Consider the following 47,985-nt stretch of genomic DNA (forward strand, 5'->3'; position numbering starts at 1 on the left):
GCCCCCGGCGGGTTTCTTCTCGGCGGCCGGCGGGGGGCGCGCCAACTCCCGGGCGGGCGCGGGGGGGGGGGGCCCGGCGCCGCAGGTGTGTGTCAGCCGCAGTAGCGGATCAGCCACTCGTCCGGGTGGTAGGTGTTCCGTGCCGGGTCCGGCAGGGTCGCCGGCCTGGTCTCCACGGTGTCCTCCGGGCGGATCCGCTCGGGCAGGGTGCCGAAGCGGCTGCGGCGGTGTTCCGCCGCGTCGGTGGAGTCCTGGGCGGCTCCCCGGGACTCGGTGCGTTGTGTCATCTCGTCCTCCCGTCTGCGCGGGCGTCCCCCGTCGTCGTGCACAACGTCCGCGTGCCCAGGGTTGGTTCCCGGCCACCCGCGGACCGAATCCGTTGCCATCCCGCAGGAACCGGGCCCCGCGCCGGGACCCGGTTCCCGCCCGTGCCGCTCAGGCCCCGCAGGACCGCAGGAAGCGCCGGGTGCGCACGGCGATCGGCAACGGCTTGTCCGGCTCGCACGGGTACATGTCCTGCTCGACGATCGCGAACAGATCCACGCCCAGCCGCTGCGCCGCCTCCAGCACCGGCCCCAACTCGGGCACCCCGGACGGCGGTTCGCACATCACACCGCGCTGCACGGCCGGGCCGAAGGGGACCTCGTGCGCCACCACGTCGGCGAGGATCCGCGGGTCGACCTGCTTGAGGTGCAGATAGCCGATGCGCTCGCCGTAGGTCTCGATCAGCTTGACGCTGTCGCCGCCGCAGTAGGCGTAGTGCCCGGTGTCCAGGCACAGGTTGACCAGCTCGGAGTCGGTCGAGTCCAGGAAGCGCTCGACGTGCCGCTCGGTGTCGATGTGGGTGTCGGCGTGCGGGTGCACGACGATGTCGAGGCCGTAGGTCTCCCTGACCTCGTGGCCGAGCCGCTCCATGCCCTTGGTCAGGTGCGCCCACTGCTCGGCGGTCAGCTCCGGCGGCTCCAGGATCTCGGCGGTCTTGTCGTCCCGCCAGAAGGAAGGGATGACCACCAGGTGCCGGGCGCCCATCGCCTGGGTGAGCGCGGCGACCTGGCCGACGTGGGCCCAGGTCTCCTCCCAGACGGCGGGTCCGCGGTGCAGGCCGGTGAAGACCGTGCCCGCCGAGACCTTCAGGTTGCGCCGGGCGAGCTCCTCGGTGAGCCGGGCCGGGTCGGTCGGGAGGTAGCCGTAGGGGCCCAGTTCGATCCAGTCGTAGCCGGCCTCGGCGACCTCGTCCAGGAAGCGTTCCCAGGGGACCTGCCGCGGGTCGTCGGGGAACCAGACGCCCCAGGAGTCGGGGGCCGATCCGACGCGGATCCGGTCGAGGGCGTGGGACATGGTCAGGAGTTCCCTTCCGGCGAGGTCGCCACGGGCGCGGTGAGGTCGTTCTCCTCGGGCAGTTCGTCCACGTCGACGCCGCGCACCTGGGCCAGTTCGTGTTTGAGGGCGGCGAGTTCGGCGCCGCCGGCCATGTGGTTGGTCAGCTCCTCCAGGCTGACCTGGCTGCGGTCGGCGCTCAGCTCCAGGGTGCCGAGGCGCAGGACGCTGAAGTGGTCGCCGACCATGTAGGCGTGGTGGGGGTTGTGGGTGATGAAGATGACGCCGAGGCCGCGGTCGCGGGCGGCGGCGATGTACTTCAGGACCACGCCGGACTGCTTGACGCCGAGGGCGGCCGTCGGCTCGTCCAGGATGAGGACGCGGGCGCCGAAGTGGACGGCACGGGCGATGGCCACGCACTGGCGCTGGCCGCCGGAGAGGGTGCCGATGGGCTGGTCGAGGTCGTCCAGGACGATGCCCATGTTGCGCAGTTCCTCGTCGGCGGTCCGCTTCATCCGGGCGATGTCCAGCCGGCGGACCGGCCAGGGGCCCCGGGTCAGCTCGGAGCCGAGGAAGAAGTTCCGCCAGACGGGCATCAGCGGGACGGTGGCCAGGTCCTGGTAGACGGCGGCGATGCCCTGGGCGAGCGCCTCGCGCGGGCTGCTGAAGCGCACCGGCCGGCCGTCGACGAGGAAGTCGCCCTCGGTGTGCCGGTGCAGCCCGGAGACGATCTTGATGAGGGTGGACTTGCCGGCGCCGTTGTCGCCGAGCACGCAGGTCACCCGGCCGGCGTGCACGGTCAGGTCCACGCCGTGCAGGGCGCGGATGTTGCCGTAGGACTTGCCGGCGCCGCGCAGTTCCACCAGGGGTGTCTCGCCGGTGGGCGGGGTGTCGGCGAGGACGGCGCCGTGCGTTCCGGTGTTCTTGTCGGTCATCGGTTACCTCCGGGTCGCCGTGCGCTGGACCCACAGATTGATCAGGACGGCGCCGAGCAGCATCACGCCGAGGAAGGCCTTGAACCAGTCCGGGTTCCAGCCGGCGTAGACGATGCCCTGCTGCACCATGCCGAACATGAAGGCGCCGAAGACCGTGCCGATCGCCGAGCCGGCGCCGCCGGTGAGCAGACAGCCGCCGATGACGGCCGCGGCGATGTAGATCAGCTCCTGGCCGACGCCCTCGCCGGACTGCACGGTGTTGAAGGAGAACAGGTTGTGCATGCCGACGAACCAGGCGCCGAAGCCGACCAGCATGAACAGGCTGATCTTGGTGAAGCGCACCGGGACGCCGACGGCCCGGGCGCTCTCCTTGTTGCCGCCGACCGCGAAGATCCAGTTGCCGTACCTGGTGCGCAGCAGCACCCAGGTGGCCAGCGCCGCGAAGACCAGCCACCACACCACGGTGATCTTCACCTGCACGCCCCCGACGTCGAAGGACGAGGCGAAGATCCTTCTGGCCTGGTCGAAGCCGTCCATGTCGCTGATGTCGTCGGTGGCGACATTGCCGGTGACCAGCTTGGTCACCGCGAGGTTCACGCCCTGGAGGATCAGGAAGGTGCCGAGGGTGATGAGGAAGCTGGGCAGGCCGGTCCTCACCACCATCCAGCCGTTGAAGAAGCCGATCGCGAGGGACGCGACCAGGGCGACGACCACGCCGGTCCAGACGTTGAGGGTCAGCTGGTAGCTGAGCATGCTGGCGGTGAGCGCCGAGGAGATCACGGCGACGCCGGCGGAGAGGTCGAACTCGCCGCCGATCATCAGCAGGGCGACGGGCAGCGCCATGATCCCGATGGTGGACGACTGGTAGAGGATCGTGGCCATCGAGCTGCCCTGGCGGACGGCGGGCGCGGTGATCAGGAAGAAGACCAGTACGGCGGCGGCGCCGAGGAAGACCCCCACCTCGGGGCGGGCCAGCAGCCGCAGCGCCGGCGAGCGCCGGGCGGTGCGGCCGTCCCGCTGCCCGGGACCGGACGCCGGCTGCCTGCCGAGGGCCGGCTCAGCCTGCTGGGACATGCTCATCACCGGGTCCCCTTCGCGGCGAACTCCGCGACCTTGTCGACATTGGACTTGTCGACGAAGGCCGGGCCGGTGAGCACCGGCTGGACCCCGCCGCCGCTGTAGTTGCCGTTGTACTTGTAGAGCCACAGCGAGTCGACCGCCAGATAGCCCTGGAGGTAGGGCTGCTGATCGACGGCGAACTCGATGGACCCGTTCTGGACGGCCTTGACCAGGTCCTTGTTGAGGTCGAAGGTGGCGATCTTGGCCTTGCTGCCCGCGTCGCCCACCGACTGCACGGCGGTCAGGGCGAACGGGGCGCCGAGGGTGACGACCGTGTCGATGGAACTGTCCTGCTTCAGCTTGGCCGTGATGGTGGACTTCACGGACGGCATGTCGGTGCCGTTCACGTACAGGGTCTCGGTGGTGCCCTTGAACGTCTTCTGCACGCCGCCGCAGCGCTGGGTGAGGCCGACGTTGCCCTGCTCCTGGATGACACAGACGACCTTCTTGGCGCCGGTGGTGTTGAGCTTGTCGCCGAACGCCTCGCCGGCCACGCTCTCGTCCTGCCCGAAGAACTCCAGCAGTCCGAGCTGCTTCCAGTCGCTCAGCCCCGAGTTCAGCCCGACCACCGGGATGCCGGCCTGCCGGGCCTTGCCGAGGACGCCCTTCATCGCGTCGGGCTTGGCCAGGGTGACCGCGATGCCGTCGACCTTCTGGTCGATCGCGTTCTGCACCAGGTTGGCCTGGTTGCCGGCGTTGGGGTCGGCGGAGTAGACCAGCTTGATGTTGTCCTTGGCGGCCGCCGCCTCCGCGCCCTTGCGGACGGTGTCCCAGAAGGTGTCACCGGGGGCCTGATGGGTGACCAGGGCCACCGTCATCCGGGGCGTGTTCGCCTTGCCCGCCGAGGCGTTCTGCGCCGCCTCCTCCGCCTTCTTGCCGCCGTGACTGCTGGCGCAGCCGGCGAGGACGAGGGCTGCCGCGGCGGCCGCGGCCAGGGCCGGGGCCGGTCTGCGGGAGCGGGAGCGAGAAGAGCGGTCCATCTTTCCTGCACCTCACTGTGCGTGCGACGGGGGAGGGACGCTGTTGCGTTGGCACGGGATACAAGTCCCTGGCGGGGCCGCTGTCAATACTTTGTTAAGACATCATTTCACAAGCAGGTCCGAATGTAAGTACAAACCATCCACTCCCCGGCCTTCCGAGGAACCCGCACCGGGCCGCATGAGCCCAGTAGACCGCACCTCACGGCGAACGGCACCGGGCGATCACGCGGACGGCACGGTTCGGGCAAGAGAGGGTCGGGTGCGTGCGGACCTATTGACGCCTGAGCGGACGCGGGGGTGTCATGACGCCCACCTTGTTCGGTCGAGTTGGTTTCTGCCCTCGGCTCCCACAAGGGCTGAGCCGCGCAACCGGCAGGGCACCCGCCCGCGCGCCTCTAGGGTGTCCGGCATGCATAAGAAGATCATCAGGGCGGTGGTGGTCCCGGGAATCCTCGCCGCGCTCGGCGCGACGCTGGCGGGGTGTTCCCAGGGCACGGCCAAGACGGCGGAGAAGCACGGGAGTTCGGGGCTGGGGAACATCCTGGTGGACGGACGGGCCGTCACCGGGTCCCGGCCCTCGGGCCTCGCGAAGGTGCCGTACCGGCGCACCTACACGGACGGCGCGCTGTACGCGCCCGTCACCGGCTACCGCTCGATGGCCTTCGGACAGGCGGGGCTCGAGGCGGTCTACGACGATGTGCTGAGCGCCGGGACCTCGCCGGGGGGTGTGTCGGGGGACGTCCTGACGACCGTCGACGGCCGCGCCCAGCGGGCGGCGTTCGACGCCCTCGGCAAGGAGAAGGGCGCCGCCGTCGCCCTCGACGTACGGACCGGGGCCGTCCTCACCCTGGTGAGCACCCCGTCGTACGACCCGGGGGCGTTCAGCGGAAACCTGACCTCCGACGTCGGCGCCTGGCACCAGGTCACCCGGGACGCCGACGACCCGCTGCTGAACCGGCCCCTGCGCGAGGCGACCGCCCCCGGTGCCACGTTCCACCTGGTGGTCGCCGCCGCCGCGCTGGAGCAGGGGCACTACACCAGCGTGGACCAGGCCACGCACAGCCCGCTGGTGTTCGCGGTGCCGGGCACCACGGCCCGGATCGGCGGCGGCTCCCCCCGGTGCGCGAACGCGTCCCTGCGCACCGCCCTGCGCCTCGCCTGCTCCAACGTCTTCGCCAAGCTGGCGGCGGATCTGGGCCACTCCCGCCTCCGCGCGACGGCCGAGCGGCTCGGTTTCGGCGACGACGCGCTGCGGATCCCGGTCCGGGCCACCCCCAGCGTCTATCCGGCGGATCCGCGGTCGGCCGGGCAGACGGCCCTGACCGGCAACGGCGCCGATGTCACAGTGACGGCCCTGGAGTCGGCGAGGATCTCGGCGGCGGTGGCCGACGGGGGCAGGGCGGCAGCCGCGCACCTGGTCGCACGGGTGCGCCCGGGGAGCGGCGGCGGCGCGCAGCACGGCCTCACCTCCCGAGCCGCCGGCCAGGTCCTCTCCCGGCACACCGCCGACCAGCTCCGCTCGGCCCTCGGCACCGGCACCGGCACCGGCACCGGCACCGGCACCGGCGACGTCACCGGGCTGACCGGCTGGACCACGCTCGCCGGTCACGCCCGGTCCTGGTTCACCGGCTACGGGCAGGACGCCGACGGCCGGCTCGTCGCCGTGGCGGTCTGGACCGAGGCGGCGGTACCGGGCGGGAGCGCGACGGACGACGGGACGCCCGCCGGCCCCGCCGCCCGTGTCGCCGGGCGGATCCTCGCGGCCCTGTCCTGACGCCTGCGGCCCCGGCCGGTCAGATGTCGAGCCCTCCTCGCTTGACCAGCTGGCCGACGATGACGTTCCGCTGGATCTCGTTGGTGCCCTCGCCGACGATCATCAGGGGCGCGTCACGGAAGTAGCGTTCCACGTCGAACTCGGTCGAGTAGCCGTAACCGCCGTGGATGCGTACGGCGTTGAGGGCGATCTGCATCGCGGTCTCGGAGGCGAACAGCTTCGCCATCCCCGCCTCCATGTCGACCCGGCGGCCGGCCTCCGCCTCCCGGGCCGCGTACAGGGTCAGCTGACGGGCGGCGGTCAGGGAGGTCGCCATGTCGGCCAGGTAGTTGCCGACCGACTGGTGCTGCCAGATCGGCTTGCCGAACGACTCCCGTGCCTGCGCGTAGGCGAGCGCGTCCTCCAGCGCCGCCCGGCCCACCCCGAGGGCGCGGGCGGCGACTTGCAGCCGCCCGGTCTCCAGGCCCTTCATCATCTGCCCGAACCCCTTGCCCGACACCCCGCCGAGCACCGCGTCCGCCGGCGCCCGGTAGTCCTCGAAGGTCAGCTCGCAGCTCTCCACGCCCTTGTAGCCGAGCTTGGGCAGGTCGCGGGAGACCGTCAGCCCCGGTCCGTGCTCGGCCAGCAGGATGGAGATCCCCCGGTGTGCCGGACTCGCCTCCGGGTCGGTCCGGCACAGCAGCGCGATCAGCCGCGAGCGGCGGGAGTTGGTGATCCAGGTCTTGGCCCCGTTGACCACATAGCCGTCGGCGTCCCTGCGGGCCACCGTGCGCAGCGCCTGGAGGTCCGAGCCGCCACTCGGCTCGGTCAGGGCCATGGTGGCGCGGATCTCGCCGGTGGCCATCCTGGGCAGATACCGGCGCTTCTGCTCCTCGGTGCCGAAGTGCAGCAGCAGCTTGGCGACGACCGTGTGCCCGCCCATCGCCCCGGCCAGGCTCATCCAGCCGCGGGCCAGCTCCTCGGTGACCAGCACGTAGCAGGGCATGGAGACGGGGGTGCCGCCGTACTCCTCCGGGACGGCGAGCCCGAAGACGCCGAGCCGCTTCATCTGCTCGACCAGCGCCTCGGGATAGGTGTCGGAGTGCTCCAGCTCCCGGACGACCGGTCGGACCTCCTTGTCGACGAAGTCGCGCACCGTGCGCACGACGAACCGCTCGTCCTCGGACAGGATGTCGAGAGTGCTCATGCCGGGTGACCCCCAGTCGTGACGTGTGTGTGCCCGCTGAAAGGGACTGTGGCAGAGGAGCCGGGCGGCGCGCAGGACCTTGATCCGGGCCGGACCGGTTCGCAGGAACCCCTCGGCGTCCGGGCGGAGTTGCCCGCGGTGCCATCATGGGTGCCCATGACGGAGACCACCCGCCCCCGGCACACCTTCGCCCGCGCCCAGGACGGCACCGCTCTGGCCTGCCAGCGGCAGGGCGAGGGCCCCCCGCTGGTGCTCCTCGCCGGGCAGGCCAACAACCACCACTGGTGGGACACCGTCCGGGCGGACTTCCACGCCACGCACTCCACGATCACCCTGGACTACCGGGGCACCGGAGCCAGCGACAAGCCCCACGAGGGGTACTCCACCCGGCGGTTCGCCGACGACGTGATCGCCGTCCTCGACCATCTGGGCATCGAACGGGCCGACGTCTACGGCACCTCCATGGGCGGCCGGGTCGCCCAGTGGGTCGCCGCAGGCCACCCGGACCGGGTACGGCGGCTCGTCCTCGGCTGCACCTCCCCCGGCGGCCCGCACGCCGTCGAACGGGACACCTCGGTGCGGCGCGCCCTGGCCGGGCCCGACCCGGAGGCCGTACGGCAGACCCTGACCGATCTGATGTGCTCCCCCGCCTGGCAGGCGGCCCACCCCGGCCCGTACACCACCCTCGGCGACCCCGGCATGCCGCCACACGCCCGGCGCGGTCATCTTCTCGCCAGCAACGGCCACGACGCCTGGGACGCGCTGCCCGCCATCACCGCTCCCACCCTGATCCTGCACGGTGACGAGGACCGCCTCACCCCGCCCGACAACCTGCCCCTGCTCGCCGCCCGCATCCCGGACGCCCGCACCCACCTCTTCCGCGGCGCCCGGCACGCCTACTTCGAGGAGTGCCGGGCCGAGGCGAGCCCACTGGTCACCGCGTTCCTCACCGAGGGCGGGTAGCCGGCGCAGGGCTGCCGGGGTGAATCACCGGCGCATCCGGCCGTACCCCGCATGCCGGTCCGGCGCCGCGCCACTTCACTGAGGTGACGGCCCCAGTGAGCCGACCGGGAGGCGACATGGCTGGACGGATGGCACGCGGCGTGACGGTCGCCGCGCTGGTGGCGCTCGTCGCCGCGGGGGCGGGCGGCTGCTCGGGCGGCGGCGGGGAGAAGGTGTCCGGTGCCGCGAGCAAGGCGGCTTCCCAGGCCTCCGCGCTCGCCTCCCAGGGCGCCGCGGCCCTCGCCTCCGCCACCGCCGAGGCACGGCGCAAGCTGGACTCGGTCAAGGGCGGCATCGACGCCAAGGACGATGTGAAACTCGGCGCGGTGGGCACGGACAGCGCCGGACGCAGCACGGTCACCGTGACGGCGCACAACACCGCGGACGCCACGAAGTCCTTCGCCGTCCAGGTCGTCTTCCGCGACACCGGCGGGAACCTGCTGGACACGGTGGTCGTCACGGTGCGGGACGTGGCCGCCGGAGCCTCCGCCACCGGCACGGCACGCAGCACCCACACGCTGTCGGGCGGCATCAAGGCCGAGGTCGGCACGGCGCTGCGGTACTGACGGCGGCCACGGTGGAGCAGCCCGACAGCACGCTCACGACGCGTCAGGTCCTGCTGAGTCCCGGATACCTGCGGCTGCTGGTGCTCTGCCTGCTGCTCGGGGTGCCCATCGCGCTCGCGTCCTTCTTCTTCGTCGGTCTCCAGCACACCGTCCAGCACCAGATCTGGGAGGTGCTGCCGCAGGCCGTCGGATACCACCGCGCCCCCTGGTGGTGGCCCCTGCCGGCCCTGCTGCTCGCGGGGCTGATCGTCGCCCTGGTCGTCACCCGGTTTCCGGGCGGGGGCGGTCATGTGCCGGTGCAGGGGCTGGGCGGACCTCCGCTCGGTCCGAAAGCGCTGCCCGGTGTGGCCGTGGCCGCCCTGGCCACGCTTCCGCTGGGCGTCGTCCTCGGCCCCGAGGCACCGCTGATGGCCGTCGGCAGCGGGCTCGCGCTGCTCGCCGTACGCGCCCTGCAACAGGCCCCCGACGCGCCGGGCACGCCGGTACTCGCCACCGCCGGGTCCACCGCGGCCATCTCCACCATTCTGGGCGGCCCGCTGACGGGTGCCGTCATGGTCGTCGAAGGGGCCGGGCTCGGCGGCAGCCGGCTCGTCGTGCTGCTGCTGCCCTGCCTGCTCACGAGCGCCGCCGGATCGCTGGTCTTCACCGGCTTCGGCCACTGGACGGGCCTGTCGACCGGTGCGCTGGCCCTGCCCCGGCTGCCGCCGGACACCGTCCCGGACGCGGGTGACTTCCTGTGGGGGGTTCCGCTCGCCGTGCTCATCGCCCTCCTCATCGCGGCGGCCCGGGCACTCGGCCGGCGTACCCACCGTCTGGTCAGCGGGCACACCGTCATGGCGACCGTGGCCTGTGCCGTGGCGGTGGGCGGGTGCCTCGCCTGCTATGCGCTGCTGACCGGCCGCTCCCCGGAGGAGGCCGCGCTGTCCGGCCAGCAGACCCTGGGCCGGCTCGCCGGCCAGCCGAGCGCCTGGCCGGTCGCCGCCCTCGTCGCCCTGGTCGCGTGCAAGGGCCTGGCCTGGGCGCTCTGTCTGGGCGCGATGCGCGGTGGCCCGATCTTCCCGGCCCTGCTGATCGGTGCGGCCACGGCCGTCGCCTGCGCGCCGCTGCCCGGCCTCGGTACGACGCCGGCACTCGCCCTGGGCATGGCGGCGGCGGCCGCGGCGGTCACCGGGCTGCCGCTGACCAGCGCGGTGCTGGCGGTGCTGCTGCTCGGTGCCGACGCGCGCCAGCAGATGCCGCTGATCGTGATCGCGTCCGTCGTCGCCTTCGTCACCGTGCAGCTGCTGCCGGTGGAGCGGCGAGGGAGGCGTGCCCCGGGCCGGACGGCCGGGCGGGCGGTACGGCGATGACCGGGGCGGATGCCGGGAGCGGGCGCGGGCAGCGCCGCTGGCAGCCCGTGTTCATCGCCGTGCTCCTGGTGGCCGTGATGGTCACGGGCTACTTCCTGCTGCCACTCGACGGCATCGGTCCGGAGCGGCCCAGGCTGAGCTGGGCGCTCTTCGTCGTCGTGCTGGCCGCGATCGCCAGTCTGATCCTGCGGCAGATCGGCGACATCCTCCGCGACCGGCCGGACGTCCACCCCGCACTCGTCATCCCCGTCCTGATGTCCCTGGCCATCCTGGTCTTCGCCGGCACCTACTTCGTGCTCGCCCGGCAGCCGGGCGAGGTGCCCGGGCTGCACACCCGTCTCGACGCCCTCTACTTCACCCTCGTCACGGTGGCCACCATCGGCTACGGCGACATCACGCCGCACGGCCAGACCGCCCGGCTCGTGGCCATCCTCCAGATCCTGTACACGTTCGTCTTCCTCACCGCCGCGGCGGCCTCGCTGAGCAGACGGGTCCAGGCCAGGGCCGCGGCCCGCCCCGGACGCCACGAGGACGACCGCTGAGTCAGCGGGCGGCCGTCACCAGGTCTCGGACTCCGCCGAGGCGAGGGACACGGGCTCCTCGCGGCCGCGGCCGGCCCGCAGACGCATCGCCGGCACCGGCAGCACGAGCACCGAGATCATCGCGGCCCCGACCAGCGCCGCCGCCTCGCCGGTGCGCAGCACCTTCTGGTCCACGCCGATGGTGGTGATCGCGACGACGAGCGGGAGGCAGGTGGCGGCGAAGAGGGTGAGCGTCGCGCGGTCGGCCCGGCGCAGCCCGCGCGGGGCCAGGAGGTACACCGGGCCGCCCCGCACCAGGAGGAACAGCAGCAGGAACACCGGCAGCAGGGCGAGGGCCCGCCCGTCGTGGAGCAGGGCGTGCAGGTCGAACTCGATCCCGGTGACGATGTAGAAGAGCGGCACCAGGAAGCCGAAGCCGAGCGCCTCCACCCGGCCGAGGACCTCGGCGCTGTGCTCGGGCGAGGCGCCGTGCAGCACCAGACGGGTGAGGACGCCGGCGGCGAAGGCGCCGAGCAGGATGTCCAGGCCGAAGACCTCCGCGAGGCCCAGCATCCCGGCCAGGAGCAGCATGACGAAGCGGACGGCGAACTGCCCGCTGCTGTGCAGGGTGGTGTCGGTCAGCCGGGAGAACCAGGGCGGGCGCGGGCGCAGCGCCCAGAACACGGCGCCCGTGGTGAGCGCCGCGAAGGCGACCAGGAGCACCGTCGACTCGCCCGGCTTGCGGCCGCTGAGCAGCAGCGCGATGGCGACCACCGGCCCGAACTCGCCGACCGCGCCGAACGCCGCCATCACCGTGCCGAAGGGGCTGCGCAGGTCGCCGTCGTCCCGCAGGATCGGCAGCACCGTGCCCAGCGCCGTACTGGTCAGGGCGGTGCCGATGACGAAGGCCTTGAAGGTGTCCCCGCCGGCGACGGCGAAGCCCAGACCGATACCGAGCACGAGGGAGCACAGCCAGGCACCCAGGGCGCGGCGCAGGGTGCCGCCCCGGACCGCCGCGAAGTCGATCTCGTACCCGGCGAGGAAGATCAGCATGGCGAGTCCCAGGTCGGACAGGGTGTCGATGACCTGGTCGGGACGGGCCCAGCCGAGCACAGCGGGGCCGACGGCGATCCCGAGGGCGATCTCGAAGATGACCAGCGGCACGCGGATCAGGCGCGCGGCGCTCTCCGCGAGCAGCGGCGCGAGCACCGCCGCGGCCATGATCAGGACCAGGGTCCCCGGATGCGCCATGAGGCCCGATTACACCGCAGCTCTTCGGCCGAGAGAAGGCGACACATCGTCGACGCAGGTGAGATACGACGAAGGGCCTCGTCCCACCGAAGTGGAACAAGGCCCTGACCCGGGAAAACCCCCGGGCACTCTGTCGGGACGACAGGATTTGAACCTGCGACCCCTTGACCCCCAGTCAAGTGCGCTACCAAGCTGCGCCACGTCCCGATGCGCCGTCCCACGGTGTCCCGCGTGATCGCGCGAACAGAACTTTACCCCACGCTCGGGGGTGCGCCGAAGAGGGTCCGCGGGAGCGGGGCGCACGGCGGTGGAGAATCGGCCGTATGACGAACGTGAGCGGTGCGGAGGCCAGGGACCGGGACGGGGACGGGCGGGCCCGCAGCGCGCGGCCCCGGGACGGGCTGGGGCGGCCGCTGCCGTACGGTGCCCAGGGCGTGCCGCGGCAGCCCGAGGGGGTGGTGCGGGCGCCCGGGGAGACGGTCGCGGAGGCCCAGGAGCTGCTGGACGCGGGCCGGCCGTTCCACGCGCACGAGGTGTTCGAGGACGCCTGGAAGTCGGGGCCGGAGGAGGAGCGCGGGCTGTGGCGGGGGCTGGCCCAGCTGGCGGTGGGGCTCACGCACGCGGCGCGGGGGAACGCCGTGGGCGGGGCCCGGCTGCTGCGGCGCGGCGCGGGCGGGGTCGAGGAGTGGGAGCGGGAGCGGGGTGAGGACTGGCCGTACGGGCTGGACCTCGCGGGGCTGGCCCGCTGGGCGCGGGAGCTGGCCGCCCGGGTGGAGCGCGAAAACGCTCCGGTGGACGCGCGCGGCGAGGCGCCCCGGCTCGGTCCCTGAGGCCGGCGGCGAGGCGCCCCGGTTCGGTCCGTGACGTTGATGGCGCGGCGCTCCGGCCCGGTTCCCGGGGCCGGCGGGCGGTCGGCGGGGCCGCGTCCGGAGGCGATGGAGGCGTTGTCAGTGGCATGCGGCAGACTCGGGGCGTGCGAAAGATTCATGTCATCGGTATCGGCGCGGGCGACCCCGACCAGCTGACCCTCCAGGCGGTCAAGGCGCTGCGGAGCACGGACGTGTTCTTCCTGCTCGACAAGGGCGAGGTGAAGAGCGATCTCACCCAGCTCCGCCGGGACATACTGGACGCGCATCTGCCCGCGGGGTCGTACCGGGTGGTGGAGGCCCGGGACCCGGAGCGGGACCGCCGCGCGGGCGGGGCCGCGTACTCGCCGGCCGTCGAGGACTGGCGCAGCGCCCGCGCCGGTATCTACGAGCAGCTGATCGCCGAGGAGCTGGGCGAGGACGGCACCGGCGCCTTCCTGGTGTGGGGGGACCCCGCGCTGTACGACAGCACGCTCGGGATTCTCGAGGAGATCCTGGAGCGCGGGTCGGTGGGGTTCGAGTACGACGTCGTGCCCGGCATCAGCAGCGTCTCCGCGCTGGTCGCCCGGCACCGCACGGGGCTGAACCGGGTGGCAAGGCCGGTGCAGATCACCACCGGGCGGCGGCTCGCCGAGGGCTTCCCGGAGGGGGTGGACGACGTGGTGGTGATGCTCGACGCCCACCAGGCCTTCCGGCAGTACACCGGGGAGGACATGGACATCTACTGGGGCGCGTACATAGGCACCCCGGACGAGATCCTCGTGTCCGGGCCGCTCGCCGAGGCCGCGCCGCGCATCGAGCGGCTGCGGGCGGAGGCACGTGAGCGCAAGGGCTGGATCATGGACACCTATCTGCTGCGCCGGCACCCCGGCAGCTCCTGACCCCACCCGGGCGGGCCGCCCCGCATGCGTGACTGATCCACCCGTGTGATCGTGGCCTCGTGGCAGTCACCGAGGAGAACGAAGCGTCCCGGCAGACCCCGGATTCCGCACCGGCCGCCGCCGAGCCGCCGGTGCTGGACGTCCGGCGGCGCAACGTCGTCTTCCTGACGATCGTGCTCGGCATGCTGCTCGCGGCGCTCGACCAGACGATCGTGGGCACGGCCCTGCCGACGATCGTGTCCGATCTGGGCGGCGCCGCGCACATGTCGTGGGTGGTCACCTCGTATCTGCTCGCGGAGACCGTGGCGACCGTGCTGGTCGGCAAGTTCGGCGACCAGTTCGGCCGCAAGGCCGTCTTCCAGGTGTCCACGATCGTGTTCATCGCGGGTTCGTTCCTGTGCGGCCTGGCCACCGACATGCCGCTGCTGATCGCGTGGCGGGCGGTGCAGGGGATCGGCGCGGGCGGTCTGATGGTGACGTCGATGGCGCTCATCGCGGACGTCATCCCGCTGCGGGAGCGCGGCAAGTACCAGGGTGCCATCGGCGCGGTGTTCGGGGTGGCGACGGTCATCGGGCCGCTGCTGGGCGGCCTGTTCACCGACCACGCCTCCTGGCGGTGGGCGTTCTACGTCAACGTGCCCATCGCCGTGGTCGTGGTGATCGCCGCCGCGCGCACCATCCCGGTGGTGCGGTCGGCGTCCCGGCCGGTCATCGACTACCCGGGCATCGCGCTGGTCGCGGTCGGCGCGAGCGCGCTGATCCTGGCGACGAGCTGGGGCGGCACCGAGTACGCCTGGACCTCGGGGGTCATTCTCGGGCTGTTCGCGGGCGGTGCGGTGGCGCTCGCGCTGTTCTGCTGGGTGGAGACCCGGGCCCGGGAACCGATGCTGCCCATGCGGCTGTTCGGCAACCCGGTGTTCACGGTCTGCTCGGTGCTCAGCTTCATCGTCGGCTTCGCGATGCTCGGCGCGATGACCTACCTGCCGAGCTATCTCCAGTACGTCGACGGCGACTCGGCCACGGTCTCCGGGGTGCGGACGCTGCCGATGGTCGTCGGGCTGCTGATCGCGTCGGTCTTCAGCGGCAATGTGGTCAGCAAGACCGGCAAGTACCGGCTGTTCCCGGTCGTGGGCGCGCTGGTGATGGGCGCCGGGCTGTATCTGATGTCCCTGATGGGGCCGGGCACGGGGACGGCGCTGGAGTCGCTGTACATGTTCGTGCTGGGCACCGGGATCGGCCTGTGCATGCAGGTGCTCACCATCGCCGTGCAGAACACCGTGGCCTACGCCGACCTCGGCACCGCGACCTCCGGGGTGACCTTCTTCCGCACGCTGGGCAGTTCGTTCGGCACCGCCGTGTTCGGCACCATCTACACCAACGCGCTCGCCCCGAACCTGCGCGACGGCATCGGCGCGGCCGTGCGGGCGGGCGGCGTGGACGCGGCGACGGTGACCCGGGCGGCCACCAGCCCCACCGGCCTGCACCGGCTGCCCGCCCCGGTCGCCGCGCCGATCGTGCAGGCGTACGCGGACACCATCCAGACGGTGTTCCTGTGGACGGTGCCGGTCGCGGGACTGGGCTTCCTGGTGGCCCTGTTCCTCAAGCAGGTGCCGCTGCGGGACAGCGCGCGGATGGGTTCGACCGACATGGGCGAGGGCTTCGCCTCCCCGCACGGGCCGGACTCGCAGCGAGTGCTGGAGGCCGCCGTGGCGAAGATCATCGGCGGTACCGATCTGGAGACCGGCCGGCGGATCATCCGCGAGTCCGACACCCGGCTGGATGTCGCCGGGGCCTGGGCGGTGATGCAGGTGGAGCTGCTGAACCGGCTGGTGGGGCATGCGAGCCTCGGGCTGGTCGCGGGCCGCCGCCATCTGCCGCCGGAGGTGCTGCTGCCGGTGTTCGACCGGATGGTCGACGAGGGCTATCTGACCCGGCACGGCTCCCTGCTGAGCCACACCCCGGCGGGCCGCCGCGAGGCCGAGGTGATCAGCCATGCGTGGGGCACCTGGCTGGCGGACCGGGTGCAGCGCGACATCGGCCACCCGGCGGCCGCCGATCTGCGCGCGGCCGTGGACACCATCGCCAAGCGGCTGCTGGTGGAGGACCTGAGCAACGGTCTCCCCCAGCGCACGGCGGCCGAACCGGAGCCGAGCGGGGCGCGCTGAGACCCGGGTGCGCGCACGCCGGGCGGCCCTTGTGCGGCCGCGGTGGTCACCCGGGGACGAGCCCCAGCCGGGCCAGCACGCCCGCCGTGTCGGGCACCGCGGTGACGCCCGCGGGCAGCGGTGGCCGGCGTACGACGACCACGGGCAGCGCGAGTTCGCGGGCGGCCGTCAGCTTCGCGGCCGTCGCCTCGCCGCCGCTGTCCTTGGTGACCAGGACCTCGATCCGGTGGCGGCGCAGCAGATCCGTCTCCTCGGCGATCGTGAACGGGCCGCGGGCGAGGAGCACGTCGGTGGACGGCGGCAGGGGCGGCTCGGGCGGTTCCACCGAGCGGGCGACGAAGTGCAGGTCCGTCAGGTGGGCGAAGGCGGCGAGGCCGAGGCGCCCGGTGCTGAGGAAGACCCGCCGGCCGAGGCCGGGCAGCGCGTCGGCGGCGCCGGCCAGGGACGGGACGTCGTACCAGCGGTCGCCGGGGCCGGGCCGCCAGCCGGGGCGGCGCAGCACGACCGCCGGTGTCCCGGTGGCCGCCGCCGCGCGGGCCGCGTGGGCGGTGATCGCCTCGGCGAAGGGGTGGGTGGCGTCGACCAGGGCGTCCACCCGGTGGGTGCGCAGCCACTCGGCCAGGCCCTCCGCGCCGCCGAAGCCGCCGGTGCGCACCTCGCCCGGGACCGCTGCGGGCCGGGTGACCCGGCCGGCCAGGGAGGTGGTGACCCGGATGCCGGGCCGGGCCGCGAGATCGGCGGCGAGCCGTCGGGCCTCGGTGGTACCGCCGAGGATCAGCACGTGCGTGGGCATGGGGGTGAGCGTACGAGGTCGTGAGGGCCCGACCGGCGCCCGGGTCGCTACCGTCGGAGGATGGAGTCCCTCGCGTCCGTGCGTGCCGTGCTGATCGACATCGACGGTGTCCTCACCGTCTCCTGGAAGCCGCTGCCCGGTGCGGTGGCGGCGCTGCGCCGGATCCGCGCGGCGGGTCTGCCCGTGGCGCTGGTGACCAACACGACGTCCCGGACCCGGGCGTCGATCGCCGGGGCCCTGGGGGCGGCCGGGTTCGAGGTGGCGGCCGAGGACATCCTGACCGCGCCCGCCGTCACCGCCGTACACCTCGCACAGCGCTACCCGGGCGCCCGCTGTGCGCTGCTGAACAGCGGGGACATCGCGGCGGATCTCGGCGAGGTCACCCTGGTCGAGGACGATCCGGAGGTGGTCGTGCTGGGCGGTGCCGGGCCGGAGTTCGACTACGCGGCGCTCAACCGGGCCTTCGGGCAGCTCCAGCGGGGTGCGCGGCTGGTCGCCATGCACCGCAACCTGTACTGGCGGACCGACGCGGGGCTCCAGCTGGACACGGGGGCGTTCCTGCTCGGGCTGGAGCGGGCGGCCCGGACGGAGGCCGAGGTCACGGGCAAGCCGTCGCGGGCGTTCTTCGAGGCGGCGCTGGCCCGGCTCGGGGTGGCCGCCGGGGAGGCGCTGATGGTGGGCGACGACGTGGAGTCGGACGTGCTCGCCGCCCAGCGGGCCGGACTGACGGGGGTGCTGGTGCGGACGGGGAAGTTCCAGCAGGAGACGCTCGACGGCGCGAGCGGCGCCCCGGACCATGTCCTGGACTCCTTCGCCGACCTGCCGGGGCTGCTGGGACTAACGCAGTAGCAGCTGGACGCCGCCCACGACCGTTGCCGCGATCACGAGTTGTTCGAAGAGTCGCTGGTTGATCCTGTTCACAGCCCATGTGCCGAACAACGCACCGGGCACGACGAACCCGGCGAGCGCGGCGTCGAGCAGCAGCGAACGGCCGTCGATGAGGCCCAGGCCCGCGCTGAACGGCACCTTCGAGACGTTCACGATGAGGAAGAAGAACGCCGACGTGCCCAGGAAGCCCAGCTTCCGGAACCCGGCGGAGAGCAGGTACAGCGACATCACGGGGCCGCCGGCGTTCGCGACCATGGTGGTGAAGCCGCCGAGCACGCCGTACGAGCGGGCCTTCAGCCGGCCCGCCCGGGTCGTCACGGCGTCCGGTGCGTCCCCCGGCCCGTCCGCCCGGCGCCGCCGCCACAGCGTGACCCCGGCCATCAGCAGCAGGATCGCACCGATCGAGGTCCGTACGATCCCGTCGTCGGCCCACAGCAGGAACAGCGTGCCGGCCACCACACCGGCCGCGACCGCCGGGAACAGCCGCCACAGCGTGGGCCAGTGGGCGTGCCGCTGGTAGGTGAGGACGGCGAGCACGTCCCCGGCGATCAGGATGGGCAGCAGCACCCCGGTGGAGGCGCGGGCGGGCAGGACCGCGGCGAAGACGGCGAGGCTGACCGTGTTGGCCCCGCTCACCGCGGTCTTGGAGAAGCCGACGAGCAGGGCCGCGCAGGCGAGCGCCGCGAACCCCCAGCCGGATATGTGCCAGAGCGTCATCGTGTCCATGTGGGGACCGATGCTATGCACATGGATCCGACCGGTGTGCCGCTACCCGGCGTACCGCGTCCGCAGCTCCCGCTTGAGCACCTTCATGCTCGGTCCTAGCGGCAGCGCGTCGGTGAACTCCACACGCCGCGGGTACTTGTGCTTGCCGAGGTGTTCCCTGGACCACTCGGTGATCCCCGCGGCGTCGGGGGCGGTGTCCCCGGCCGGTACGACGACCGCGCACACCTCCTCGCCGTGCAGTTCGTCGGGCAGGCCGATGACGGCGACCTGGGCGATGCCGGGGTGGCGCATCAGGACCTCCTCGACCTCCCGCGGGTAGACGTTGTAGCCGCCGCGGATGATGACGTCCTTCTTGCGGTCGACGATGCGGAGGAACCCCTCCTCGTCCTTGGTGCCCAGGTCACCGGTGCGGAACCAGCCGTCGACCAGGGCCTCGGCGGTGGCCTCCGGGCGGCCGAGGTAGCCGGAGAAGACGTTGTGGCCGCGGATGACGACCTCGCCCAGCTCGCCGGGCGGCAGCAGTTCGATGCGGCCCTCGGTCTCCGCGCGGGCGATCTCCACGTCGACGCCCCACAGCGGATGGCCGATGGTGCCGGCCTTGGTGCCGAACACCGGCTGGTTGACGGTGGCCGTGGGCGAGGTCTCCGACAGCCCGTACCCCTCGTAGATCCGCGTCCCGAAGGCGGTCTCGAACCGCTCCAGCACGGCCACCGGGAGCGAGGCCCCGCCCGAGATGCACAGGCGCAGGGCGGGCAGTTCCGCGGCGTCGGCGGCGGCCGCGGCCAGCGCCACGAACATGGTGGGCACGCCCTGGAAGGTGTTCACGCGCTCGCGCACCATCAGCTCGATCGCGCGGGCCGCGTCGAAGCGGGGCAGCAGCACCAGGGTGGCGCCCGCCCGCCAGGTGGAGTTGAGCGAGACGGTCTGGCCGAAGGCGTGGAACAGCGGCAGGGCGCCGAGCGCGATGTCGTCGGCGCGGACGTCGTTGGCGTCGAAGGCGTTGACGGTCGCGTTCATCACCAGGTTGAAGTGGCTGAGCACGGCGCCCTTGGGGACGCCGGTCGTGCCGCTGGTGTAGAAGACCACGGCGGGGTCGTCGGCGGCGCGGGTGGTGTACGACGGCAGCGGCTCGGCGTCGGCCGCGAGCGTCGCGAACTCCTCGCCCAGGGTGACCACGCGGATGCCGAGCGCCTCGGCCGCGGCGCGCCCGGTGTCCGCCTGGGCCGGGTGGACGAGCAGCAGGCCGGCGCCGCTGTCCCGCAGGACGTGCTCGACCTCGCCCACCGACAGCAGCAGGTGCACGGGGACGACGACACCGCCCGCCGCGGCGATCGCGTAGTAGGCGAGGGGGAACTCCGCGGTGTTGGGGGCCATGAGGGCGACCCGGTCGCCCGGCCGGACGCCGAGGGCGGTGAGCGCGCCCGCCCGGGCGAGGGCCCGCCGCCACGCCTCGGCGAAGGTCAGCCGCAGGTCCCCTTCGACGAGGGCGGTCTTGTCGGGTCGGCGCCGGGCGTTCTCGGCGAGAATGGCGGCGACGGACAGGGTTGCCATGGAGTGCTGCTCCGTTTCCTTCTGCGGCTGGTGTACCGGATTCCCTTGGCGGGACCCCCCGTTGGGACTGCGCCGAGGAGTGGCTCTAGTGCCGTTCGACCAGCAGTGTGCTGCCCTGTCCGACGCCCACGCACATCGTCGCCAGGCCCCGGGCCGCGCCCGTGCGCCGCATGCGGTGCAGCAGGGTGGTCAGGATGCGGGCCCCGGAGCAGCCGAGGGGGTGGCCGAGGGCGATGGCGCCGCCGGTCGGGTTGACCAGGTCGGGGTCGATGCCCAGCTGGTCGACGCAGGCGAGCGCCTGGGCGGCGAACGCCTCGTTGAACTCGGCCTCCTGGACGTCGCCGATCGCCCAGCCGGCCCGGGCCAGCGCCTTGCGGGTGGCGGGGACCGGGCCGATGCCCATCACGTCCGGGTGGACACCGGCGGAGGCGCCCGCGACATAGCGGCCCAGGGACTCCAGGCCCAGTTCGTTCAGGGCCTCCTCGCTGACCAGCAGCAGTCCGGCGGCGCCGTCGTTCATCGGCGAGGCGTTGCCCGCGGTGACCGTGCCGCCCTGCCGGAACACCGGCTTCAGCCGGGAGAGCTTCTCCAGCGAGGTGTCCTCACGGACGCACTCGTCCTGCTCCACCACGATCCCGTCCGGCCGCTCCACGGAGAGGAGTTCGTCGTCGAAGTGCCCGTTCTTGCGGGCGGCGGCGGCGAGTTGGTGGCTGCGCAGCGCGAACGCGTCCTGCCGGTCGCGGGAGACGCCGTACCGGGCGGCGACCTCCTCGGCGGTCTCGCCCATGGACAGCAGGCCGTGCAGCTCCTTCATGGCCGGGTTGACCAGGCGCCAGCCGAGCCGGGTGTCGTAGGTCTCGATGCGCGGCGGCAGCGCCTCGTCGGGGCGGGGCAGGACGAAGGGGGCGCGGCTCATGGACTCGGAGCCGCCGGCGATCACGATGTCCGCCTCGCCCGCCGCGATGGTCCGGGCGGCGAGGGTGACCGCCTCCAGGCCGGAGGCGCAGAGCCGGTTGACGGTGGCGCCGGGCACGGACTCGGGCAGTCCGGCGAGCAGGGCGGCCATCCGGGCGGCGTTGCGGTTGTCCTCGCCGGCCTGGTTGGCGGCGCCCCAGTAGACGTCGTCGATCCGGGCCGGGTCGAGGGCGGGCACGTCGTTCACCAGCCGGCGGATGACGGTCGCGGCCAGATCGTCGGGGCGCACGGAGGAGAGGGCTCCGCGCAGCTTGCCGATGGGGGTGCGGCGGGCGGCCGCGAAGTGAACGGGACGCACGGGTGTGACTCCTGACCGACGACGCTGTGGATCAGCTGGCTGGGTGTGTTCGGCAGCACGGTTAATTAGCACTGCTAGTTTTAGACTATAGACCTCGGACCGGCCCGCTGGGAAGATCCCCCGGAACCTTCACCGAGGCACCTGGAGGAGATATGCCCCACGTCCGCGAGCATGCCCCGGACGGGATCGCCGTACGCGAGTGGCCGCACCCGGAGCCCCGCTTCCTGGCCCTCGTCGTGCACGGGTACGCCGAGCACGCGGGCCGGTACGACGAACTGGCGGGCGTGCTCGGCGGGCACGGCGCGGCGGTGTACGCGCCCGACCACCGGGGGCACGGCCGGTCGGCCGGCGAGCGGGTGCTGATCGAGGACTTCGAGGACGTGGTCACCGAGGTGCACACGGTGGCCGAGTCGGCCCGGGCCGCGCACCCCGGGCTGCCGCTGGTCCTCGTCGGCCACTCGATGGGCGGCCTGATCTCGGCCCGTTACGTCCAGCGGTACGGCGCGGAGGTGAGCGCGCTGATCCTCTCGGGGCCGGTGATCGGGGCCTGGGAGCTGCCCGGGCGGCTGCTGGCCCTGCCCGAGATCCCGGACACCCCGATCAGCCCGGCCGCGCTCTCCCGCGACCCCGCGGTGGGCGCCGCGTACGCCGCCGATCCGCTGGTCTGGCACGGGCCGATGAAGCGGCCGACGCTGGAGGCGTTCGCCCGCACCCTGGAGACGGTCGCCCGGGGCGGCGACGCGGGCGGCGTACCGGTGCTGTGGCTGCACGGCGACGACGACCGGCTGGTGCCGCTGCCCGGCAGCCGGATCGGCGTCGAGCGGCTGAGCGGCGGCCGGCTGACCGAGCGGATCTTCCCCGGGGCCCGGCACGAGGTGTTCAACGAGACGGTCAAGGAGGAGGTCTTCGCCGAGGTGACCGGCTTCCTGGACCAGGTCCTGCCCCGCTGACCAGGCCGGTTTTGCCCCCTTTGGCGATGGGCACCCGCCTGGGGACGAAAGACCGAAGGAAGAGCGAAAGAACCCAGAGGGAAGGGGAGACCCATGGCCGACGCCCTCGAACTCGAAGCGCTGTGGGAGGACTTCCACCGCGTGGTCAACATGACCTCGGCGGAACTCGCGGCCTGGCTCAGGGTCCAGGACGCCGACGAGCGCACCGAGCCGCTGCCCGAACGGGCGGGCTCGCCGCTCGGCCAGCATGTGCTCGCCATCCTCCAGAAGCGCCGTACCGACCTGACCGCGGACGACATCGGTGCGATGCACCAGGTCGTGGACACGGTCGCCGACCTCGTGGACATCGAGGAGGAACCCGTGGCGGAGGACACCGAACGCCGCCACCAGCTGATGTCGCTGGGCCACGACCCGCTCAAGCCCTGAGCCCGCGCCGGACACGGCCATGAACCGCGACGAACGGGTGCTGCACGAACTGCTGTCCCGGTACGGGCGGACCTACGCGGAGGAGGCGGACATCCGGCTGAGGGACACCCCGCAGCCGCTGTACCGGCTGCTCGTGCTGGCCCTGCTGCTCAGCGCCCGGATCCGGGCCTCGGTGGCGGTGGCCGCCGCCCGGGCCCTGCACGAGGACCACCTCGACACTCCGCGCCGCATGGCCGAGGCCGACTGGCAGCAGCGGGTCGACGCGCTCGGCCGGGGCGGCTACCGGCGCTACGACGAACGCACCGCCACCCAACTCGGCGACGGCGCCGCGCTGTTGCTGGACCGCTGGGGCGGTGACCTGCGCCGGCTGCACCGGGAGGCGCACGGCGACCCCGGAGAACTCAGGGAACTGCTCCAGGAGGAGCCGGGCGTGGGGCCGGCCGGCGCCGACATCTTCCTGCGCGAGGCCCAGCGCGTCTGGCGCGAACTCGCCCCCTATCTGGACGACAAGGCCCTGTCCGGGGCGGCCCGGCTCGGCCTGCCGAAGGACCCGGACCAGCTGACCGCGCTGGCCGGGAACGCCGAACCGGCCGTGCTGGCGGCCGCGTTGGTGCGGGCCGCGCTGGACAAGCGGGTGGCCGAGGAGTGCCTGCACAGCGCGTGATCGTGTCAGACTTCTCCTCGCAACTGACGTAGGTGACCGAGCCGAGGAGCAGTACGTGACGGGGACCGAGCCGGCCGCGCAGCGCATCGACACCACCCGGCCGCATCCGGCCCGGGTGTACGACTGGTATCTCGGCGGCAAGGACAACTACCCCGTCGACGAGGAGCTGGGCCGCAGCATCGCGGCCATCGACGGGGGCGCCCCGCGGGCCGCCCGCGCCAACCGGGAGTTCATGCACCGCACCACGCGCGCCCTGGCCGAGGACGGCATCCGCCAGTTCCTGGACATCGGCACCGGCATACCGACCGAGCCCAATCTGCACCAGATCGCCCAGTCGGTGGCGCCGGACGCCCGGGTCGTCTACGTCGACAACGACCCGATCGTGCTGGTGCACGCCCAGGCGCTGCTGCGCGGCACCCCGGAGGGCGTGACGGAGTACGTCCAGGCCGACGCCCGGGACCCGAGGGCGATCCTCGAGCAGGCCGCCCGCGTCCTCGACCTGGACCGCCCGGTGGCCCTGTCGCTGATCGCGCTGCTGCACTTCATCGCCGACGAGGACGGCGCCCACGACCTGGTGTCCACCCTGGTCGACGCGCTGGCGCCGGGCAGCTGTCTGGTGCTGTCCACGATGACGGCCGACTTCGAGCCGGAGAACGTGCGCAAGGGCATCGCCGCCTACGCGGCGGGCGGGGTGACCCTGGTGGCCCGCTCGCAGAAGGAGGTGGCCGCCTTCTTCCGCGGACTGGAGCTGCTGGACCCCGGCGTCGTGTCGGTCGCCGACTGGCGTCCGCAGACCGCCCCGGACGGCGCCGGGCCGATCTCGCTGTACGGCGCGGTGGGCCGCAAGCCGGTCCGCTGAGGCCCGCGGCCGGGGGGCTGCGGCCCACCGCGACGGCCCACCGCGCCGACCCGGCCGGCGTTACAGGCCGAGCACGTGGGCTATGGTCCGCAGCACCCCGTTGTCGTTGTTGGACGGGGCGAGGTGGCGGGCCCGGCGGACGACCTCCGGGTGGGCGTTGGCCATGGCGAAGGACCACTCGGCGGCGTCGAGCATCTCCAGGTCGTTGAGGTAGTCGCCGAACACCATGGTCTGCGCCGGGGTGATGCCCAGCGCCCGCTGGAGGCCGCGCAGGGCGGTGCCCTTGTCCGCGGTGCGGTTCATGACGTCGACCCAGTGCTCGCCGGAGACGACCACCCGGTGGGTGTCGGCGAACTCCGCCAGGGCGGGCGCGGTGGAGCGCTCGGCGGCCCCGAAGTCGAACACCGCGACCTTGATCATGTCGTCCTCGACCGCGGTCACGTCCTCGACGACCCGGTGCTCGACGTAGTACTTGCGCACCTCGGCCAGGAACGCCTCGTCGGTCCGTTCGACGTACGCCGAGCGCTTGCCGCACACCACGGCGCCCACGTCCACGCCGTCGGCGGCCAGCCGCCGTACCGTCCGGGCCACCCCGGCGGCGACCCCGGGCGCCAGCGGGTCGGAGCTCAGCTCCACGCCGTCGCGGACCACATAGGTGCCGTTCTCGGCGATGAACACCATGCCCTCGGCGACCTCGGCGAACTGCCGGGCCAGCGTCGCGTACTGGCGGCCGCTGGCCGGGCTGAACAGCACGCCGCGGCGGCGCAGCTCGGCGAGCAGCGGCCACAGCCCCTCCGGTGTGCGCTTGGCGTCGTCCAGCAGGGTGCCGTCCATGTCGGTGACGACGAGCCGGATGTCGGCGGGGCCCTCGGGCAGGCCGGCGGGGTGGTCGAGGAGGGGGGCGGGCGTGGCGGGCATGTCCTGCTTCCGGTCGGGGCGGGGGTACGGCACCCCAGTGTTCCGCATGCCTGTGCGGGGTCCGGGGCCGCCCCGGACCGCCCGTGGTGCGCGGTTCCCGGGACAGCACGATCAACGGGCGGCACAATGACGGCGGGGAACCGTGCACGGAAAGGGCGGCGACGTGACCGAAGGGCGTGATCCGACGGCCGGTCCGGGCGGGCTGAACACCACCGTGGCGCACAACGCCCGGGTGTGGAACTACTGGATCGGCGGCAAGGACAACTACGAGGTCGACCAGCGGGTCGGTGAGCAGGTCGCCGGGATGTTCCCGGTGATCCGGGCGGTGGCCCGCGCGGACCGTGAGTTCCTGGCGCGGGCGGTGCGCTTCCTGGCCGTCGAGCGCGGCATCCGGCAGTTCCTGGACGTGGGCACGGGCCTGCCGACCGTCGACAACACCCACGAGATCGCCCAGCGGATCGCGCCCGACGCCCGGATCGTCTACGTCGACAACGACCCGATCGTGCTCGTGCACGCGCGCTCGCTGCTGACCAGCTCCCCGGAGGGGGCCACGGACTACGTCGACGCCGATGTGCACGACCCGGAGAGCATCGTGCAGCGCGCCGCCGAGACCCTCGACCTGAGCCGGCCGGTCGCGCTGATGATGCTCGGCATCCTCAACTTCGTCCTGGACACCGGCGAGGCCCGGGACATCGTGCGCCGGCTCATGGCGGCCCTGCCCTCCGGCAGCCATCTCGTCCTCACCCATCCGACGTACGACGCCGAGGTGGGCGGCGAGGGCAACGCCGCCGCGATGGAGTTCTGGAACGCGCACGCCACCCCGCCGATCACCGCCCGCAGCCACGCGGAGATCGCCTCCTTCCTGGCGGGCCTCGACCCCGTCGAGCCGGGGCTGGTGCCGTGCTCGCAGTGGCGCGCCGGGCCGGCCTCCGCCGTGGTGCCGCAGTACGGCGCGGTGGCCGTGAAACCCTGACCCGCCCGTGCACCCGGCACAGCCCGCGGAGGAGGACGTATGACCGCCCTTGCCGACCCCGTGCCCGGCGGCCGCCCCGGAGATCTGCGCCGGGCCGCCGCGCTCACCGCCGAGCTGACCGCGCGGGGCGTGCACGGGATCGTACTGGCGTACGTGGACACCGCGGGCGTCGGCCGGGTGAAGACGATCCCGACGGCGCGGCTGGCGGCGGCCGTGTCCTCGGGGGTCGGGATGTCGCCGGTGTTCGACACGTTCCTCGCGCACGACTCGATCGTCGCCACGGACGTCCTCGGCTCCCCCGACGGCGATCTGCGGCTCTACCCGGACCTGGACCGGCTGACGGTGCTGGCCGGGCAGCCCGGCTGGGCGTGGGCGCCGGTGGACCGGATCACCCAGGAGGGTGCCCGGCATCCCGGCTGCACCCGGACCTTTCTGCGCCGGATCGTCGCCGGGGCGGCGGAGCGGCACGGCCTGTCCTTCCGGGCGGCGATCGAGGTGGAGTGGGCGGTCGGGCTGGGCTCGGCGCCGGCCGGGGAGTTCGTCCCGGCGGTGTCCGGACCGGCGTACGGCGCGATCCGCCAGGTGGAGCTGAGCGACTACACCGCCGACCTGCTCGCCGCGCTCGCCGCCCAGGACGTGGCCGTCGACCAGCTCCATCCGGAGTACGCGGCCGGGCAGTTCGAGATCTCGGTGGGCGCGCAGGACCCGGTGGCGGCGGCCGACCGCAGTGTGCTGGTACGGCAGACCGTCCGCGCGGTCGCGCAGCGGCACGGTCTGCGGGTGTCGTTCGCGCCCGCGGTGCTCGCGGAGGGCGTCGGCAACGGCGGCCATCTGCATCTGTCCTGCTGGCGCGCGGGCGTGAACCTGCACGCGGGCGGGGAGCGGCGGTACGGCATGACGGCCGCGGCGGAGTCCTTCGCGGCCGGTGTCCTGGCTCGTCTGCCCGCGCTGACGGCGGTCACCGCCCCCAGCCCGGCCAGCTATCTGCGGCTCAGGCCGTCCCAGTGGGCCGGGGTCTTCACGGCCTGGGGCCACGAGACCCGCGAGGCCGCGCTGCGGCTGGTCACCGGTACGGCGGGCCGCCGCGACCAGGAGGCCAACCTGGAGGTCAAGCCGGTGGACCTGGCCGCCAACCCGTATCTGGCGCTCGGCTGCGTGATCGCCGCCGGTCTCGACGGAGTGGCCGGGGCGCTGCGGCTGCCCGAGGAGATCACCGGGGACCCGGCCCGGTACGGCCCCGAGGAGGCGACGGCCCGCGGGGTGCACCGGCTGCCCGAGTCGCTGCCGCGGGCCGTCGAGGAGTTCCGCGCCGACCCGGTGCTGCGGGCCGCGCTGGGCCCGGTCCTCGCCGACGCGATCACCGCCGTCCGGCTCGGCGAGGCGGCGGCCGTGGCAGACCTGGACGACGCCGGGGTGGCGGCGGCCTACCGCTGGGTGTACTGACGAACCGACGAAAGGACCCAGGCGTGCCGAGAGGATCCCGGGCAGCACGGATGGTGTCCCCGAGGACGCCGGTGAGGCACCGGGGCCCCCGGAACACGCCGAGCAGCCACCCGGGAACACCCGACATGCACCCGGCGATGCCCGCACGGCACCAGCCCATGCCGACAACGCTCCGCCGGGTTATCCCGACGACCTGGCCGGGAAGGTGGTGTCCGTGATCGCGTCCGGGCCGGTGCACGAGGTTCTCGCAGGGTTGCCGCTCGTCGACCACCACTGCCATGGCGCGGTGACCGCCGACCTCGCGCCGGCGGAGTTCGAGTCCCTGCTCACCGAGGGCGCGGCCTGGGCCGGTGTCTCGCCCTTCGACACGCCGGCCGGGGTGGCCGTACGCCGGCACTGCGCACCCCTGCTCGACCTGCCCCGGCACGCACCGCCCGAGGCCTATGTGGAGCGCCGCTCCCGGCTCGGCTGGCAGGAGGTCAACCGCCGCTTCCTCCGGGCCTCCGGAGCGGAGCTGTTCTGCGTGGACACCGGCTACGCCCCGCACCCGGTGACCTCACCCGCGGCCCTGGCGGAGGCCGCCGGCGCCGCCGCCCGCGAGGTCGTACGGCTGGAGCAGCTCGCCGAGGCGGTGGCCGCGCAAGGCGTCGAGCCGGACGCGTACGCGGGCGCGCTCCGCGCGTCCGCCGAGGCGGCCGTCCGCCGGCCGGGCGTGGTGGCGGTGAAGTCGATCGCCGCCTACCGCACCGGTTTCGCCCTGGACCCGGCGCGGCCCACCGACGCGGAGGTGACCGCGGCGGTCGCCCGCTGGCTCGCGGACGGCGGCCGGCTCACCGACCCCGTCCTGGTCCGGCACCTGCTGTGGACCGCCGTCGACCTGGGGCTGCCGCTGCAACTGCACACCGGTTTCGGGGACGCGGACCTGCGGCTGCACCGCGCCGACCCCGCCCTGCTCACCGACTGGCTGCATCTGACCGGCGGCACGATCCCCGTCCTGCTGCTGCACTGCTGGCCGTACCACCGCCAAGCCGCCTATCTCGCCGCCGTGTTCGAGCATGTGTACCTGGACGTCGGCCTCGCCCTGCACCACACCGGTCCGGCCCGCTGCCGGGCGGTGCTGGAGGAGGCACTGGAGATCACGCCGTTCCGCAAGCTGCTCTACAGCTCGGACGCCTACGGCGTGGCCGAATTCCACCACCTGGGCGCGCTGTGCTTCCGGCAGGGCCTCGCCGATCTGCTGCAAAGCCGGGTGGACGCCGACGAGTTGAGCATGCCCGACGCCCTGCGCATCGCCGCCTGGACGGGCCGCGACAACGCCCGACGCCTCTACGGACTCACCTGACAGCCCCGCCCCCGACCGCATCCGAACCGGCGCGCAACCACTGCGCGCGCCCCACCCGGAAAGTATGATCAAGCAATGTCTGACATGACCGAAACCACGCCCGGCTGGCTGACCACGGACGAGCTGGAAATGGCCAGGGCCCGGATGCCGATCCTGTACGTCGAGGCCGTGCCCGTGCGCGTGGACGACAGCGGCGAAGTCACCAGCATCGGGCTGCTGCTGCGCATCGGCCCGGACGGCACGGTCAGCCGGACCCTGGTCTCCGGTCGGGTGCTGCACCACGAACGGGTCCGTGACGCCCTGCTGCGCCATCTGGAGAAGGACCTCGGCCCGGTCGCCCTGCCCCGGGTCCCCGCCTCCCTCCAGCCCTTCACCGTCGCCGAGTACTTCCCGACGGCGGGGATCACGCCGTACCACGACCCCCGGCAGCACGCGGTGTCCCTCGCCTACATCGTGCCGGTGACGGGCGACTGCCGGCCCCGGCAGGACGCGCTGGACCTCGTCTGGTTCAGCCCGCAGGAGGCGGCTTCGGCGGCCCTGCACAGCGAGATGCCGGGCGGGCACGGGGTCCTGCTGAAGCAGGCGCTCGCCCATGTGGGCCTGGTGTTCTGATCCCGGACCCAAGGCCGCGGCAACTCCTGCACCAGAGGCCACAAAACAATGGCAAAGGGGGCTGGGGCCGGAACGGTGGGTTGTGCTTGGGTGCGGATCATGAGCACAGAGCACGTCCTCGACCACCGGCCCACAGGCCACGCACGCGCGCGCGTACGCGAGACTGCGACCAAGGTCCCGGCGGTCACCGTCTACTTCTGGATCATCAAGGTCCTCACCACCGGCATGGGCGAGACGGCCTCCGACTTCCTGGCCCATCTGCTGGGGCCGATCCCGGCCGTGGGGGTCGGCGGTCTCGCCTTCGTGGCCGCGCTCGTGCTCCAGTTCGCCGTCCGCCGGTACGTGGCCTGGATCTACTGGACGGCGATCGTCATGGTCAGCGTGTTCGGCACGATGGCCGCGGATGTGCTGCACGTCGGCCTCGGCGTCCCCTACACCCTGTCCACCCCGCTGTTCCTGATCGCCCTGGCCGCCGTCTTCGCCCTCTGGCACACCGTGGAGCGGACGCTGTCCATCCACTCCGTCCGCACCCGCCGCCGCGAGGCCTTCTACTGGGCGGCCGTCCTCGCCACGTTCGCCCTGGGCACGGCTGCGGGCGACCTCAGCGCCACCATCGGCCTCGGCTATCTCGGCTCGGTCGTGCTGTTCGCCGTGGCGATCTGCGTGCCCGCCCTGGCCCACCGCGCCGGTCTGCTCGGCTCGGTGAGCGCGTTCTGGGCGGCCTACGTCATCACCCGCCCGCTCGGCGCCTCGCTGGCCGACTGGATGGCCCTGCCGGCCTCCCGGGGCGGACTGGCCTGGGGGCTCGGGCCGGTGACCCTGGCCTGGACCGTGGCGATCATCGGCTTCGTGGCCTTCCTCTCGGTGTCCCGCCGCGACACCGCCGACCTCGGCTGATCCAGCCCGCTCGGGACGGCCCGGGGGCTTCGCTCCACCTTCGCCTCACCTTCGCCTCACCGGCGAGCAGCCGCCCTCCCCCGACCCGAGCGGCGCCTCGGGGCAGCGCCCGCCCCGCCCCTCCGACATGGGCCCCCCGGAGCCCCCCCCCCCGCGCCCGGCAGGGGGGCGGGACGGAGGGCCCCCCCCGGCGGCCCCCCACCCCCGGGGGCGAGACCGACCCCCCCCGCGCCCCGGGCCCCCGCTTCCCGCCGCCCGGCGCCGGGAAGGGGGCCCTTCTCGCTGCCGCGCACGGGCGGCCCCGAGACCGCGGGGCCTTCTCCCTGCCGCGCGCGGGCACGCCCCGGGGCCGGGCCCGCCTCACGTCGACTCCCGCACCACCAGCCGGCACGGCACCGTGCGCACGCCCGGTGTGGCCTCGCCCTCGTCGATCGCCTCCAGCAGGCGCAGGGCCGCGATCCGGCCGATCTCCGCGAGGTTCATGTCGATCGTGGTGAGCGGCGGCCGGCTCGCCAGCGCCATGGTGTCCCAGTTGTCGTAGCCGACGACCGCGATGTCGCCGGGGACGCCGACGCCCTGTTCGCGCAGCGCGTCGGTGACCCCGCGGGCGATCTGGTCGTTGCCGCAGAAGAACGCGTCCGTGTCGGGCGCCGTGCGCAGGACGGCGGCCACCGCGCGGCGGCCCCAGGCCTCGCTCCACTCGCCGAAGAGGACCCGGTCGCCGGCCGGCCCGAGACCCGCCTGTGCCAGGTGCCGCACCGCGTGGCGGGCCCGGTGCCGGGCGGCCGCGTGGTGCTCGGGGCCGGTGACATGGGCGATCCGGGTGCGGCCGGTGGACAGCAGGTGTTCCATCGCCAGCTCGGCGCCGCGCCGGTCGTCCGAGACGACGGACATGTCGCCGGGGTCCGTCGACGGTGAGAGCGCGTAGACCACCGGTACCGACTCCAGCCCGGTGATGCCGGTCAGCGGCGGGCGCGCGTCGGTGCGCCGGCCGGTGACGATGATGCCGTCGACCCGGCGGTCCATGAGGTTGCGCAGATGGTGCTGCTCCCGGATGGCGTCACCGCGCGTGTCGCAGAGCAGGACCGAGATCTTCCCGGCGCCCAGCGCGTCCTCCGCGCCGAGCAGGACCGGGGTGCTGAAGCGGCCGATGCCGTCCGTGGTCATCAGGCCGACGGTCCAGCTGCGGCCGGTGTGCAGGCTCTGGGCGTGCTGGTTGGGCCGGAAGCCGAGGGCCGTCACCGCGTCCAGCACGCGCTGCCGGGTCTCCGGGCGCATCCGGCCGGCGCCGCTGAGCGCCTTGGAGGCCGTGCCCACGCTGACGCCCGCGAGCGCCGCGACATCGGCGAGCCTGGCCCGGCCGGCGGGGGAAGAGCCTGGAGCATCTGGGGCAGCGGGCACGAGCAAACCTTTTCCTCGACTACGGCGATCCGACCATCCTGGCAGGCGCGGCAGCCGGGTGCCAGTCCCCGGAAAAGATGAGAAAGCCCTTGCCACACCTCTTGACCCCGGGTCCCGGGTCCCCTCTACTTCTCGGGCAGGAAAACGATTGCTCAACGGCTTGCTCACTCGTTGCCCGGCCGCCGGTCGTCCCGGCCCCCTTCCCCCGGAGAGTCATGCCCCGCACCCGCCCCGCCCCGTCCGCCTCCCCCGGCTCCGCCGCCTCTCCCGGCGCCGCCGGTTCCGCCGCTTCCGCCGCCTCCCCCGGTTCCGCCGGACCGGTCCGCGTCGGTCCGGTCCGCCTCGGTCCGGACGCCCGTGCCGCGCTGCGTCCGGCCACGGCCGCTGTCACCGCGGGCTTCTGGCACGCCCGGCGCGAGGTCAACGCCCGCACCTCCATCCCGCAGGGTCCCGGGCTGCTGGAGTCCGCGGGCAACCTGCACAACCTGCGGCTCGCGGCCGGCACCGCCGAGGGCGAGTTCCAGGGCGCGTACCCCTTCGTCGACACGGACGTCTACAAGTGGCTGGAAGCGGCGTCCTGGCAGCTCGCCCAGGGTCCGGACCAGGACCTGGAGGCACAGGTCGAGGAGATCACCGCGCTGGTCGCCGCCGCCCAGCAGCCCGACGGCTACCTCAACACCTGGTTCCAGCTGGTCAAGGGCGGCGAGCGGTACCAGGACCTGCGGTGGGGGCACGAGCTGTACTGCGCGGGCCACCTCATCCAGGCCGCCGTCGCCCACCACCGGGCCACCGGCAGGACCGAACTCCTCGATGTCGCCCGCAGGTTCGCCGACCATGTCGACTCCGTCTTCGGCCCGCCCGGCAGCGGCAAGCCCATCGACGGCATCGACGGCCACCCGGAGATCGAGACCGCGCTGGTCGAGCTGTACCGGGAGACCGGCGAGCGCCGCTATCTGGACCTGGCCGGCTACTTCGTCGACCGGCACGGCCACGGGCTGCTCGGCGGTGAGGCCTACTGCCAGGACCGGGTGCCGGTGCGCGAGGCGGCCACCGTGGAGGGTCACGCCGTACGGCAGCTGTATCTGCTGGCCGCCGCCGCCGACCTCGCCACCGAGACCGGGGAGGCCGAACTCCGCGCCGCCGCCGAGCGGTTGTGGCACGCCATGACCACCACCAAGACCCATGTCACCGGCGGCCTCGGCGCGCACCACGACGAGGAGGACTTCGGCGACCCCTACGAACTCCCCAACGAGCGCGCCTACTGCGAGACCTGCGCCGCCATCGCCTCCGTGCAGTGGAGCTGGCGGATGGCCCTGCTCACCGGCGAGACCCGCTACTCCGACCTGATCGAACGCACCCTGTTCAACGGCTTCCTGGCCGGGGTGTCGCTGGACGGCGAGCGCTGGCTGTACGTCAACCCGCTCCAGGTCCGCGACGGCCACACCGACACCGGCGGCGACCAGTCCGCCCGGCGCACCCGGTGGTTCCGCTGCGCCTGCTGCCCGCCCAACGTGATGCGGCTGCTGGCCGGCCTGGAGCACTACCTCGCCACCAGCGACGACGGCGGCCTCCAGATCCACCAGTACGTCACCGGACGCTATACCGGCGCCGGTGTCGCCGTACGCGCCGAGACCGACTACCCGTGGCACGGGACGATCGCGCTCACCGTCGAGGAGACCCGGTCCGACGGTCCCTGGACCCTCTCGCTGCGCATCCCCGAGTGGTGCCGGGAGTTCCGGGTGCGGTGCGGGGAGGAGACGTACGACTCGCCGGTGACCGACGGCTGGCTGCGACTGGAGCGGCACTGGGCGCCCGGCGACCGGGTCGTGCTGGAGCTGGACCTGGAACCCCGGCTGACCGCGGCCGACCCGCGCGTGGACGCCGTACGCGGCTGTGTGGCGATCGAACGCGGGCCGCTCGTGTACTGCCTGGAGCAGGTCGACCATCCGGGCGGCGGCCTGGACGCCATCGTCCTGGACCCGGCCCGCCCGCTCGCCGCCCGGCACCGCCCGGACCTGCTGGGCGGGGTCACCACGGTGACCGCGGCCGGGCGGCGGCGCAGCATCCCGGACGCGGGCTGGTGGCCGTACACCACCGCCGGCGACACGGCCGGGCAGGACGGCGAGCCCGTCGAGCTGACCGCCGTCCCCTACTACGCCTGGGCCAACCGCCGGGACGGCGCGATGCGCGTCTGGCTGCCCACCTCCTGAGCCCTCCCCCGCCCCTCCTCCACGACAACGAGGTCGCCCCGTGATACCCACCCGTCGTACCCTGCTCCGCGCGGTCGCCGTCGTCGGCGCGCTCGCCTCCCTCGCCGCCTGCGGCGGTGGTTCCGGCTCCTCGGGCTCCGCCTCGGGCGGGGCCGGGGGGACGTACACCTTCTGGGACCCCTACCCCCAGTTCGACGCCTCCTCGGCCTGGGGCAAGCTGGTCTCCTCGTGCGGCACCAAGGCCGGGGTGACGGTGAAGCGCACCGCGTACGACACCACCGACCTGGGCAACAAGGCGCTGCTGGCCGCCCAGCAGGGCAACGCGCCGGATGTGATGCTGGTCGACAACCCGGTCGTCTCCACGCTGGTGGAGGCGGGGATCCTCAACAAGACCAGCGATCTCGGCCTGGACACCGCGTCGTTCCAGAAGAACGTCATCGGCGCGGGCACCATCGGCCACGCCTCCTACGGGGTGCCGATCGGCGCCAACACCCTCGCCCTCTACTACAACAAGAAGGTCCTGTCCGCCGCGGGTGTCGACCCCTCCTCGGTCAAGGACTGGGACTCCCTGACCGCCGCCCTGAAGAAGGTCAAGGCGGCCGGGAAGAAGGGCATCACCTTCTCCGCGATCAACACCGAGGAGGGCAGCTTCCAGTTCCTGCCCTGGTTCTGGGGCGCGGGCGGCGATCTGACCCGGCTCGACTCGGACCAGGGTGTCGCCGCCCTGTCGCTGTGGAAGCAGTGGGTGGACGCGGGATACGCCCCCAAGGACGTCCTCCAGAACACCCAGACCACCAGCTGGCAGGAGTTCGCCACCGGTGCCTACGCGTTCGGCGAGAACGGCACCTGGCAGCTCGGCAACGCGGGCAAGGCCGGGTTCCCCTACGGCGTCCTCAGCATCCCGGCGCGCAACGGCGGTCCGGCGCCGGTGCCGACGGGCGGAGAGTTCGTCACCGTGCCCGTGCAGAAGGACTCGGCGCGCTACGGCGTCAGCAAGAAGATCGTCGAGTGTCTGACCAGCGACAGCAGTCTGCTGCCCACGGACAGCACGCTGATGTACGTGGCCCCGACGGCCTCGGTCCAGGCCGCGCAGGTCAGGCAGAACCCGGCGCTGAAGCCCTGGGTGGCCGCGGTCGCCGCGGCGCGCGGCCGTACCAGCGGCGGCCTCGGCACCAGGTACCCGCAGATCTCGCAGCCGATGTGGACCGCCGTGCAGAACGCGCTGTCCGGCGGCAGCAGCCCGAAGGCGGCCCTGGACACGGCCCAGGCGAGCGCGCGGAAGAACTGAGGATCCGGACCCATGACCATCGCCCCTGCCGAGCGGTCCCGGCGGGCGGCGGCAGCGGGGACGGGCGGGCCCGGCCCGCTGCCGGTGCGGCGCGGACAGCGGCGCCGCAGCCGGCTCGCCGCCCTCGCGTTCGTCGCCCCGCTGATCGCCTATCTCGCCGCCTTCTACCTCTATCCCCTCTACCGCAACCTCGATCTGAGCCTGCGGGACTACACCGTCCGCTCCTTCGTGGCCGACGACGCGCCCTTCTCCGGCTGGGACAACTTCCACACGGTGCTGAGCGACCCAGCGTTCGCTCCGGCGCTGCGGCACACGATGGTCTTCACCTTCGTGTCCATCGCCTTCCAGTACGCCGCCGGGCTCGCCCTCGCAGTCTTCTTCAACCGGCACTTCCGGCTCTCGGCGGTGCTGCGGGCGCTGTTCCTGGTGCCCTGGCTGCTGCCGCTGATCGTGTCGGCGTCGACCTGGTCGTGGATGTTCAACAGCGAGTCGGGCGTGGTGAACTACCTGCTGCACCTGCTCGGAGTGGCTCCCGTCGACTGGCTCACCTCGCCGCACTGGGCGCTGACCTCGGTGATCATCGCGAACATCTGGATCGGCATCCCGTTCAACCTGGTCATCCTCTACAGCGGGCTCCAGAACGTCCCGGCCGAACTGTACGAGGCGGCGGCGCTGGACGGGGCGAGCGCCTGGCAGACCTTCCGCCGGATCACCTTCCCGCTGCTGCGGCCGGTGTCGGCGATCACCCTGCTCCTCGGTCTCGTCTACACCCTCAAGGTGTTCGACCTGATCTGGATCATGACCAAGGGGGGTCCGGGTGACTCCTCCGCCACCCTGGCCACCTGGTCGTACCAGCTCGGCTTCGGCTCGCTGCTGCCGAAGTTCGGGCCGGGGGCCGCCGTCGGCAACCTGCTCATCCTCATCGCCCTCGTCTTCGGCCTGCTGTACATCCGCGTCCAGAGGAGGCAGGAAGCGTGAAGTCCTGGCGTCACACGGCCGTCGGCCTCCTGCTCACCGCGCTGATGCTGTTCCCGGTGTACTGGATGCTGAACGTGTCCCTCACCCCGCAGCAGGACATGCGCAAGAGCCCGCCCGACCTGCTGCCGCTGCACCCGACCTTCGCGGGCTACCGGGCGGTGCTGGACGACCAGTTGCCCTATCTCGGCACCAGTCTGCTCATCGGCCTCGGCACGGTCGCCCTCACCCTGCTGATCGCCGCGCCGGCCGGCTACTCGCTGGCGCGACTGCGCCCGCGCGGCGGCGGGGCGATCGGCCTGGTCCTGCTGATCGCCCAGATGATCCCCGGCATCGTCATGGCGATGGGCTTCTACGGCATCTTCCTCGATCTCGGCCTGCTGAACTCCTGGTGGGGTCTGATCGTCGCCGACTCCACCATCGCCGTGCCGTTCGGCGTCATGATCTTCACGGCGTTCATGTCGGGCATCCCCGGCGAGCTGATCGCCGCCTCCCGGATCGACGGCGCGGGCACCTTCCGCACCTTCTGGTCGATCGTGCTGCCGGTGAGCCGGAACGCGCTCGTCACGGTCTCCCTCTTCAGCTTCCTGTGGGCCTGGTCCGACTTCGTCTTCGCCACCACCCTGGACGGCGGCGGCGAGCTGCGGCCCATCACCCTCGGGATCTACAAGTACATCGGCAACAACAACCAGGAGTGGAACGCGATCATGGCAACCGCCGTGGTCGCCTCCGTTCCCGCGGCGGTCCTGCTGGTCCTCGCCCAGCGCTATGTGGCCGCGGGCGTGACCGCGGGCGCGGTCAAGGACTGACCGCCCGCATCCCTCTCATCCCCTCCGTCGAGGAGTTCCCCCATGAGCCGCACCAGACCCCTCATCCCCCTCCTGAGCGTGTGTGCGCTGGCCGCCACCGCCGCACTGGCCACCGGGGCCCCGGCCCAGGCGGCCCCCAGCTCCGCCACCACCCTGGTGGTCGACGCGAACCGGACCCTCCGCCCGGTCACCCATGTCGCCACCGGCAGCCTGTACGGCCTCGCCGACGACAGCACGCCCGCCGACGGTCTTGTCGGCGCGCTCAAGCCCAACACCTTCGTGCAGATGGCGCCGGGCGGCTCCCAGCTCCCCAACGGCGAGCCGAAGCCCGCCGGCGACGCTCTGACCGTGGCGCCGAAGGCGTCCCGCGCCGGCGCGAAGGTGGTCGTACGGATGCCCGACTGGTATCCGAACTTCCCCTACAAATGGGTGAGCTGGAGCGACTGGCTGACAGCGGTGGACAAGCAGGTGGCGTCCGTGCAGTCCTCCGGCGCCACGAACATCGCCGCCTACGAGCTGTGGAACGAGCCCGACTGGACCTGGGACACCGCCCACGCCGGCGCGTTCGACGCGGGATGGGCCCGCACCTTCCGGGAGGTCCGCGCCAAGGACGCCAGGACCCCGGTGCAGGGCCCGAGTTACTCCACCTGGAACCAGTCCGCGATGAGCACCTTCCTCACCGACGCCAAGGCGAGCGGCACCGTCCCGGACATCGTCTCCTGGCACGAGCTGCAAGGCAGCAACGACATCGCCGCGCATGTCGCCGCCTACCGCGCACTGGAGTCGAGCCTCGGCATCAGCCCGCGGCCGATCGCCGTCGAGGAGTACGCCAAGCCCGACGAGGTGGGGGTCCCCGGCGCCCTGATCGGCTATGTCGCCAAGTTCGAGCGGGCCGGGGTGCACGACGCCGAGCTGGCCTTCTGGAACCACTACGGCACCCTCGGCGACACCCTCACCGACACCGGCGGCTCACCCAACGGCGCGTACTGGATGTACCGGTGGTACGGCGACATGTCGGGGAACATGCTGGTCACCACTCCCCCGGCGCAGACGGGCATCGACGGCATCGCCTCCCTGAACGGCCCGGGCAACCAGCTCAGCGTCGTCACCGGCGGCTGCACCGGCTCCTGCGCGGTCACCGTGCGCGGCCTGTCCTCGCTGTCCGCCTTCGGCAGCACGGTCCACGTCAGGCTGGAGTACACCCCCAGCACGGGCCGTACGACCGCCTCGCCCGGCCCGATCACCGTCTCCGACGCCGACTACCCGGTGTCGAACGGCTCGGTCACGGTGCCGGTGACCATGAACGCCTCCGACGGCTACCACCTGGTCGTCACCCCGAGCGGCACCTCCACCTCGCTGGCCGGGCGCTACCAGATCACCAACCGGAACAGCGGGCTCGCCCTGGACACCCTGAACGGGGGCACCGCTCAGGGCACCTCGGTGGTCCAGGCCACGGCCACCAGCGGCACCGACCAGAACTGGACGCTGGTGGCCGCCGGCTCCGGCCTGTACCGCATCGTCAACCAGAAGAGCGGGCTGCTGCTGGGCATCCGGGACATGAACACCGGCGACGGCGGCACCGCCCTGGTCTGGGGCGACAACGGGACCGCCGACCACCTCTGGCAGGTGATCCCGGCCCGCGACGGCTTCTACAAGATCGCCAACTACAACAGCGGTCTGCTGCTGGGCGTGGACGGGATGAGCACGTCACCGGGCGCCCAGGTCCTCCAGTGGTCCGACAACGGCACGGCCGACCACCTGTGGCGGCTGACCGCCCGCTGACCCCACCGAGCCACCCGTGTCCCTGGCCGATGTCGGCGGCCGGGGGCACGGGTGTGTGCACATGCGTGAGGGGCCCTCAGAAGAGGGCCCCTCAGCCGCGGACATGTCCGACATCATCTGTCGGGACGACAGGATTTGAACCTGCGACCCCTTGACCCCCAGTCAAGTGCGCTACCAAGCTGCGCCACGTCCCGATGCCGTCTGACCTGGGGTTTCCCCGGTCGCAACGCGCAGAGAAACAATACCGCACTCGACTCGGTGCTCGCTCCTCCCTTTCCGTGGTTGACCTCGACTTTGGTTGAGGTTGCAGGCTGTGGGTCATGACGATCACCGCGAACGAACACCGCGCCCACGGCTCCGCCGACCGCCGCTACGGCTTCGACGACCTGGCCGGGCTGATGAGCATGATGACCGGCGACGAGAAGCACGGCCCGGCGGCCACCTCGACGCTCGACGTGCTGTGGGTGCTCTACGACCGGGTGCTCCGGGTGAGTCCCGAGCGGCGGGACGATCCGGACCGCGACCGGTTTCTGCTGAGCAAGGGACACGGGCCCATGGCGTACTACGCGGTGCTGGCCGCGAAGGGGTTCCTGCCGGTGGACTGGCTGCCCGGGTTCGGGTCGTACGACTCCCCGCTGGGCCACCACCCGGACCGGGTGCTGGTGCCCGGCGCCGAGATCGGCAGCGGGTCGCTCGGCCACGGCCTGCCGATCGCCGTGGGCACCGCACTGGGGCTGCGCGCCCAGGGGCGGCACGACCCGGCCGTCTGGACGCTGATCGGCGACGCCGAACTGGACGAGGGCAGCAATCACGAGGCGATCGCGTTCGCCGGGCCGGCCGCCCTGGAGCGGCTGCACACGGTGGTGATCGACAACTCCTCGGCCAGCCATGCGCTGCCGGGCGGGATCGCCGCCCGGTTCGAGGCCGCGGGCTGGTCGGCGGTGAACGTCGACGGACGCGACCACGAGGCGCTGTACGCCGCCTTCACGGCACCGCACCCCGGCCGGCCGCACGTCGTGGTGGCCCGCGTCGAACCGAAGAACGCCTGACCCGCACTTCCTGCCCAGAAAGCCAGAAAGAAGGACACCTTTCCATGGACACCATGCGTGACCGCTTCGCTCCCGTCGTCTCCCGGATGCTGGACGAGGACCCGCGTGTCGCCGTGGTCCTCGCCGAGATCGGCAAGGACGCCTTCCGCGACGCCATGGCCCGCCATCCGGACCGGGTGATCAACGTCGGCATCCGCGAACAGCTCCTGGTCGGGGCGGCGGCCGGGCTGGCGCTCACCGGGCTGCGGCCGGTCGTGCACACCTTCGCCAGCTTTCTCGTGGAGCGGCCGTTCGAGCAGGTCAAGCTGGACCTGGGCCACCAGGACACCGGGGCAGTGCTGGTGAGCGCAGCCGCCTCCTTCGACTGGCCGGCCGGCGGCTTCACCCACATGGCTCCGGGCGACGTGGCGCTGCTGGACACCCTGGACGGCTGGACCGTGCATGTGCCCGGCCACCCCGACGAGGCCGAGACCCTGCTGCGGCACGCCGTCGCCGCGGGCGACGACAAGGTGTACGTGCGACTGTCCTTGCAGGCCAACCAGCGGGGCCGGGCGGTCGACGGCCAGGGGTTCCTGACCGTCCGCGAGGGCCGCTCCGGTGTGGTCGTCGCCGTCGGCCCGATGCTGGACGCCGTCCTGGCGGCCACCGAGGGGCTGGACACGACCGTGCTGTACGCGACGACCGTACGGCCCTTCGACGCGGCCGGTCTGCGCCGGGCGACACAGGGCGCGGGCACCGATGTCGTCCTGGTCGAGCCGTACCTCGCGGGCACCTCCACGGCCGCGGTGAGCGAGGCGCTCGCGGACGTGCCGCACCGGGTGCTGGGCCTGGGTGTCGGCCGCCGCGAGCTGCGCCGCTACGGAACCATCGAGGAACATGTCACCGCGCACGGGCTGGACGCGAGCGGCCTGCGGCAGCGGATCGGCCGGTTCCTGAGCGCGGGGCGGGTGGCCGCGGGCGTGTGAACCGCCCTCCCGGCACCGCTCACTCGCCCGGCAGCAGCCCCAACTCCGGGTAGGCCTCCAGGAGTCGGGGCGGAGCCGCCTGGCGCCAGGAGTCGGCGAGGATGTCCCGCAGCTCGTCCTCGTCCTCCAGCGCCGCGAGTCTCGCCCGCACCCAGGCGAACTGGGCCTCATGGGCCGCGATCCAGAACTTCTCCGGTTCGGCCAGCACCAGTTCGTCGCGCTCGTCCTTCGGACAGCGCACCGCGAGGGAGGTCTCGTCCTCCGGCAGGGTCGCGAACATCTTCCCAGCCACCCGGAACGTGGGCATGCTCCAGGCGACCTTCTCCGTGGTGTCCGGCAGGGACAGGGCGATACGGCGTACGTCTTCTGCATCCGGCATGCCACGCACCGTAGCCCCTGCCACTGACAGTCACCCTGCCGGTGGCCGCAGGCAGGGGCAGCGCCGGCTCGGTCACGGCGGGGGTGGGTCCGGCCTCGGCTCGTTCAGCGCGGCACCCTCACGCCTGTGCCGCCTCCCCCAGCGCCTCCAGCACCGGGCGGATCAGCGGATGTCCCTCCGCTCCGCGCCGTACGGCGGCGAAGACCCGGCGGGTCGGGGCCACCCCGTCGACGGGGCGTACGGCCACGTCCCTCAGGTCCATGCCGCGCAGCGCGGAACGCGGTACGAGGGCCACGCCCGCGTCGGCGGCGGCGAGGGCGACGACGGCGCGGAAGTCGTCCGAGGAGTGCTCCAGGCGGGGCTGGAAACCGGCGCTCTCGCAGGCCAGGACGACCACATCATGGCACGGGTTGCCGGGGTAGGGGCTGATCCAGGGGTCCTTGGCCAGCTCGGCGAGCGGCACCTCGACGACGTCGGCGAGACGGTGGCCGAGGGAGACGACGGCGTCGAAGGGCTCGGCGTAGAGCGGGACATGGGTCAGCCGGGGGTCGTCGGCGGGCGGGGCGCCGCGGTACTCGACGGCGACCGCCACATCGACCTGCCGGTCCAGCACCATGGGCAGGCTGGCGTCGCCCTCGGCGTCCTGGACGCGGATGCCGATGCCCGGGGCGGTGCGGGCGAGCCGGGCCACCGCCGGGGCCACGACCTGCGCGATGCCGGTCGCGAAGGCCGCCACGGTGACCGTACCCGCCTCGCCCGAGCCGTAGGCGGCCAGCTCGGCCTCGGCGCGCTCCAGCTGGGCGAGGACCGCGTTGGTGTGGCTGAGCAGGATCTCGCCGGCCGGAGTGAGCCGTACGCCCTTGGCGCCGCGCTCGACCAGCCGGTGGCCGGTCTCCTGCTCCAGGGCCGTCAGCTGCTGGGAGACGGCGGAGGGGGTGAGGTAGAGGGCGGCGGCTGCCGCGGTGACCGTGCGGTGGTCGGCCACCGCACGGAGGATGTGGAGCCGCCGTGCCTCGATCATGCCGTCAATTATCCCAGCAGATCCGGGCCGGTCAGGACTCCAGCTCGGCGCGGGCCGCGACGAAGGCGTCGACCGCGCGGTCGACGTCGTCCGTGGAGTGCGCGGCGGACAGCTGGACCCGGATGCGGGCCTGGCCCTGCGGGACGACCGGGTAGGAGAAGCCGATCACATAGACGCCGCGCTCCAGCAGCAGCTCGGCCATCCGGGCCGCCTTCGCCGCGTCACCGATCATGACGGGCGCGATGGCGTGGTCGCCGGGGAGGATGTCGAAGCCCTCCTCGGTCATCCGGCGGCGGAACAGCGCGGTGTTCTCGGCGAGCCGGGTCCGCAGGTCGTCGGCGGACTCCAGCAGGTCGAGGACCTTGAGCGAGGCCGCCGCGATCACCGGGGCGAGGGTGTTGGAGAACAGGTAGGGACGCGAGCGCTGGCGCAGCAGGGCGACGATCTCGGCGCGGGCGGCGACATAGCCGCCGGAGGCACCGCCGAGGGCCTTGCCGAGGGTGCCGGTGATGATGTCGACGCGGTCCATGACGCCGTGCAGCTCGGGCGTGCCGCGGCCGGTGGGGCCGACGAAGCCGACGGCGTGCGAGTCGTCGACCATGACCATCGCGCCGTGGCGGTCGGCGAGGTCGCAGATCTCCTCCAGCGGCGCCACATAACCGTCCATGGAGAAGACGCCGTCGGTGACGATCAGCTTGCGCCGGGCGCCGCCCTCGGTCGCCTCCTTCAGCTTCGCCTCCAGGTCGGCCATGTCGCGGTTGGCGTAGCGGTAGCGGCGGGCCTTCGACAGGCGGATGCCGTCGATGATGGAGGCGTGGTTGAGGGCGTCGGAGATCACCGCGTCCTCCTCGCCGAGCAGGGTCTCGAAGACACCGCCGTTGGCGTCGAAGCAGGAGGAGTAGAGGATCGTGTCCTCCTGGCCGAGGAAGGCGGAGAGCCGGCCTTCCAGCTCCTTGTGCACCTCCTGGGTGCCGCAGATGAAGCGGACGGAGGCCATGCCGTAGCCCCAGCGGTCCAGGGCCTGGTGGGCGGCGGCGACCACGGCGGGGTGGTCGGCCAGGCCCAGGTAGTTGTTGGCGCAGAAGTTCAGCACCGCGCCGGGGCGGCCGCCGGCGGTGACGTTGACGGTCGCGGACTGCGGGGTGCCGATGACCCGCTCGGGCTTGTGCAGTCCGGCGGCGCGGATCTCGTCGAGGGTGGCACGCAGGTCGTCGCGGACGGTCTCGAACATGGGGACTCCTGAAAGTGCTGACGGGGGTGAGGGGGTGCGCGATCCGCGGCTTACGCGGTCCAGTCGAGGATGATCTTGCCGCCGGTGCCGCTCGCGGCGTCGGCGAAGGCCGCCTCGAAGTCGCGGTAGTCGTACCGGCCGGTGATCACGGGGGCCAGGTCGAGACCGCCCTCCAGCAGCACCGACATCGCGTACCAGGTCTCGAACATCTCACGGCCGTAGATGCCCTTGATGGTGATCATCGAGGTGACGACCCGGGCCCAGTCGACCGGGAACTCCTGCGCGGGCAGGCCGAGCATGGCGATCCGGCCGCCGTGCGTCATGTTGGCGATCATGTCCCGCATGGCCTCGGCGCGGCCGGACATCTCCAGGCCGATGTCGAAGCCCTCGCGCAGGCCCAGCTGCCGCTGCCCGTCGGCGATCGTGGTCTCGGCGACGTTCAGGGCGAGGTTGACCCCGATCTTGCGCGCCAGGGCCAGGCGCTCCTCGCTGACGTCGGTGATGACGACGTTGCGGGCGCCGGCATGCCGGGCCACGGCGGCGGCCATCAGGCCGATCGGTCCGGCACCCGTGATCAGGACGTCCTCGCCGACCAGCGGGAAGGACAGCGCGGTGTGCACGGCGTTGCCGAACGGGTCGAAGATCGCGGCCACATCGAGGTCGACGGGCACCCGGTGGACCCACACGTTGGACGCGGGCAGGGTGACGTACTCGGCGAACGCGCCGTCCCGGCCGACACCGAGGCCGACGGTGGCCCGGCACAGGTGCCGGCGGCCGGCCAGGCAGTTGCGGCACTTGCCGCACACCAGGTGGCCCTCGCCGCTGACCCGGTCGCCGATGCGGATGTCGCTCACGTCCCGGCCGACCTCGACGACCTGTCCGACGAACTCGTGCCCCACCACGAGCGGCGTCCGGATCGACTGCTGCGCCCAGCCGTCCCAGGCCCGGATGTGCAGATCGGTACCGCAGATACCGGTCCGCATGACCTTGATCAGTACATCACCCGGGCCGACCACGGGGTCCGGGACGTCCGTCAGCCAGAGTCCCGGCTCGGCCTTCTGCTTGACCAGCGCCTTCACGCGTACGGCTCCTGTGGGTGAGGTCCCGGCCGCGGGCATACCGAAGAAGCCCGCACCGGGTCAGAGGGGTGGAATCACCCTGCAATCTGCCGTATGCGCGAGCCGGGGTCCATCGAGCTTTTCTTAACCGCCGCCTCAGCTTTCCTTCACGCCCGGCCGGCCCCCGGCAGCTCAGCCGGGCAGGCCGTCCCCGGCACCGAGTTCCAGGCGTACGACGAGATCGGCGGCGAACGCCTTGATGGTTTCCAGCCCGGACCGCCCCCAGCTCCGGGACGCCACGTCCTGCACGCACACCGTGCCGAGCGCCATGCCGGAGCTGTCGATGAGCGGGGCGCCCAGATAGGAGCGGATGCCGTACTCGTCGACGACCGGGTTCCCGGCGAACCGGGGGTAGTCGCGGACGTCGTCCAGGACCAGCGCTCTGTGGCGGACCACCACATGGGGGCAGAAGCCATGGTCGCGCGGCAGGACCCGGCCCAGCTCGGGCCTGCTGCCGTCGTCCCGGACGACCGGGGCGGCGGCCGGGACGGACAGGCCGGCGAAGAACTGGTGGTGCTCCCCGACGAAGTTGACCATGGCGTAGGGCGCGCCGGTGATCCGGGTGAGATGGTCGGCGAAGGCGTCGAGCGCCGGGTCGGGGCGGTCCGCCAGGCCGAGCCGGCGCAGCCGGTGGACGCGGGCGGGGGCCTGTTTGTCCTCGGGGGTGAGCAGCAGCCCCCGGACCGGCCGGGGTGGCTCGTAGCTCATGGCCGGGCTCCGTCGCTGTGGGCGTATCGCATATGGGGACTCCGTGGGTGTGGACTCCGTGGGCCGTGTGGTGGCATCACATGGGGGTGCGCTGGCTGGACGCGGGGGTGTGGGCGAGCAGATGGCGTACGAGGGTGAGCAGGGTCTGCACGCCGGAGCTGGAGATGCGCGCGTCGCAGCGGACCACCGGGATCTCCGGGTCGAGATCGATGGCCGCGCGCACCTCCTCGGGGTCGTAGCGGTGGCCGCCGTCGAACTCGTTGACGGCGATGATGAAGGCGAGCCCGCGCTCCTCGAAGAAGTCGACGGCGGCGAAGCAGTCCTGCAACCGGCGGGTGTCGGCGAGGATCACCGCGCCGAGCGCGCCCTCGGACAGCTCGTCCCACATGAACCAGAACCGCTCCTGTCCGGGTGTGCCGAACAGGTACAGCACATGGTCCCGGTCGAGCGTGATCCGGCCGAAGTCCATGGCGACCGTGGTCTCCATCTTGTTCTCGACGCCCTCGAGACTGTCCGTGCCGACGCTGACCGTGGTGAGCAGCTCCTCCGTGCTGAGCGGCGCGATCTCGCTCACCGCGCCCACGAAGGTGGTTTTCCCGACCCCGAACCCGCCCGCGACAAGAATCTTGAGCGCGGTGGGGAACGGGTCAGAGCTGTCGTCGTAGTCCATCGAGCACTGCCTCCAGCAGAGACCGGTCAGTGGGAGTGTGGTGGTAGGCGGGCGGCTTGGTGGTCAGCGCCCCGCAGTCGACCAGGTCCGCGAGGATCACCTTGGTGACCACCGCGGGCAGTTTCAGCTGGGCGGCGACCTCGGCGACCGAGACGGGCGCGCGGCACAGGTCGAGTGCCTGCGCGTGTTCCGGGCCGAGGTAGCCGAGCGGGGTAACGCCGGTGGCCATCACCTGCGACATCAGGTCGAGGGCGATGCTGGGCTCGGTGCGGCCGTTGCTGACCGTGAACGGCCGCACCAGCCGCCCGGCCGCGTCGTCCAGCCACGGCCCGTCGCCGGCCGCCGCGGCCACGCTCAAGGCCTCGTCGCCGTGGGTTCGGCGGCATGCTGCCGGGGGGCGGTGACCAGGTAGGGGCGGACGCTCTTGACCAGCATCGCCATCTCGTAGCCGAGGACGGCCGCGTCGGCCTCGCGGCCGGCCAGCACGGCGAGACAGGTGCCGGACCCGGCGGTGGTGACGAACAGCAGCGTCGCGTCCAGCTCGACGACGACCTGGCGGACGTCCCCGCCGTCGCCGAACCGGACGCCCGCGCTGCGGCCGAGCGAGTAGAGGCCGGAGGCGAGGGCCGCCATGTGGTCGGCGCTGTCGAGGTCGAGGCCGTGCACGGACTTCACCAGTCCGTCGCAGGACAGGAGCACCGCGCTGGTGGTGTGCGGGACGCGCTGTACGAGGCCGCTCAGCAGCCAGTCGAGGTCGGATGCGTGGGGGGCGGTCGGCGCATCGCTCGGCATGGGGGATCGACTCCTTGAAGGTACGAAGGTCAGCGGGAGCGCTGGGATGGGGGGGTGCGGGTGCGTACGGGTGCCGTCGCGGGTGCGGTCAGCCGGCCGGGGCGCTCCCGGCGGACCGGCCGGTGTCACGGGTGCCGTCGCCATGGGGCGCATGGGGGTGCGCCGGGGGTATGGGCGCCGGAGCGGGGTGCTCCGGACCGGAAGGGCGACGGGTCGTGTCGGGGTGGGCAAAGCCGGCCATGGAGGTGGGCTCCATGGGGGCGGAGCCCATGTAGGGGGAAGCGGTGTGCCCGGGCTCCATGGGGGCGGACCCCATGTGGGCGGCATCCATAGCGGCGGACCCCATGTGCGCGGCATCCATGGAGGCGGAACCGGTGTGCGCGGAACCCATGGCGCGCGGCTCGCGGTGCATCGGTTCGCGGCGGGGCAGTTCTCCGCGGACCGGCGCGGTGGGCGGGGTCGCCAGGTATCCGGACGTGTCGTACGGCGACTCGCCCGGCGCCGGTTCCATGCCGCCGTGTGCCGGTTCCATGTGCTGCTGGGCCTCGGCGAGGGTGATGCCGCGCTGGAACGCGGCCATCAGCCCGGGATCGTGGCCGGCGACGGTGTCGGTGTCCTGGCGGGGTGCGGGCCCGCCACGCAGTTGGGGCACGATGTGCTCCTGGGCGCGGCGGCGCGGCAGTTGGGGCTTGCCCATGGTGCCGCGGACCGGGCCGGTGCGCGGGGTGGGCGGCAGGCCCGCGCGCGCCTCGACGATCGGCCGGTGCTGGGCGCTGACGCCGGGCACGGCCTCGGCGGGCGTGGGCCGCTCCGGACGGGCGCCGCGCACCGGAAGCGGGGCGGGGCCACCGCCGCCGTGGGCATCCTCCTCGCTCCGGCCGGTCTCCGCACCGCTTCCGGCCCCGCTGTGCTGCGCGGACTCCGGCTGGGCGTGCCGGTGCCGCCCGGTGCCCGTGCCCGGCGCCGGGCCCGCCCCGGCCGGGGGCACGGCCGGGGCCGGGCCGGCCGCCTCCGGCCGCTGCACTGCTCCGGCGCCCGCGGCGCCCTGCTCCCGCGGGGCCTCCCCGGCGGTGGCCCCGGCTGCCGCCGGCGCGCCGGGCGCCGAGCCCAACAGCACCTGCGGCACGACGAGGACGGCCTGCACCCCGCCGTAGATGTTGGTCTGGAGACGCACGTTGATGCCGTGCCGGCGGGCGAGCTGGGAGACGACGTACAGGCCGATGCGGCCGTCGGACAGCAGGCTGGCGACGTTGACCTGGTCGGGGGGGGGGGGGGGGGCGGGGGGGGGGGGGGGGGCGCCGCGCCGGCCCGCGCCGCCCCGGGCCCCGGCCCCCCCCCCCCGCGCCCCGGGGGGCGGCGG

General features: G+C 73.0%; 46 protein-coding genes, 2 tRNA genes and 1 pseudogene. 25 read left to right on the forward strand and 24 right to left on the reverse strand.

Annotation, left to right across the window (positions count from 1 at the left end; translation table 11 throughout):
- Positions 1-92 precede the first annotated feature (92 nt).
- The 5 genes from ACFVIU_RS27450 to ACFVIU_RS27470 form a co-directional block, all read right to left on the reverse strand.
- Complete coding sequence (locus ACFVIU_RS27450) at positions 93-287, reverse strand: hypothetical protein (RefSeq protein WP_385845744.1); 195 nt, start codon at positions 285-287, stop codon at positions 93-95.
- A gap of 148 nt (positions 288-435) precedes the next feature.
- Positions 436-1,338, reverse strand: coding sequence for a sugar phosphate isomerase/epimerase family protein (locus ACFVIU_RS27455; RefSeq protein WP_385845745.1), 903 nt, complete (start codon positions 1,336-1,338; stop codon positions 436-438).
- A gap of 2 nt (positions 1,339-1,340) precedes the next feature.
- Positions 1,341-2,252 carry an ATP-binding cassette domain-containing protein gene (locus ACFVIU_RS27460; RefSeq protein ID WP_385845747.1) on the reverse strand — a complete coding sequence of 304 codons (912 nt, stop codon included), beginning with the start codon at positions 2,250-2,252 and terminating at the stop codon, positions 1,341-1,343.
- A 3-nt stretch (positions 2,253-2,255) separates the two neighbouring features.
- The gene (locus tag ACFVIU_RS27465; RefSeq protein ID WP_385845748.1) at positions 2,256-3,332 is read right to left on the reverse strand and encodes an ABC transporter permease; all 1,077 of its coding nucleotides are present in this window, start codon (positions 3,330-3,332) and stop codon (positions 2,256-2,258) included.
- Positions 3,332-4,351 (reverse strand): sugar ABC transporter substrate-binding protein, encoded by a 1,020-nt coding sequence (locus tag ACFVIU_RS27470; protein ID WP_385845750.1) that lies wholly within the window; start codon positions 4,349-4,351, stop codon positions 3,332-3,334. Before ACFVIU_RS27470 ends, ACFVIU_RS27465 begins: the two co-directional genes overlap by 1 nt.
- A gap of 409 nt (positions 4,352-4,760) precedes the next feature.
- Between ACFVIU_RS27470 and ACFVIU_RS27475 the strand changes: the two genes are divergently transcribed.
- Positions 4,761-6,125, forward strand: a complete 1,365-nt coding sequence (locus ACFVIU_RS27475; protein WP_385845751.1) for a penicillin-binding transpeptidase domain-containing protein — start codon at positions 4,761-4,763, stop codon at positions 6,123-6,125.
- A gap of 19 nt (positions 6,126-6,144) precedes the next feature.
- Here ACFVIU_RS27475 and ACFVIU_RS27480 read toward each other — a convergent pair whose 3' ends face one another.
- Positions 6,145-7,311 (reverse strand): acyl-CoA dehydrogenase family protein, encoded by a 1,167-nt coding sequence (locus ACFVIU_RS27480; protein ID WP_385845752.1) that lies wholly within the window; start codon positions 7,309-7,311, stop codon positions 6,145-6,147.
- Positions 7,312-7,467: 156 nt separating this feature from the next.
- Here ACFVIU_RS27480 and ACFVIU_RS27485 point away from each other — a divergent pair, with 156 nt between their 5' ends.
- The 4 genes from ACFVIU_RS27485 (at position 7,468) to ACFVIU_RS27500 (ending at position 10,770) form a co-directional block, all read left to right on the forward strand.
- Positions 7,468-8,274 (forward strand): alpha/beta fold hydrolase, encoded by an 807-nt coding sequence (locus ACFVIU_RS27485; protein ID WP_385845753.1) that lies wholly within the window; start codon positions 7,468-7,470, stop codon positions 8,272-8,274.
- 116 nt (positions 8,275-8,390) lie between these two features.
- Positions 8,391-8,879 (forward strand): FxLYD domain-containing protein, encoded by a 489-nt coding sequence (locus ACFVIU_RS27490; protein ID WP_385845755.1) that lies wholly within the window; start codon positions 8,391-8,393, stop codon positions 8,877-8,879.
- Between the two features lie 11 nt (positions 8,880-8,890).
- Positions 8,891-10,228 (forward strand): chloride channel protein, encoded by a 1,338-nt coding sequence (locus ACFVIU_RS27495; protein ID WP_385845756.1) that lies wholly within the window; start codon positions 8,891-8,893, stop codon positions 10,226-10,228.
- Complete coding sequence (locus ACFVIU_RS27500; RefSeq protein WP_385845758.1) at positions 10,225-10,770, forward strand: potassium channel family protein; 546 nt, start codon at positions 10,225-10,227, stop codon at positions 10,768-10,770. Before ACFVIU_RS27495 ends, ACFVIU_RS27500 begins: the two co-directional genes overlap by 4 nt.
- A 15-nt stretch (positions 10,771-10,785) precedes the next feature.
- On the opposite strand, the gene ACFVIU_RS27505 is transcribed toward ACFVIU_RS27500, so the two are convergent.
- Together ACFVIU_RS27505 and ACFVIU_RS27510 are read right to left on the reverse strand one after the other, a co-directional pair.
- Entirely contained in the window at positions 10,786-12,000 is a 1,215-nt protein-coding gene (locus ACFVIU_RS27505; RefSeq protein WP_385845760.1) for a cation:proton antiporter, read from the reverse strand.
- A 133-nt stretch (positions 12,001-12,133) separates the two neighbouring features.
- Positions 12,134-12,207 (reverse strand) — tRNA-Pro (locus ACFVIU_RS27510).
- A 116-nt stretch (positions 12,208-12,323) separates the two neighbouring features.
- Here ACFVIU_RS27510 and ACFVIU_RS27515 point away from each other — a divergent pair.
- The 3 genes from ACFVIU_RS27515 (at position 12,324) to ACFVIU_RS27525 (ending at position 15,912) form a co-directional block, all read left to right on the forward strand.
- Positions 12,324-12,830: a DUF309 domain-containing protein gene (locus ACFVIU_RS27515; protein ID WP_385845762.1), complete on the forward strand. Its 507-nt coding sequence runs from the start codon at positions 12,324-12,326 to the stop codon at positions 12,828-12,830.
- 143 nt (positions 12,831-12,973) lie between these two features.
- Positions 12,974-13,747, forward strand: coding sequence for a precorrin-6A synthase (deacetylating) (cobF, locus tag ACFVIU_RS27520; protein ID WP_385845763.1), 774 nt, complete (start codon positions 12,974-12,976; stop codon positions 13,745-13,747).
- A gap of 131 nt (positions 13,748-13,878) precedes the next feature.
- Entirely contained in the window at positions 13,879-15,912 is a 2,034-nt protein-coding gene (locus tag ACFVIU_RS27525; protein WP_385845867.1) for an MDR family MFS transporter, read from the forward strand.
- Positions 15,913-15,958: 46 nt separating this feature from the next.
- Here the strand turns inward: ACFVIU_RS27525 and ACFVIU_RS27530 are convergent, their stop codons facing one another.
- Positions 15,959-16,705 carry a cobalt-precorrin-6A reductase gene (locus tag ACFVIU_RS27530; RefSeq protein ID WP_385845764.1) on the reverse strand — a complete coding sequence of 249 codons (747 nt, stop codon included), beginning with the start codon at positions 16,703-16,705 and terminating at the stop codon, positions 15,959-15,961.
- Positions 16,706-16,765: 60 nt separating this feature from the next.
- Between ACFVIU_RS27530 and ACFVIU_RS27535 the strand changes: the two genes are divergently transcribed.
- A complete protein-coding gene (locus tag ACFVIU_RS27535) occupies positions 16,766-17,554 on the forward strand; it encodes an HAD-IIA family hydrolase (RefSeq protein ID WP_385845765.1) in 789 nt (262 codons plus the stop codon).
- Here ACFVIU_RS27535 and ACFVIU_RS27540 read toward each other — a convergent pair.
- The 3 genes from ACFVIU_RS27540 to ACFVIU_RS27550 all read right to left on the reverse strand — a co-directional run bounded on the left by ACFVIU_RS27540 (position 17,543) and on the right by ACFVIU_RS27550 (position 21,143).
- Entirely contained in the window at positions 17,543-18,319 is a 777-nt protein-coding gene (locus ACFVIU_RS27540) for a sulfite exporter TauE/SafE family protein (protein WP_385845766.1), read from the reverse strand. The genes ACFVIU_RS27535 and ACFVIU_RS27540 overlap by 12 nt on opposite strands.
- A 42-nt stretch (positions 18,320-18,361) precedes the next feature.
- Entirely contained in the window at positions 18,362-19,870 is a 1,509-nt protein-coding gene (locus ACFVIU_RS27545; protein ID WP_385845768.1) for a long-chain fatty acid--CoA ligase, read from the reverse strand.
- A gap of 85 nt (positions 19,871-19,955) precedes the next feature.
- Positions 19,956-21,143, reverse strand: a complete 1,188-nt coding sequence (locus ACFVIU_RS27550; protein WP_385845769.1) for a thiolase family protein — start codon at positions 21,141-21,143, stop codon at positions 19,956-19,958.
- 152 nt (positions 21,144-21,295) lie between these two features.
- Between ACFVIU_RS27550 and ACFVIU_RS27555 the strand changes: the two genes are divergently transcribed.
- From ACFVIU_RS27555 to ACFVIU_RS27570, 4 genes are all read left to right on the forward strand, one after another.
- The gene (locus ACFVIU_RS27555) at positions 21,296-22,093 is read left to right on the forward strand and encodes an alpha/beta hydrolase (RefSeq protein ID WP_385845770.1); all 798 of its coding nucleotides are present in this window, start codon (positions 21,296-21,298) and stop codon (positions 22,091-22,093) included.
- Between the two features lie 93 nt (positions 22,094-22,186).
- Complete coding sequence (locus ACFVIU_RS27560) at positions 22,187-22,519, forward strand: DUF3140 domain-containing protein (RefSeq protein WP_385845772.1); 333 nt, start codon at positions 22,187-22,189, stop codon at positions 22,517-22,519.
- A gap of 19 nt (positions 22,520-22,538) precedes the next feature.
- Positions 22,539-23,183, forward strand: coding sequence for an endonuclease (locus ACFVIU_RS27565; protein ID WP_385845773.1), 645 nt, complete (start codon positions 22,539-22,541; stop codon positions 23,181-23,183).
- Positions 23,184-23,238: 55 nt separating this feature from the next.
- Positions 23,239-24,042 (forward strand): SAM-dependent methyltransferase, encoded by an 804-nt coding sequence (locus ACFVIU_RS27570; protein ID WP_385845774.1) that lies wholly within the window; start codon positions 23,239-23,241, stop codon positions 24,040-24,042.
- Between the two features lie 60 nt (positions 24,043-24,102).
- Here the strand turns inward: ACFVIU_RS27570 and ACFVIU_RS27575 are convergent, their stop codons facing one another.
- Entirely contained in the window at positions 24,103-24,960 is an 858-nt protein-coding gene (locus ACFVIU_RS27575) for a Cof-type HAD-IIB family hydrolase (protein ID WP_385845775.1), read from the reverse strand.
- Between the two features lie 163 nt (positions 24,961-25,123).
- On the opposite strand from ACFVIU_RS27575, the gene ACFVIU_RS27580 reads away from it, so the two are divergent.
- The 5 genes from ACFVIU_RS27580 (at position 25,124) to ACFVIU_RS27600 (ending at position 30,227) form a co-directional block, all read left to right on the forward strand.
- Positions 25,124-25,933: an SAM-dependent methyltransferase gene (locus ACFVIU_RS27580; protein WP_385845776.1), complete on the forward strand. Its 810-nt coding sequence runs from the start codon at positions 25,124-25,126 to the stop codon at positions 25,931-25,933.
- Between the two features lie 39 nt (positions 25,934-25,972).
- Complete coding sequence (locus tag ACFVIU_RS27585) at positions 25,973-27,376, forward strand: glutamine synthetase (protein ID WP_385845778.1); 1,404 nt, start codon at positions 25,973-25,975, stop codon at positions 27,374-27,376.
- Positions 27,377-27,590: 214 nt separating this feature from the next.
- Positions 27,591-28,718, forward strand: a complete 1,128-nt coding sequence (locus tag ACFVIU_RS27590) for an amidohydrolase family protein (RefSeq protein ID WP_385845779.1) — start codon at positions 27,591-27,593, stop codon at positions 28,716-28,718.
- Between the two features lie 84 nt (positions 28,719-28,802).
- Positions 28,803-29,330 carry an NUDIX hydrolase family protein gene (locus tag ACFVIU_RS27595; protein ID WP_385845869.1) on the forward strand — a complete coding sequence of 176 codons (528 nt, stop codon included), beginning with the start codon at positions 28,803-28,805 and terminating at the stop codon, positions 29,328-29,330.
- A 99-nt stretch (positions 29,331-29,429) separates the two neighbouring features.
- Complete coding sequence (locus tag ACFVIU_RS27600; RefSeq protein ID WP_385845780.1) at positions 29,430-30,227, forward strand: hypothetical protein; 798 nt, start codon at positions 29,430-29,432, stop codon at positions 30,225-30,227.
- 360 nt (positions 30,228-30,587) lie between these two features.
- Here ACFVIU_RS27600 and ACFVIU_RS27605 read toward each other — a convergent pair whose 3' ends face one another.
- Positions 30,588-31,628: a LacI family DNA-binding transcriptional regulator gene (locus ACFVIU_RS27605; protein WP_385845782.1), complete on the reverse strand. Its 1,041-nt coding sequence runs from the start codon at positions 31,626-31,628 to the stop codon at positions 30,588-30,590.
- 215 nt (positions 31,629-31,843) lie between these two features.
- On the opposite strand from ACFVIU_RS27605, the gene ACFVIU_RS27610 reads away from it, so the two are divergent.
- From ACFVIU_RS27610 to ACFVIU_RS27630, 5 genes are read left to right on the forward strand one after another with little or no spacing between them, the layout of a single operon-like run.
- Positions 31,844-33,838, forward strand: coding sequence for a glycoside hydrolase family 127 protein (locus ACFVIU_RS27610; RefSeq protein ID WP_385845784.1), 1,995 nt, complete (start codon positions 31,844-31,846; stop codon positions 33,836-33,838).
- A 40-nt stretch (positions 33,839-33,878) separates the two neighbouring features.
- Positions 33,879-35,126, forward strand: coding sequence for an extracellular solute-binding protein (locus ACFVIU_RS27615; protein ID WP_385845786.1), 1,248 nt, complete (start codon positions 33,879-33,881; stop codon positions 35,124-35,126).
- 12 nt (positions 35,127-35,138) lie between these two features.
- Positions 35,139-36,104 carry a carbohydrate ABC transporter permease gene (locus ACFVIU_RS27620; RefSeq protein ID WP_385845787.1) on the forward strand — a complete coding sequence of 322 codons (966 nt, stop codon included), beginning with the start codon at positions 35,139-35,141 and terminating at the stop codon, positions 36,102-36,104.
- 44 nt (positions 36,105-36,148) lie between these two features.
- Positions 36,149-36,910: a carbohydrate ABC transporter permease gene (locus tag ACFVIU_RS27625; RefSeq protein ID WP_385845870.1), complete on the forward strand. Its 762-nt coding sequence runs from the start codon at positions 36,149-36,151 to the stop codon at positions 36,908-36,910.
- Positions 36,911-36,952: 42 nt separating this feature from the next.
- On the forward strand, positions 36,953-38,692 hold the full coding sequence (locus ACFVIU_RS27630; protein ID WP_385845788.1) for an RICIN domain-containing protein: 1,740 nt from the start codon (positions 36,953-36,955) through the stop codon (positions 38,690-38,692).
- 120 nt (positions 38,693-38,812) lie between these two features.
- Here the strand turns inward: ACFVIU_RS27630 and ACFVIU_RS27635 are convergent.
- Positions 38,813-38,886, reverse strand: a tRNA-Pro gene (locus ACFVIU_RS27635).
- A 126-nt stretch (positions 38,887-39,012) separates the two neighbouring features.
- Between ACFVIU_RS27635 and ACFVIU_RS27640 the strand changes: the two genes are divergently transcribed.
- Both ACFVIU_RS27640 and ACFVIU_RS27645 read left to right on the forward strand, forming a co-directional pair.
- Positions 39,013-39,741, forward strand: a complete 729-nt coding sequence (locus tag ACFVIU_RS27640) for a transketolase (protein WP_385845789.1) — start codon at positions 39,013-39,015, stop codon at positions 39,739-39,741.
- A gap of 44 nt (positions 39,742-39,785) precedes the next feature.
- Entirely contained in the window at positions 39,786-40,706 is a 921-nt protein-coding gene (locus ACFVIU_RS27645) for a transketolase family protein (RefSeq protein WP_385845791.1), read from the forward strand.
- 19 nt (positions 40,707-40,725) lie between these two features.
- On the opposite strand, the gene ACFVIU_RS27650 is transcribed toward ACFVIU_RS27645, so the two are convergent.
- The 9 genes and pseudogenes from ACFVIU_RS27650 to ACFVIU_RS27690 form a co-directional block, all read right to left on the reverse strand.
- Entirely contained in the window at positions 40,726-41,085 is a 360-nt protein-coding gene (locus ACFVIU_RS27650) for an MmcQ/YjbR family DNA-binding protein (protein WP_385845792.1), read from the reverse strand.
- Between the two features lie 118 nt (positions 41,086-41,203).
- Positions 41,204-42,106: a LysR family transcriptional regulator gene (locus ACFVIU_RS27655; RefSeq protein WP_385845794.1), complete on the reverse strand. Its 903-nt coding sequence runs from the start codon at positions 42,104-42,106 to the stop codon at positions 41,204-41,206.
- 31 nt (positions 42,107-42,137) lie between these two features.
- Positions 42,138-43,337 (reverse strand): glycine C-acetyltransferase, encoded by a 1,200-nt coding sequence (locus tag ACFVIU_RS27660; protein ID WP_385845795.1) that lies wholly within the window; start codon positions 43,335-43,337, stop codon positions 42,138-42,140.
- Between the two features lie 50 nt (positions 43,338-43,387).
- The gene (gene tdh / locus ACFVIU_RS27665; RefSeq protein ID WP_385845797.1) at positions 43,388-44,416 is read right to left on the reverse strand and encodes an L-threonine 3-dehydrogenase; all 1,029 of its coding nucleotides are present in this window, start codon (positions 44,414-44,416) and stop codon (positions 43,388-43,390) included.
- Between the two features lie 171 nt (positions 44,417-44,587).
- Complete coding sequence (locus ACFVIU_RS27670; protein WP_385845798.1) at positions 44,588-45,163, reverse strand: GAF domain-containing protein; 576 nt, start codon at positions 45,161-45,163, stop codon at positions 44,588-44,590.
- A 76-nt stretch (positions 45,164-45,239) separates the two neighbouring features.
- Positions 45,240-45,833 (reverse strand): ATP/GTP-binding protein, encoded by a 594-nt coding sequence (locus ACFVIU_RS27675; RefSeq protein ID WP_385845799.1) that lies wholly within the window; start codon positions 45,831-45,833, stop codon positions 45,240-45,242.
- Positions 45,811-46,185, reverse strand: a complete 375-nt coding sequence (locus ACFVIU_RS27680; RefSeq protein ID WP_385845872.1) for a DUF742 domain-containing protein — start codon at positions 46,183-46,185, stop codon at positions 45,811-45,813. The genes ACFVIU_RS27675 and ACFVIU_RS27680 overlap by 23 nt, the downstream gene beginning before the upstream one ends.
- A 2-nt stretch (positions 46,186-46,187) precedes the next feature.
- Positions 46,188-46,625 carry a roadblock/LC7 domain-containing protein gene (locus ACFVIU_RS27685; protein WP_385845801.1) on the reverse strand — a complete coding sequence of 146 codons (438 nt, stop codon included), beginning with the start codon at positions 46,623-46,625 and terminating at the stop codon, positions 46,188-46,190.
- Between the two features lie 88 nt (positions 46,626-46,713).
- Positions 46,714-47,904 (reverse strand): annotated as a pseudogene (locus tag ACFVIU_RS27690) (hypothetical protein); the annotation flags it as partial.
- Positions 47,905-47,985 lie beyond the last annotated feature (81 nt).

This window comes from Streptomyces sp. NPDC127190, assembly GCF_042672505.1.
Taxonomy (GTDB): domain Bacteria; phylum Actinomycetota; class Actinomycetes; order Streptomycetales; family Streptomycetaceae; genus Streptomyces.

Excerpts from the sequence above, each read along its gene's own strand:
- ACFVIU_RS27460 (WP_385845747.1), bottom strand. The coding sequence starts at position 2,252 with ATGACCGACAAGAACACCGGAACGCACGGCGCCGTCCTCGCCGACACC.
- ACFVIU_RS27660 (WP_385845795.1), bottom strand. The coding sequence starts at position 43,337 with ATGTTCGAGACCGTCCGCGACGACCTGCGTGCCACCCTCGACGAGATC.
- ACFVIU_RS27530 (WP_385845764.1), bottom strand. The coding sequence starts at position 16,705 with ATGCCCACGCACGTGCTGATCCTCGGCGGTACCACCGAGGCCCGACGG.
- ACFVIU_RS27610 (WP_385845784.1), top strand. The coding sequence starts at position 31,844 with ATGCCCCGCACCCGCCCCGCCCCGTCCGCCTCCCCCGGCTCCGCCGCC.
- ACFVIU_RS27595 (WP_385845869.1), top strand. The coding sequence starts at position 28,803 with ATGACCGAAACCACGCCCGGCTGGCTGACCACGGACGAGCTGGAAATG.
- ACFVIU_RS27500 (WP_385845758.1), top strand. The coding sequence starts at position 10,225 with ATGACCGGGGCGGATGCCGGGAGCGGGCGCGGGCAGCGCCGCTGGCAG.
- ACFVIU_RS27650 (WP_385845792.1), bottom strand. The coding sequence starts at position 41,085 with ATGCCGGATGCAGAAGACGTACGCCGTATCGCCCTGTCCCTGCCGGAC.
- ACFVIU_RS27685 (WP_385845801.1), bottom strand. The coding sequence starts at position 46,625 with ATGCCGAGCGATGCGCCGACCGCCCCCCACGCATCCGACCTCGACTGG.
- ACFVIU_RS27515 (WP_385845762.1), top strand. The coding sequence starts at position 12,324 with ATGACGAACGTGAGCGGTGCGGAGGCCAGGGACCGGGACGGGGACGGG.
- ACFVIU_RS27625 (WP_385845870.1), top strand. The coding sequence starts at position 36,149 with ATGCTGTTCCCGGTGTACTGGATGCTGAACGTGTCCCTCACCCCGCAG.
- ACFVIU_RS27670 (WP_385845798.1), bottom strand. The coding sequence starts at position 45,163 with ATGAGCTACGAGCCACCCCGGCCGGTCCGGGGGCTGCTGCTCACCCCC.
- ACFVIU_RS27545 (WP_385845768.1), bottom strand. The coding sequence starts at position 19,870 with ATGGCAACCCTGTCCGTCGCCGCCATTCTCGCCGAGAACGCCCGGCGC.
- ACFVIU_RS27475 (WP_385845751.1), top strand. The coding sequence starts at position 4,761 with ATGCATAAGAAGATCATCAGGGCGGTGGTGGTCCCGGGAATCCTCGCC.
- ACFVIU_RS27555 (WP_385845770.1), top strand. The coding sequence starts at position 21,296 with ATGCCCCACGTCCGCGAGCATGCCCCGGACGGGATCGCCGTACGCGAG.
- ACFVIU_RS27470 (WP_385845750.1), bottom strand. The coding sequence starts at position 4,351 with ATGGACCGCTCTTCTCGCTCCCGCTCCCGCAGACCGGCCCCGGCCCTG.
- ACFVIU_RS27540 (WP_385845766.1), bottom strand. The coding sequence starts at position 18,319 with ATGGACACGATGACGCTCTGGCACATATCCGGCTGGGGGTTCGCGGCG.
- ACFVIU_RS27585 (WP_385845778.1), top strand. The coding sequence starts at position 25,973 with ATGACCGCCCTTGCCGACCCCGTGCCCGGCGGCCGCCCCGGAGATCTG.
- ACFVIU_RS27575 (WP_385845775.1), bottom strand. The coding sequence starts at position 24,960 with ATGCCCGCCACGCCCGCCCCCCTCCTCGACCACCCCGCCGGCCTGCCC.
- ACFVIU_RS27640 (WP_385845789.1), top strand. The coding sequence starts at position 39,013 with ATGACGATCACCGCGAACGAACACCGCGCCCACGGCTCCGCCGACCGC.
- ACFVIU_RS27560 (WP_385845772.1), top strand. The coding sequence starts at position 22,187 with ATGGCCGACGCCCTCGAACTCGAAGCGCTGTGGGAGGACTTCCACCGC.
- ACFVIU_RS27565 (WP_385845773.1), top strand. The coding sequence starts at position 22,539 with ATGAACCGCGACGAACGGGTGCTGCACGAACTGCTGTCCCGGTACGGG.
- ACFVIU_RS27620 (WP_385845787.1), top strand. The coding sequence starts at position 35,139 with ATGACCATCGCCCCTGCCGAGCGGTCCCGGCGGGCGGCGGCAGCGGGG.
- ACFVIU_RS27505 (WP_385845760.1), bottom strand. The coding sequence starts at position 12,000 with ATGGCGCATCCGGGGACCCTGGTCCTGATCATGGCCGCGGCGGTGCTC.
- ACFVIU_RS27450 (WP_385845744.1), bottom strand. The coding sequence starts at position 287 with ATGACACAACGCACCGAGTCCCGGGGAGCCGCCCAGGACTCCACCGAC.
- ACFVIU_RS27535 (WP_385845765.1), top strand. The coding sequence starts at position 16,766 with ATGGAGTCCCTCGCGTCCGTGCGTGCCGTGCTGATCGACATCGACGGT.
- ACFVIU_RS27485 (WP_385845753.1), top strand. The coding sequence starts at position 7,468 with ATGACGGAGACCACCCGCCCCCGGCACACCTTCGCCCGCGCCCAGGAC.
- ACFVIU_RS27455 (WP_385845745.1), bottom strand. The coding sequence starts at position 1,338 with ATGTCCCACGCCCTCGACCGGATCCGCGTCGGATCGGCCCCCGACTCC.
- ACFVIU_RS27600 (WP_385845780.1), top strand. The coding sequence starts at position 29,430 with ATGAGCACAGAGCACGTCCTCGACCACCGGCCCACAGGCCACGCACGC.
- ACFVIU_RS27630 (WP_385845788.1), top strand. The coding sequence starts at position 36,953 with ATGAGCCGCACCAGACCCCTCATCCCCCTCCTGAGCGTGTGTGCGCTG.
- ACFVIU_RS27655 (WP_385845794.1), bottom strand. The coding sequence starts at position 42,106 with ATGATCGAGGCACGGCGGCTCCACATCCTCCGTGCGGTGGCCGACCAC.
- ACFVIU_RS27465 (WP_385845748.1), bottom strand. The coding sequence starts at position 3,332 with ATGAGCATGTCCCAGCAGGCTGAGCCGGCCCTCGGCAGGCAGCCGGCG.
- ACFVIU_RS27480 (WP_385845752.1), bottom strand. The coding sequence starts at position 7,311 with ATGAGCACTCTCGACATCCTGTCCGAGGACGAGCGGTTCGTCGTGCGC.
- ACFVIU_RS27675 (WP_385845799.1), bottom strand. The coding sequence starts at position 45,833 with ATGGACTACGACGACAGCTCTGACCCGTTCCCCACCGCGCTCAAGATT.
- ACFVIU_RS27490 (WP_385845755.1), top strand. The coding sequence starts at position 8,391 with ATGGCTGGACGGATGGCACGCGGCGTGACGGTCGCCGCGCTGGTGGCG.
- ACFVIU_RS27645 (WP_385845791.1), top strand. The coding sequence starts at position 39,786 with ATGGACACCATGCGTGACCGCTTCGCTCCCGTCGTCTCCCGGATGCTG.